The organism is Campylobacter sp. IFREMER_LSEM_CL1846 (assembly GCF_025772105.1).
Taxonomy (GTDB): Bacteria; Campylobacterota; Campylobacteria; order Campylobacterales; family Campylobacteraceae; genus Campylobacter_D; species Campylobacter_D lari_D.
This window is the reverse complement of sequence record NZ_JAKMRM010000013.1, coordinates 1-52242: the sequence shown is the minus strand read 5'-3', so window position 1 is coordinate 52242 and position 52242 is coordinate 1. Positions and strand designations below refer to the sequence as shown.

Genomic DNA, 52242 nt, shown 5'->3' with positions numbered 1-52242 from the left:
GAACCAAAACCTGAACCAAAACCTGAACCAAAACCTGAACCAAAACCTGAACATGATAACTCTCAAATAATAGTCAAGCCTATTATAAAAAACAATGCGTATAATACTCAAAATAGCACTATAGGACAAGCATTAAGAAGCATTAGAATGATGGATAACTTAAATGAAAACTATAAAAATTATTTTATTTTACTAGATAATGCAGATAAAAAAATCGTTCAAAGTAGTCTAAAAAGCTTGGAATCAAATGATTATTTATCCAATTCAATCCAATTATTAAACACCTACAGTAATTTCGGACAAAATAACATGCTCTCGACTCTTAATCCAACTTTCATAAATACACCTATGGAGGATATTAGATTAGCTAGTAATACTTATCCGACAAATTTATTATATCAAAGTGATGTAGCTAATTTTAATTTTTATGATAATCAAACATATATCTTCCAAATGGGACCTAGTTTTAAAAAAATATATGGTAATGATTTTCATGGAAGCTCCTATGGACTCAATCTTAGCGTAGGAAAAGAAATTAATTCTTCAATGTTCGTAACGCATTTAAGTACTTCATATTCTAATGTTGATTTTTCAACATCTAATATCAAAACAAAAAACGCAAATTTATCAAGCAATTATATTTTGAATTTAGAAAATTTTAAAATTTTAAGCGGTATTGGCATAGGATTATACTCAAGCAACATGCAAAGATATATACTAAATTCAGATACTTTAAAAGGAACATATAATGGATTGATAACTTCTACCCAATTAGGTGTAGCAAAAGAATTTAGTTATAATAAAAATTTAAATTTAACTCCTTTGGTATATTTTAATTACAATTATTTTCAACAAAATGCATTTAGTGAAAGCGGTGGAATTTTTTCAAAATCTTACGATAGTATAAAACACAACAGCACATCTTTAGTTTTAGGGATTACTTCTTCTTATGTATTACCAAATTTAGATGAAAATAAAAATACTATAACAGGTTCTATATTGTATGAAAAAAGATTAACAGGAAAAAAGATAAGCAATAATGCAAATTTTATTGATTTTAAAAATCAAAAATTTAAACAATACTATGATTTAGATACTAACTTACTCAACATTAACCTTGGACTAAATTTCAAACCAAATAAAACATTCTTTTTTGATATAAAATTATTAAATGAAATTTATAAAAATCAGTATAATGTTAATTTGGTGTCAAATTTTGGATTTAATTTTTGATTAAACAACTTAAAAAGGAAAAGAATGCAGATTATAAAATCATTTTTTAAAGGAATCGGAAAAACCATTTCTTATATCAACACTTATTTTAAAACCTTTGTGTTTTTATTTATCGTGTTTTTAATCCTTACTCCAAGCGGGGATAATGCCAAACTTTCTAATGCAAACCTAGCTCAAATTAATCTTAAAGGCGAAATTAGCGATGCGAGCAATCTTTTAGAACAAATTTACAAAGCCAAAGACGATAAAGCTATAAAAGGAGTTTTGCTTTTTATAGATAGCCCTGGTGGAGCTTTTGCACCAAGCATGGAAATAGCTTTAGCTATACAAGATCTTAAAGCTAAAAAACCTGTGGTAGTCTATGCAGGTGGAACTATAGCAAGCGGAAGCTACCTAAGCGCGGTGGGAGCTGATATGATCATCGCTAATCCTGCTAGCTTTGTAGGATCTATTGGGGTAATTATGCAAGGCTTTGAAGTAAGTGAGCTTGCACAAAAACTTGGTATAAATGAGCAAACCATCAAAGCAGGAAGCTATAAAGAAGCAGGAACTTTCATGCGTAAATGGAGCAAAGATGAAAAAGACTTTTTGCAAAATTTAGCTAATCAAAGCTATGAGCTTTTCACACAATTTGTCGCTAAAAATCGCAAGCTAGATTTAAATCAAACAAGCTCATGGGCTGATGCAAAAGTATTTTTAGCAAATGAGGCTTTAAAATTAAAACTCATTGATAAAATAAGCAATTACGAGCAAGCCAAAAAAGAGTTAGAAAAACTAGCCAAAGTGCAAAACCCTATCTGGCAAAAAGAAGATGCTATAGATAAGTTTTTAAAACGATTAGAAGAGCAAAGTGCTAGCTTTTTTGCTAACACTTTAGCGCAATTTTTCACACAAGTAAGCTCACAAAAAATCTACTAAGATTTAATAATCTCATAAAACCCATAAGTATCATTTTCTAAAAAGCCTTTGTGTAAAGGCTTTAGTTTTAAATCTAACTTAACATTTTCAAAGGTATTTAAATTTGAGCTTGAAAAAATCAAAAGCATATCTAACTCATCTTTAAAGGCTTTTAAAAAGTTCTCCCCACCCTCATACATGATGAGCTTAGCTTCACTAGGAATACTTGTAAAAATTTCTCTTTTGGGCACGCTAAATAAAGGAATGTTTAAATCAAAACTTTCTAAATTTTGACGGCTTAGTATGCATAAATTTGGTGCTTTAGCCTGAACTAACCTTGCATCTAAAATAGGCCTATCATGTCTTATAGTTTCTCCGCCCACTACAAGCAAATCAAGCTTTGAGCGTAATGCATGGGCATAGGTTCTACTTGCTTTAGAACTTACGATTTTACCATAAGCAGAGCCATTTAAAGAAAGGGCTAGTTTAAAAAATTTAAAACTTGATTTTTGCCATTTTAAAAAAGGCTTTAAAAGCTCTTTGGCTCTTTGCTCGCAAATTCCCATGTGAACTTTTATGCCCTGATCTTTTAAAAACTCTGCTCCACCACTTGCGAGCTTATGCTCATCCTTAGTAGCAATAAAAACTTCACTAAAACCAAGTGTGCTAAAAAGCTTTGCACAAGGTGGGGTTTTGCCCTGATGATTGCAAGGTTCTAAACTCACATAAGCACTAGCGCCTTTTAATAACCCCTGATGATTTTTGCAAATAAACTCATGCAAATCATTTGCATTTTGTGGTAAATCTAAATTTGGATTAAGTGCTTTTAAGGCTTTACTCACTGCTTCAAGTTCTGCATGAGCCTTGCCTGCTTCTTTGTGTGCTTCTATGCTTAAGATTTTGCCATTTTTGTCTAAGATCACACAACCTACGGCTGGATTAGGGTAGGTTAAAAGCTGATATTTCCAAGCTTCATCTATGGCTAAATTCATATAAAATTCGTGATTCATATTACTTCCTAAAAAGGTAAAGGTGCAAAAAATACCTTAAGCTTTACATGCTCATCACAAGCTTTTAAAAAACCTTGTGCTAAAAACTTAATATCTTTAGTTTTTAATTTCTCTCTTAAGTCAAAAGTTCTCTCACATAGAGGATAAATGAGATAAATTTCCTTTATCTCGTATTTATTTACATAAGCAAACATTTGATATAAATCACTTTGCGATATGCCATGCTTTTTCTCATCTTCACTATCATCTAGAATTTTCCATTTGGTATCTAAGATCATTTTATTTTCTATATATAAATCAGGCTTTAACATAAAACATTTTTCATCATTTTTTGAAATTAGATACTTTCCATGACTTTGGGCTTTTATATTTTTACTAGGATTGGCGAGTTTAAACATATAAGCCACGTAGTTTTCAAAAAGTTTTTCCATAGGAAAAAGCAAAGCAAAAGCTTCGTTTTTGCCTTTATATGGAGCAAAGCTTTGATTTTGCAAAAATATCTTACACCAAGAAAGTATATTTTCATAATAATCAAAATGTCTTGAAATTTTAAAACTAAAATCTTTTTCATAATTTGTAGAAAATTCTACCTCATCAAGCATTTGCATAGCTTTGATGATTTTAAATTTATTCAAGCTTGTTTTGGATTTTAAAAAATTTAGCGTTGATTTTATCAAGCGATTTGGAGCTATGTCTAAAACAAACTCATCGCTACTTGTGAAAAATCTTTCTTTGTGTATTAAATTTGATTTTATATGCTCATTAAAAAGTAATTTTCCTTTTAAGAAAGCTCTGTTTTCTTCGCTACTTACATAAGATCTCATCAAACCTTTTTTATACACACTATCAAATTCATCTAAAAACATCGTGATAAATACTTCAAACAAAGGCATTTTAGCAATTTGCAAAGATGAAATTTGAGATTTTTTAAAAGGGAAATTTTTTAAGGTTGTTAGCATGTTAATTAAAAGATTTTTGGGGTTGAAATTTATCTCTTTTATACTATACCATTTTTTTATTTTAATGTTTTTCACAATTTTATATTCTTGAAAATAGCTAAAATTAGTATATAATTTATTACCATTGCTTATTGTATAGGCATAATTTAACTTGCTCTTTGAAACTTTCAAAGATTTATCTTTTTTTTCTTTATAGCTATCCAAATTTGTGCATTTTGGCAAAATTTCTAAAACACCGCTTTTAGTCTGTATAATGCCGACATAATTTTTAGCTTTTAAGGCGTTTTTACTTTTAAAGCCTAGAAGACTTTCATTATTTTTTGCGAAGTCTTCTAGCTCTTTATAAAATATTTCAGCTTTTTCTTTGAAAATTTCTTTTAAATCTTCTTTAGAAAAATCTTGGTATTCGATGATAGAAAAGGTGTTAATTGTTTTCATTATTCATATATTTTTTTAAAAGTAGCTTCATCCCATTTTTGACTATCACTAAACTTATAAATAACCTTATCACTTTCTATAAATTCTGTCATATTTTTTAAATAATCTTTATTTTCAACAATAACATTTTCCAACATACCATTTTTATTTAAAACTGCGTCAATCAAAGCATAATCATTATAAAAATACTCTTGCAATAATGGGATGATTTTATTTTGAAAAACATTTTTTAATTTCTCTAAATTCTCAATGCCTATAAAAAATGCATGTCCTATAGTCTTTTCTCTATCTAGCAAGTATTCTATGCGAGTATTAATAGCTTTTAATAATTCTTGCAAATTAACACCTTCGCAATTATCTGACAAAACATTAGGTTTAGGTATCATCTCGATAAATTCAAAGCGTCTTCGCAAAGCTGTATCAAGTGAAGTTATACTTCTATCAGCTGTATTCATAGTGCCTATGATATAAACATTTTTAGGCACTCCAAATTCATCTTTACTATAAGGCAAAGTTACCTTTAACTCTTCTTCTTTACCTATTCTTTTGCTAGGTTCTATTAAAGTGATAAGCTCACCAAAAATCTTACTTACATTACCACGATTAATCTCATCTATGATTATTATATAAGGTTTTAAAGAATTATCGTTGTTTTTCTTATTTTCATTCTTTGCAGTTGATTGTTTTTCATATGCTTTAAATTTTTTCACTAAATTAAAATAATAAGTATGAGTTCTATCGGCATAATCTCTATCAAATACTTTTTTAAACATTTCAGCGGCATTATTAAATTCATCTTTGTGTTTTAATAATTCCATAAATATAGATATACTTAAATTAAAATTTCCATCAAATCTCTCTACTCCTTCACTATAAATCATAACCGTTTTATCATTGATATCAACAACAAAGAAATTTCCACCCTTTGTTTTACCAATAGGCTCATTTGTTTCCAAAAGCCAATTTAAAAAATTTTCAACTTTTTCCTTTAATTCTATTTTTTTATTTAACTCATCTATATTTAAGATACTATTCTCATAATTATCCAAAGCTTTTTTACAAAGTTCTTTAAAAATTCCGTCTTTTATTTCGTATTCTACTTCCTTAGAATTTTCTTTGCTATCTATATGAGGTTTTATACCTTCTATAAATTCTTCATATCCATAGCTTTGATGAAAAGTGGTAAAAACTATTTGCCCATTTTTTACATACTCATCAAATAATTCTTTTCTATTTTTTCTATCATCTTTGCTTGGAATTTGTATTTTTTCTTCTTTTGATATAATCTCTAAAGCCTTATCTATCGTTTGATAAGTTTTTCCTGTCCCTGGAGGCCCATAAAGAATTTGATTTAAAGGCGTATTGTTCTTCATCATATTATAGTCCTTTATAATTTTAAAATCATCTTTAGATAAATTATTTATATAGTTTGATAAGTATAAAAATACATCAAATAACCTATCTTTTATTTCTTCAAATTTATCAATTTTTTCTTCAAATTTATAATCGAGTATATTGTCTTTTTGCATTTTAAGCAATGCATTACACTTCTCTTCTTCTTTGGTAACTATGCGCATATAGATATCATCCCTTGACACTCCAAACCATATATAAATACCATGCCAAGCAGATCTACCTTTTTTAAACTTTATATACTCTTCTTCTTCAAATTCTTTATATAATGCAAACCCTTTATATTCATCCTTTTGGAGTGTTTGCAATCCGGTATATAATTTCCACTCATAGCTTTCAAAAAATTTTGAATATCTTCTATGTCGTCCTTGAAAGTAGAATTGCGATCATTGTAAAATTTCATTGCCAAATCAATCATTTTTTTAAAAATATCTTGGATTTCTTTCTTGTTATTTTCAGAAAATATTTTTGACATTTAACATCCTTGATTTTTGTTTTTTATAAAAAATAATTAAATTATATTAATATTTAACTTAAATTTACCATATAACAAAAGTTTTAGCTTTTCTTATATCGCTAAAATTTATAGTAGTTTTTTCTTGAGTTTCTAAATTTTCTAAAGTGATATTTTCATCATCTACGGCGATGATTTTTGCTTCGATTTTTTCTTTTTCACTAGTTGTGATTTTTACAAGTTCGTTAATGCTTTTTGCAAAATGCTCTATTTTACTAAGTTTTCTCTCAAGCCCACAGCTTGATACTTCTAAAAAATACTCCCCACTCACAGGTGGCTCTACATCAAAAATAGGTGATAAAATCTCACTAAGCTTAGCACAATCATCAAGATTTACTCCACCTTCTTTTTGCACATAAATTCTATAAATCTTTCTACCATTTTCACTTACTAGCTCATCATCATAAAAGCTAAGCCCTGCTTCTTTACAAAGTGCTTCAAGATTCATTTTGTTCCTTTTTGATTTTTTCAAATAAAGCATCCATATGATTTTGATACTCTAATCTATCATCAAATTTAAAGTGAAAATTCGGACATCTATACCACCCTTGCTCGCTCATGCAGTAATTTTGCAAAGCACGGGCGGCTTTTTTGAGTTGGTTGAGTATGATTTCTTGCTCTTGGGTATTAAAAAACATTTTATCTAAATACACAAAAGCATCGTATCTGCCTTTTTTACACTCTACATCCACTACGCACAAATTTTTTAAAGCTTCGTTGTCTAAATTTGCTAAAGCTTCTGGTATAAGTTCTTTTAAAATGCTTTCTGTGCGTAGCTTTTTGATTTCGGCTGGGTTCATAGGCTTACTTGTTCCTCAACTTCTTTGTAACTTTCTATATAATCCCCCACTCTCATATCATTACAACCTTCTATGCCTACACCGCATTCATAGCCTTTTGCAACTTCTCTTACATCATCTTTAAAGCGTTTGAGCGAGCTTACATTACCTTCAAATACCACAACCCCATCTCTAATAAGCCTGATTTTCGCACCACGATTGATCGTGCCTTCTGTCACCATACAACCTGCGATTTGTCCTAGTTTTGGCACACTGATCACTTGGCGAATTTCAGCTTGACCAAGTTGTTCTTCAGAGATAATAGGGCTCATCATACCACCTAGCAAGGCTTTTACATCATCAAGCAAGTTATAAATAACATTATAAGTTTTTATCTCTACGCCTTTATCTTTAGCGCGTTCTTTGATCTCACCAGTTGGGCGTATATTAAAACCTAAAACGATAGAGTTTTCACTCGCACTTGCAAGCTCTATATCACTTTGAGTAATACCACCTACCCCACTATGGATGATATTAACCTTGATCTCATCGTTTTTAAGTTTTTCTAAACTCGCCTTAATCGCTTCAAGCGAACCTTGCACATCTGCTTTTAAAATCACAGGAAGGGCTTTTAAATTACCTTCTTTGATTTTTGCACCAAGCTCATCTATGCTTACTTTAGTAGATTTACTTAGTTCTTTTTGGCGGTTGTATTCATGGCGTTTATTAGCATATTCTCTTGCTTGCTTATCACTATCTACAGCTATTAGAGTTTCTCCTGCGTCAGCTACTTCACTAAGACCTATGATCACCCCGCACTCACCTGGACCTATTTCTTTTAAAGCTTTGCCTTGATCATCGCTCATAGCACGCACTTTACCATAAGCTTCCCCTGCTACGACTGTATTTCCCACTCTTAAAGTACCATTTTGCACGATGATGGTAGCCACAGGACCTCTACCTTTTTGCACTGAAGATTCTATAATACTTGCTTTAGCATGGGCTTTTGGATTTGCTTTAAGTTCTAAAATATCAGCTTGTAATAATACAATTTCAAGTAAATCCTCTATACCATCACCTTTTTTAGCTGAAACTGGCACAAATTCATGGCTTCCGCCCCATTCTACTGGCATGATGTCCATTTCTGCTAGTTGGGTTTTTACCATGTCAGGATTTGCGTTTTCTTTATCCATTTTATTAATAGCAATGATGATAGGCACATTAGCTGCTTTTGCATGATTAATCGCTTCTTTAGTTTGTGGTTTTACCCCATCATCTGCAGCTACTACGATAATAACAATATCCGTTATACTAGCTCCCCTTGCACGCATAGCAGTAAATGCCTCATGGCCTGGAGTATCGATAAAAGTGATTTTTCTACCATTTTTTTCCACCATATAAGCGCCCACATGCTGAGTAATCCCACCTGCTTCGCCACTTGCAATGCGTGATTTTCTTATATAATCAAGCAAAGAAGTCTTACCATGATCAACATGCCCCATAATAGTAATAACCGGAGCTCTTTGGCTTAAATTTTCTTCTATTTGATTTTCATCATAATCTTTTACATAATCAAACTCATCAGCCTCATCAATGATATTAATCTCCACTCCAAATTCAGCAGCAAGAATTTCTATAGCATCCTCATCTAAAAAGTCATTTTTAGTCGTCATCATACCAAGCATGAAAAGTTTAGAGATAACTTCTCCGGTGTTTTTACCAAGTTTTTCAGCAAATTCATACACACGAATTTCTTTAGGTATGCTTACACTTGTTATAGCTTCACTTTCTTTTTTCTCTACCTTTTTAGGTGGTTTTTTACGACTTCTTCTTTGTATACCACCCTCGCCAAATGGGTTGATAGAGTTATTTAAAGATTGCTTTAAGATATTTGGTTGTTTTTTGTTTGCTGGTTGTGCTGGTTTGTTTTCTTTTACACTAAAATCAGGTAAAACTACCATATCGTCATCTTCTAAAGAAATATCAGCAAAGTCTTTATCTCCTAAAAGATCCATTTTAGTAGTGTTTTCTTTTTTACTTGCTACAGGATGATTTTTCTTTTCTTTTTTCTTTCTTTTTAAATTCTCATCTGAATTTGAAAAAATCATACTAAGGCTCAAGCCTTGAGTATTTTGTATATTAGATTTTTCTTCATTGTTTATTTGGTTTTCTTTGCTTTCTTCTTTTTTCTTTTTAACGATAACTAAACCTCTTCTTTTAGCTAAATTTAAATTAGAGCCTAGTTTTTCATCGAATTTAATTTCTTCTTTTTTTTCCTCTAATGCTTCATTTTTAATAGGATTTTCAGGTTGCTTTTCTTCTTTTTTACTTTCTTCTTTCTTTTCATTTGTTGTTTTAACAGGAGTTTTTGTTTCTTTTTTAGTAGTTTTTTTCTCTTCTTTTTTGCTTTCTTCTTTTTTAGTAGTAGTTTTTTTAGTCGCACTTTCTTTTTTAGGCTTTGCCACTTTTTTTACCACATCTAGTATTTCACCTGATTGCACATATTGATAAATCGCTTCTGCGATTTCAGAAGATACTTTTTTGTTAGGGGATTTTATATCCTCTAAGCCTATTTCATTGGCTTTTTCTATAATTTCTTTACTAGTATATCCTAACTCTTGAGCGATTTCGCTAATCTTTACATCTGTCATTAAAAAATATCTCCTTTAAATCCTGCTGATTTATACTGCCATAAAAATTGCCTTTGCAAGCTCTCATAAAAGCCTTTTGCAATGTTTTTTCATCTTTTTCAAAACATGGATTACAAATATATAAACTCCTACCAAATTCCACTTTAGTGATAATTTGAGAATTTTTTATTTGAAATTGATGCAAACTTTGCTTTTCATAACGACCTTTGCAAACAATGCACATTCTAATGGGTATATGGTTTTTCAAAATTATATCTTTTTTTTGGAATTTTTAGCAAATTTTAAAGCCCTCATCGTCAAATTCTAAAAGCTCAACTCTAAATTTAGCAAATTTATTTTTGATTTTTTCTTTGATTTGTTTAGCATCATCTTTATAAGCTAGAGTGAAAAAACTCGAACCTGAGCCTGAAAGCGTGCTCATGAGAGCATTATTATCTAAAGCTAATTTTTGTACTTCAAAAAGCTCAGGTAAAAGTTTCATTCTTTGATTTTGATGAAGTTTATCTAAACTTGCATATTTTAATAAATCATATTTTTTCTCTAAAAAGCAAGCAGTTAAAAATGAAGCATGACAAAGATTAAAAACAGCATCTTCTAGATTAATTTTTTTAGCTAAAACTGTTCTTGATTTTTGAGTATTCATCGCTACATTTGGTATAGTTATAACAGCTTGTAAGTCTTTATCTACTTCTTTTTTTATAGCTAAGACTTTTTGATTGTGATTTAATGCACACACAAAACCTCCAAGAGCTGCTGGAGCTATGTTATCTGGATGATTTTCATATTTTAAAGCTTCATTTAAAATGATATTTTTATCTGCTTTAAATCCGCTTAATTCATAAGCACAAGCAATAGCTCCAATTATTACAGCAGAAGAACTTCCCATACCTCTTGCTAAAGGGATATTATTTTGAAAAACAAAACGAAAATTATCTTTTTTACCGCTAAGTCTTTGATAAATTTCATAAAAAATATTAACAAAAGTATTATTTTTTTTAAGATAGATATTATTTTCACCTTCTCCATGTATGTTAATACTAAAAAATTTAGATTTTTCAACTATAGTTTGATTAAAATGTTTTAAACTCAAGCCCAAACAATCAAAACCAGGACCTAAATTTGCACTTGTCGCAGGAACTAAAATTTTCATTTTTTACCTTAATTAATTGCATCTAAAACATAAAAAGGTGTATTTTCTTTGCTTAAATTTAAACCTTTTAAACTTTGAGGCATAAAAAAACTTCCTGCTTGTGTCTTCTCTAAAATAATTTCACCATTGTCTTTTTTTACAAAACATAAATGTTTGTTTGCAGATATAGGAGTGTTGTTATTTAACTCAAAAGCACTGATTGCTTTTAAAGGAATGTTTTTGACTATGGCTAATGTCTCAAAAGAAACATAAGAAATTTTTATACCCATGTAAGAACCTGGCCCATGTACATAAATAAGCTTTTCAAACTCATATTGTGAAAGTAATTCTTGCAATATTTTTGGTAAAACCTCGCTAACTTTTAAATCACTTTCAATGGTATTTAACAATAAATCATTTTCATAAATACCAAGCATTAAAGGTTTTGCTATGGCATTTAAAAGCAAAGTAACCTTTTTTATGCAAAAACCTTTTCATAAACCTTATGTGTGCTTTTTTCTAAGCTTACCACTTCATAGATACTAGGATCTTTTAAAAGTTCTTTAGTTAAAAGATGATTAAGCTTGTGTGAACCTGCATAAGAAGTATAATCTCCAAAAACTCTACATCCAAGCAAGGTTAAATCCCCAATAGCGTCTAAAATTTTATGACGCACAAATTCATCCTTAAAGCGCAAACCTTCAGGGTTTAAAATACGATTATCATCAATCACAACAGCATTTTCTAGGCTTCCACCAAGACCTAAATTCATAGCTCTTAAAGCTTGAACATCCTTTAAAAACCCAAAGGTTCTTGCTCTTGCTATTTGCTCTATGTAGTTTTGTTTGCTAAATTCAAAACAATAATTTTGTTTGCCTATAATAGGATTATCAAATTCGATTGTATAGTTTATAATAGGCATATCCGTAGGACTTAAACGCACAAATTTATTGCCTTCTTTTACTTCTACACTTTTTTTAATCACTAAAATTTTTTTTGCCGCTTCAAGCTCTTTTATACCTGCTTCTTCAAGCATCATACAAAAACCTATACTGCTACCATCCATTACAGGAGCTTCGTTTGCGTCTAAAACTATACGCACATTATCAATACCATAAGCATTAATCGCACTCATTAAATGTTCTATAGTAGAAACATAACCCCTATGATCGCCTATTACAGTAGCCATTTGTGTATCGATGACATTTTCAGGCTTTGCTTCATAAGAAATTCCCAAATCACTTCTATAAAACACTATACCACTACCAGCTTCTAATGGCTCTAATTTTATACTAATAGGCTCACCCTTGTGCAAACCTATACCAACACCTTTAACTTCTTTTGCTATTGTTGTTTGATTCATTTTTATTCACTCAAAATTCTTTTTTTGCTTGATTCTAATACATTATAGATATTTTCTTTTATCCATTTTGCATCTTGCCATTGCTCAGGACGCACTTCAACACCTTGCACCAAAACACCAAAATGCACATGATCTCCAAGCGCTAAGCCTGTAGTGCCTGTAGTGCCTATAACATCACCTGCTCTAACTCTATCGCCCACATTTACATCCACATTAGTGCAATGTCCATAAAGAGTATAAATCCCAAAACCATGATAAATAATAATATTTAGTCCATAAATTCCATTTTCTTGTACAAATACCACTTCACCATCGTTATTGCTAATGATAGGCGCTTCTTTTACGCTTGCTAAATCAAGTCCCATATGATAAGAACTACTAAATGCTTGATTATTATAAGAATAAAATCTATGGTCAGCATAATCAGCTACTTTTTGGCCATTTTTTAAAGGCTTGAAAAGATTGACTTTAAAATTATTAATCATAGTATCAGGAACTTTACTCGTAATATCATGAATGATAACTTCATTAGAAGCTCTTAAGTCCTCATTAACAAATTTAAATTTTTCAAGCCTGCTTAACTCTCTGTCTTTTGGAGCATATTTTTGTGCTAAAAATTCAATCTTTCCATCTAAAAATCTATCACTTACTTTTATATTTGATACACGGTATTTTTTATTGGTAAAATAATATCTAATTCTTTGTTTGTTTACATTACCTGCTTTATCCACTGCCACCACATAAGCTCTAAAATGCTCATCGGTTGCCTCCCAAGGAATCAAAGCAGCATAATATCCTTCTTTCACATAAGGAGTTGCTTTAAAAATTTTGTCTTTATCAGTTGTGACATAAACTTCTTGTAAATTCTCATCACTTGCTTTAAATACCACACTACCTACTCCACCTTGTTCGATTTGATAAGAATTGTCTAAAATTTCTACAAATGGTTTTTTGGTATCAATGATAACTTTCACTTCTTTAAGCGCTTGATTTCCTAAAAAGAAATTCCAAAAACTACTATCACTTGCTTCTATTACAAGCTTATAAGAATCAACATTTTCTTTATAAGCTGGTTTTGGTAGTTTTAAATCAAAATGGACACTTTTTTTATTACCTTTAACATGTTCATTAACAAGCATTTCACCATTTAATTCATTTGCTTTAAATAGTGTGACTTTAACATCTTTTAAAACGCTTTCATCGCTTATTTCTATAGATATAGGATCTGTTAAATTGCTATAAATAATATCTGATTTTGTTTGGATTAATGGAGGATTTTTTTCAAACAGCTTTGTATTTAACACAAAAACCCCAAAGGCTAAAAGTATTAAAAAAACTAGAAAAATCCATTTTTTATTTGATCTTTTACGCGTAAAAACCATATTCTCCACTTTCATTGTATAATTTTTGTAAAAATATATTATGCTTTAGCAAATTAAGAGTAAATTATAAAAAATTTTATAGAATTTCTCTTAACTTATTTGCACTTTTAATCCAAGCTTCAAGTTCATTTATATCACATTTTTCTATCATTTTTTTACACTCTTGTAATTCTTTTTGAAATAAATCAATAGAATTTAATAAATTTTGTTTGTTTTGTTCAAAAATACCGCTCCACATTTGAGGGTTTGATTTTGCAATTCTACACATATCTTTAAAAGAAGGACCTCCTAGGTGGGCTATATTTTTTTTATTTTCTTCTTTCATCACAAAATTTGCCAAGGAAAAACTAATCACATGCGGTAAGTGTGAAATGATAGAAGCATGATGATCATGCGCGATACTATCCATAAATACAAGCTTCATTCCTAAATCTGAAAAAATTTCTATAGCCCTTTTTTGATGAATATGATCAGCATTTTGCACATCACATAAAACACAAACTGCATTTTTATATAAGTCTTTTATAGCTGCATTTGGACCGCTATTTTCTGTTCCTGCCATAGGATGAGCTGCGATAAATTGACTTTGTAAATCAGATGGTAAATTTTTAATAATTTCTTCTTTTGTACTTCCAAGCTCAATGATAGTGCAATCTTTAGAAATATCTTGAAATTCTTTTAAAATTTTTACAATAGCTCTTACAGGGATAGCTAAAAAAATTACATCACATTTTTTTAACTCTTCAAATGAAACAATTTTATCTATTAATTTTCGCTCTAGCGCGATTTGTTCAAATTCTTTGTTTATATCATATCCGCAAACTAAATCTATTAATTTATTCTCTCTCAAGCTAAGGCCCAAAGATCCACCTATTAAGCCAAGTCCGATTATACCTACTTTCATAAATTTTCCTTAAAAAGCATTAGTTAAAAATATTTTGGTATTATAACGATTTTGTATATAAAAATTTAGGTAAAATGATGAAAAAATGGTTTGTTTTCTTTGCACTCTCAAGTTCTTTATGTGCAGCTACGATTAAAGATATAAAATTTGAAGGCTTATCGCAACTTTCTAAAGAAAGTGCTATTGCGATTTCTAAATTAAAAATAGGACAAAAAATCGATCCTGCTAGTATAGATACAGCAATTAAAAACCTTTTTGATAGAAATTATTTTAAAGATATAGTAGTAGAAGAAAAAAATGGGGTGCTAACTTTTAAAGTAATAGAAAAACCTTCCATTGGAAAAATAGACATTCAAGGTATAGCAAGTAATGATAGAAAACAAATAGAAAGTCTTGTTGGTTTAAAACCTGGAATTTTATATGATGAAAATTCAGCTAAAGACGCAGCCGAAAAAATCAAGCTTTTTTATCAAGCCAAAGGTTTTTATGACACTGTTGTAGAAATCAAAGATGAAAAATTAAGTAATTCAAGCTCATTAAAACTTACTTTTGTTGTAAATCGTGGGGAAAATATCATCATAGAAAAAGTACATTTAAGTGGTGCAAAAAATTTAAGTTATTCAGATATTGAACCTGCGGTAGCAAATAAACAAAGAGAAGCCCTAGGCTGGATGTGGGGCTTTAATGATGGTAAGCTTAAAATCTTTGATCTTGCAAATGATAGCTCAAGAATTTCAGATGTATATTTAAAAGAAGGTTATCTTGATGTAAGCGTATCTCCTGCTTTTTTAAATACTTATACAGATACTTATCAAGCTGATTTAACTTATTTTATCAACGAGGGTGAGGTTTATAAAGTTAAAGGGATTAAAATTTTTAACCCTATTTTTAGTGATGAAGAAAATGAAGCTTTAGCAAATGATTTAAAATTAAGTGTTGGAAAAATAGTTAATATAGAAAAACTAAGAGAAGATATAAAAACTATAGAAACAAAGACAGCTGATTTGGGTTATGCTTTTGTACAGGTTATACCTGATATACAAAAAGATAAAGAAAACCATGAAGCTATGATTATTTTTAAAGTCATACCTAATGAAAAAGTATATGTTAGAAATGTTGAAATTTCAGGTAATACTAAAACAGTTGATAGGGTTATTCGTAGAGAGCTTTATCTAACCGAAGGCAATCTTTATAATAGAACTGATTTAATAGACTCAAGAAATGCTCTAAGAAGAACTGCATATTTTGAAAATGTAGATATTAAAGAACAAAGAGTAGATGATACACATATTGATTTGATAGTAGAAGTCAAAGAAGCTTCAACTGGAGCTATTTCAGGTGGTATTGGTTATGGAACTAGTGATGGAATTTTACTTAGTGCTTCATTATCTGATGCAAATATCTTAGGCTCTGGCATGAAAGGAAGTGTAAGTATAGACAAAGGTGATGATACACTTTCAGGTAGAATATCTTTAAGAAATCCTAGAGTAAATGATAGTGATTATTCTCTTGGAGGATCATTATATTCAGATCGCTTAGAATGGGATAGTTATGATGAGAGAAACTATGGTTTTGATATAAGTGTTGGTAAAACTTTGGGAAGATATACAAGCATAGATTTAACTTACAATCTTGAGCAAAGTGATATTTATCATTTGAGTGATCGCTTAATCGCTCAAGGATATAAACTTGGTAAAACTTACAAAAGTTCTATCACTCCTTCAATAGTATTTAACAATACAGATGATTATTATCTACCAAGATCAGGTTTTATCGCTTCAACCTCACTTGAATATGCAGGCTTAGGTGGAGATCAAGAATTTATAAGCTCTACTACTAAATTTAATTATTATCAAGGCTTAGAAGAATTTATAGGTTGGGATTTGATTTATCGCTATAAAGCAAGTTTTTATAAGGTATGGGATCAAGGTTATTTACCTATCAATGAAAAATTATACCTTGGAGGCATAGGAACTATTAGAGGTTTTGATAGAAGAAGCGTGAGTCCTAAAAACGAATGGGGTGATGAAACAGGTGGTACAGTTGCCTTTGCTAACTCTGTAGAGCTTAGCTTTCCAATCTTTGATAGAATCAAACTAAGAGGAAGTGTGTTTTTTGACTATGGTGCCATAGGAGAAAGTTCTTTAAGTCAAATTCAAAGATGGAGCACAGGTGTTGGCTTTGAGTGGCTAACCCCACTAGGTGCTTTAAATTTAGTTTTTGCTAAACCATTTAACACTAATTCAAAAGACGACTTAAGCAAATTCGAGTTTATGTTGGGTGCAAGATTTTAAAAATACTAAAATCTTGCTATAATTTTGAAATTTTATTTTAGGTAGAGATAATGAATTTTTTAGATATTTTTTCTAGTATAAGACGCAAACAAGCCGCTCCAAGCGAAGCTCCAAATCACTGGGTAAAATGTAATTCTTGTCATGCGTTAATGTATTATAAAGAAATAGAAACTTGTTATAATGTTTGTCCTAAATGTAATTTTCATATGAGATTAAATCCTTTAAAACGCATCGAGCTACTTAGCGATGAAGATACTTTTGTAGAAATGGATAAAGATTTACATGCGATTGATCCGCTTAAATTTGTTGATAGTAAATCATATAAAAAAAGATTAGCAGAAAATGAAGAAAAAACAGGGAGAAAAAGCGCTATAATAAGCGGCGAGTGCAATATAGATGGCATTAAAACTCAATTAGTTGTTTTTGATTTTTCTTTCATGGGTGGAAGTTTGGGCTCAGTAGAAGGTGAAAAAATTCTTAGAGCTATTGAAAGAGCAATTGAGAGAAAAACTCCTGTTGTTATAGTGAGCGCAAGCGGTGGAGCTAGAATGCAAGAAAGCACTTATTCTTTAATGCAAATGAGCAAAACAAGTGCAGCATTAAAGCTATTAGCAGAAGAAAAGCTTCCCTATATTTCTGTCTTAACTGATCCAACTATGGGTGGAGTGAGCGCATCGTTTGCTTGGCTTGGAGATATCATTATGGCTGAACCTGGTGCCCTAGTAGGCTTTGCAGGAGCTAGAGTTATCAAACAAACTATAGGTGCTGATTTACCAGAAGGCTTTCAAAAGGCCGAATTTTTACTTGAACATGGATTAATTGATGCGATTGTAGAAAGAAGTGAACATAAAAAATTTATAGCAGATTTTTTAAGATTTTTTTCTAAAAATTAAAAATGCATATTAATCTTTTAAGCATTCAAAAAAACAATAATAATGAATTTAGTAAAATAGATGAGCACTACACCAAGCTCATCAAAAAATTTTGCAATTTTAATGATATTTGTATTTTTAACAATAAAATTAATTTAGCACAAAATACCAATACCATAGAAGCAAAAAAATCTTATACAAACGCGCTAAATCCTTATAAAAAAGGTTTTTGCATAGCTTTAGATGAAAAGGGTAAAGAGCTTACAAGTATAGAATTTGCTAAATTATTACAAGATAAAAATGAAATTTCTTTTTTTATAGGCGGTGCTTATGGCCTTGAAAAAGAATTCATCGCACAAATGCATACAAGCATAGCTCTTAGCAAAATGACTTTAGTGCATAAATTTGCTAAAACTATGCTTTTAGAACAAATTTATCGTGCATTTTGCATTAATACAAATCATCCATACCACAAATAGGAGCATTTATGCAAGAGTTAAATCTTGAGGAATTTAAAAATATATTACTTCAAAGACAAAAAGAAATTTTACAAGAACTTCAAGGTAATATAGACAATATCCATGATCTGCAAGATAGTGAACCAAGAGATGAAGTTGATTTACAACAAATTGACAACAGCTCACATATTGACTTAAAAATCAACGAAAATTTAAAAACAGAATTAGAAGAAATTAAACATTCATTAAGCAAAATAGATAACAATACTTATGGAATTTGTGAGTATTGTGATGAAGATATACATCCTGAAAGACTCAAAGTAAAACCTCACGCAAAATATTGTATAAATTGTCGTGAAAACTTAGAAAAAAGGAAAGAATTATGAAAGTAAAATTATTTTTCTTTGCAAGTTTAGTTTATCTTTTAATCGTAGCAGTCTTAGTTTATAATCTAAATTTGGGAAATTACACTTTCACAATTTCTACTTTTGAGCTAAATTTACCTATCAGCTTATGGGTAATTTTACCTGCATTTATTTTGATGGTTTTAGCTTTATTGCATATGAGTTTTTATGGCTTTTTAAAACATTTACAATACAAAAATCTTATTAAAGACAGCAAAAATTATGAAAATTTTTTAATTGATGTATTTTTGAAAAAAATAAGCAAAATTAAATTTAAAACTCAAGAATTTCAAGATATAGCCAAAAACACTCAAGCTCTTTATTTTAAAGAAAAAAATCAAAATACAAAAATAGATGATATTATAAATATTTTAGAGCAGTTAGACAAAAAGGAATTTGTGGAATTAAAAAAATACAAACTCGATCCACATAATGAAATTTTCATTTTAAATGAAAAAAATCACTTCCAAAAAGATAGCGACTATGCTTTTTCTTTTATTAAAAATAAAGAAACTCTGACAAATGAATTAGAAAATTTTGCTTATAAAATGGTATTAGATAATGCACCTTATAGCCAAATTAAAACACTAAAAATACAAAAAAATCAAGATGATATTTTATTACTTTTAGATAGATTTGAAAAAGAAAATTTGGAATTAAATCATGCTGAAATCGAAGTTTTGCTTAGCATGAATACCTTAGATGATAAGTCATATTTACAATGCACAAAAATACTTTGTAAAAAAATAGAGCCTCAAATATTAATTGCTTTATTTAAAAAGTTAAAAGATAGTCATTCTCAAGCTTTAAGAGCTTATCTTTATACTTTAGCAGAATTTGGTATGTATGATGAATTGCTTAATGAATTAGGAAATGATCAAAACGAACATAAGGATTTTAGACTCTTGCTCTTTTTAAGAGAACATAATAAAAAAATAGAACTTGAAAAATTTATACAATGATAGATTTTAGTAAAAAACCTTTGTTTTTAGCTCCTATGGCAGGTTTTTCAGACTTACCTTTGAGAAATTTAGTTAAACAATTTGGGGCTGATGTAACAATTAGTGAGATGATAAGTTCTAATGCTTTAGTGTATGAAAGCTCAAAAACTCTTAAAATGTTAGAAAAAGCTGAACTTGAGAATCCTTATATAGTTCAAATTGCAGGCTCGGATGAAAGTGTGATTCAAAGAGCGGTAGAAATATTAAATCGTTTTGATTTTATAGATGGGATTGATTTTAATTGCGGCTGTCCTGTAAATAAAGTTATAAAACAATGTGCAGGTAGTGCTCTTTTGCAAGATCTTGATAAATTGCAAAGAATTTTAGAACTTATCAAAAAAACAAGCAATAAAAAGCTAACTAGTGTCAAAGTAAGATTAGGGTTTGAAAAAAAAGATCCTATTATCATTGCTAAAGCATGTGAAAATGCTGGGGTAGATTTTATCAGTATGCATGGTCGCACTAGAAAACAAATGTATAGTGGAAATTCTGATTATGAAGCTATAGCTTTAGCTAAAGAAAATATCAAAATTCCTTTAGTTGCAAATGGCGATATTAGCACAGAAAATGCTAAAGAAGTTTTTAAAATAACAAATTGTGATGCATTGATGATAGGGCGTGCAAGCATAGGAAAACCTTGGATATTTCACGAGGTAAAAACTAGCAAAAAAATCGATAAAACTTTAAAAAACAAAATCATCTTTACGCATTTTGAAGAAATGCTAAAACATTACAAAGAACAAGGTATAAGCATATTTAGAAAGCACTTACATGAATATTCTAAAGGCTATGAAGATGCTTCAAATTTTAGAGATTGTGTTAATCGCATTAATGATGCAGAAATTATGCGAAAATATATGCAAGAATTTTTCAATAAGGAATGATTTTTGCTTGTAAATTTCTAAGCAATATGAATGAAGAGATACCATAAAACAAGGAAGGTTCATGGCAGCTCATATCAATTCAAAAGGGATTTACAAAGCATTAGGTGGCATTAGAACAAGTGCAAATAATCTAGCAGCACATGCTTCAAAGCTTAACAATCAAAGTTTAAATTTCGAGCAAGTTTTACAACAAACACAACCAAAATGTATAAGCACTTGCTTACAAAGCTCCCAAAAACAACTTGGAAATTTGCTTGAAGATATTAAAAATAGCAAGGAAGCTATTATAAAAAATACACATATTGATAGTGCAAATATCATCGCAAAATTAAGACAAGAGGCTATTATGATGTATGATATTACTCTTAAAAACCCTCTTTAATGATTTTATATAAATTATCAATATATTCATCGCTAAAATGCGATGAATTAAAATTTTCATAAAACCTCACAAGATCTTTAGTTTTAAACTCATAGCCAAAAGCACATTTTTTATGCGCAGGCAAAAAAGCCCTTACCAATACAACATCTTCTTTTATACACTCATCGCATAAAAAGCAAACAAAATCCTTATGCAAGCGCCCTTCAAAGTTTAGAATCTTTAAATAAGCATCCACAGTCACACGCTTACAATCTTGTTTTTCAAAACGCTTAGCGCAATCTTCTAAAAGCTCAAAATAAAAACTATCAATCTCCTCAACATCTTTTAAATGCCAATAAAAAAGCCTGATAAATTCTTGCCAAAAAAACATTTTTTCTCTATCTAAAACCCAAGAAAATCCAATGTGTAAAACATCTTTTAAGCGCGGTAAAAATCTAGAACTTTCTTCAAGTTCAAAATCAATCTTATATCCATTTAGAATATTAGAATGTCTCATTCCGTAAAATCTATAACTTTTAATAACTTTTTTGGCACTTAAAAGATAAACAATCAAATCCTCATCTTTTACGCTCTGAGTGTGCAAAATAAAGCCTTGCATCTATAAAAGCTCTATACCATAAGCTTGTAAAATTTCATAAGCACTATTTTCTAAAGATTCATTAAAACTTGCAGTAGCATTTTTATGTAAAATAATTTTAGAATTAGGAGTGGCGCTTTGAGCTAAAATAATATTACTAAATACACAAATATGCGAAACCAAGCCACAAAATTCTATACTTTCATAATGATTTTGTTTTAAAAAATTAGCCAATTCTAAACTACCAAAAGCATTCTTATAAAAGATTTTTTTTGCATTTTTTAAATACACATCAAAATCGCTTGGCATTTGCCAACCAAAAGTATCTTTAATACAATGATAAATAGGCAGTTTTTTTCCTTCTTGGGTTTTTAAATAATTCTCATCATGCGTATCAAAAGTAAAAACAACATCACCTTGATGATTTTTTAAAAGAGTAAGAATATTATCTTTTATCTTGGTAGCTTTTTCAAAACCTAAGCTACCACCGATAAAATCATTTTGATAATCAACTATAATTAAAAGTTTAGTCATTATCCTTAACCATGAAAAAACTATCCGTGTGGATATTTTCAAATGCAGTTTTTAAGCTCGTAAATAATTTTGGATTTTCTTTTTCTAAATTTGCTAAAAGCTGTTTAGCTTCTTCTCTAGCATGAGGAAATTTTACATTTTTTTCACTTAATTTCATACCAGGACAAAATTCATTACCAATTACTTCTAATTCATTATTAATAGCATTTTCCCTTAATTGTCTTTCTCTTACAAAAATCAAAGGACGGATGACTTCTATACCTCTTTTACTTTTATATTTTGGCGCTAAACTTCTAAGAGCACCATTATAAATGAAATTCATAAAAAAACTCTCTACTGCATCATCTAAATGATGAGCTATGGCTAATTTATTAAAACCATTTTCTAAGGCGTAAGTATATAAAGCACCACGCCTCATTCTTGAAAAATAGCTACAAAAGCTTGAATTTTTTCTAATGGTATCACCTGAAATTTCATAAATATTAGAATCAATAACCTCATGGTCAATACCATGTTCTTTGCAGTGATTATGAAGTTTGGTGTAATCTTCACCCATGCCATAACTTAAAGTTACTGCTTTAAGTTCAAATTTAAAAGGTGCATGTGCTTGCATACGCTTTAAAAGATGAGCTAGAGCTAGAGAGTCTTTCCCGCCACTAAGTCCTAATAAAACTTTATCATTATCTCCTATTAAGGAAAACTTGGCATTTGCTTTTGCAACTTCTCTGATTAGTCTTTTGCTAAGATTTATCATAATTTCTCACAAATTTTTAAAACAAAATTAGCTGAAATTTTAGCGGATTTTTCTACAAACTCATCAAAGTCAAATTCAGCTTTTTCACCTGCCTTATCACTCATTGACCTTAAAACCAAACATGGAATTTTTAAAGCATCACATACCAAAGCCACACTAGCTCCTTCCATTTCACAAGCATCTGCATTAAAAATTTCTCTAATTTTTGCTTTTTTATTCTCATCACAAATAAATTCATCACCCGTAGCGATAATACCTGATTGTAATTTAACACCAAGTTCTTTAGCAACCTCTATGGCAAGATTATTAAGCTTATCATCTGTTTTTATAAAAATTTCATTACCAGGAACATAACCAAGCGGATGTCCAAAAGCTGTAATATCTAAATCATATTGAGCTAATTTTGTAGCATAGATTAAATCCCCTATTTCCAAACTAGGATTAAAAGCACCAGCCACTCCTGTAAAAAGCATAAGTTCAGCTTTAAATTTTTCTATTATAATAGTCGCGCTAAGAGTGGAATTTACTTTCCCTATCTTAGAATAAGCGATGATTAATTCATGATTTTTGTATTTTGCAATATAATAAGTATTATTTGCATATTCAATTGTTTGATATTCTTTTAATGTTTCGAGTAAAGGAGTAACCTCTTCGGGCATAGCTCCTAAAATAGCTATTTTCATTTAATCACCTTTAGAATTTCATCAATATCTTCTATTTTACTTAAAGCATAAGTTTCTTTTTGAGTGATTTTTTTATTTAAGCCCTTTAGCACGCTCGCACCAAATTCTATATAAAAATCCACTTCATTGTCTATTGTTTTAATGCTTTGTTTATAAAGAACAGGCTTTATAAGTTGCTCGCTTAAAAGTGTTAAAGCTTGAGTTTTATCACTATATATTTTTGCATTTACATTTGAAACTACACTTTTAAAATCATCTTTTAACACAAGCTCTAGTTCTTTTGTAAGTTTTAAAGACGCATTTTTTAATAATGGACAATGGCTTGCAACACTCATATTCAAAAGCATAGCTCTTTTGGCTCCTGCATTCTTAAACTCACTCTCATAAGAAGCTAAATCAGGCTTTAAGCCCGCTACTACAATCTGTCCTTCACAATTATAATTAGCTGCAAAAATACTTTTTTGCTCACTTAATGCCTTTTGACAAAGTTCTTCTATTACTTTATCTTCAAGTCCTAAAACCACCATCATACCAGCTTCGATTTTAGAGCAATCCTCCTGCATAAATTGGCCACGCTTGTTAACAAGTGCTATAACATCTAAAAAGTCAAATGCACCTTGAGTCGCTAAAGCACTAAATTCTCCTAGTGAATGGCCTAAACTATACTTAGCTTCTATACTAGCTTGCTCTTTTAAAGCTTCATAAGCCATTAGTGAGTTTAACACTATGGCCATTTGTGTAAATTCACTTTTATTTAAATTTTCATTTTCTTTAAAAAGCAAATTTTTAAAATCAATTTTACAATAATCACTTGCACAATCTAATAATTCTCTTGCTTTAAGTGAATTCTCATAAAAACTAAGCCCCATACCAACACTTTGAGAGCCTTGGCCTGGGAAAATAAATGCACTATTCATTAGTGTCCACCGCAGCAACCGCCACCACCATGTCCGTGGCCACCACAACATCCACCACCACCATGTCCGTGATGATGATCATGATGATGTCCTCCACCACCACATCCACAACTTCTGCTACCTGCAATAATTCCTGTTAAAATTTCATCTTCACTTGCAACTCTAACATCTACAATATTAATTGAAAATAACAAGTCTTTTCCTGCATAAGCATGATTATAATCAATAGTAACTTCATTCTCAGTAATTTCTCTAACAATTACTCTTACTGTATTACCATCTTCGCCTTCGCCAAAAAGCTCCATACCAACTTGCAAATCAATCCCTGCAAATTGTTCTTTTGGTAAAGTTTGCAATGCATTTGCATCATATTCACCCAAAGCATTTTCTTTTTTTATCACAATATCGGCATTACATGGGGCATCAAGTTTTTGAATTTCCTCTTCTAGTCCTTCTAAAATTTGACCCTTACCTAAAATAAAAGAAATAGGTTCAGCATAAATATTTGATTCTAAAACTTCATTTGTGTTTGCATCTTTTAACTCATAAAACATTGAAACTACACTATTTTTTTCTATAGCCATTTTATCTCCTTTTTTATTTTCTATCTGGCGAAACTTTTGCTTCAGGACTATCAGGATAAGCTGTCTTTAAAGCTTTGTAAAATTTATTAGCACTTTTTGGATCCCCAACTTTATCTAAACTAATAGCCGTATGATAAAGTAATTTTGGCACATAATCACCCTTGGTGCTTATAGCAGAACTTTTTTTGTAAAATCCCAAAGCGCCTGCATAATCTTTTTGTTTATATCTTATCTCTCCAAGCCAAAAAGTAGATCTAGCAGGTTTATAATGGATACTAATTAAATGCTCAAATTTTTCTTTTGCATCATCAAATTGATTTTTATTGGTTTCATCAATAGCTTTTTTTAAAATTTCGCTAGATTGCAGTTTTTTCCAACTATCATCTTTCGCTTGAACAATTTCTTTTTCCAAAGTCGTATTTGTTTCTTTAATGACTTCTTGTGTTTTATTGCTTTCGCTAGCAATAGGAACAACTTGGATATTATTTGTTTGATTTTGCACTCTAGCTATTTCCGATTGAAAAAAAGTTATGGTTTGGTTCATATCTTCTTTAGAAACATAATCATCATTAATTTTATTGATCAAAGTTGTTATTTCGCTCAATACTTTTTGAATTTCTTGGTGATTTTTTTCTTGAATTTGCCTATTTTCTTCTACATAAGCTCTTAAATTTTGAATTTCTTTTGTGATATTTGCATCAAAATTTTGATAGTTTTCTTCTAGTGAAAGTAATTTTGTATTTGCTTTAGAATATTGAGCATTTAAACCCTCGGTTACACTTTGTAAACCTTCTATATTTTCTACAGCAGTATTTATCTTACTAGTCAAATTAGTATAATATTCATTTAAAGCTTTTAAGCGTTCTTGATTTTCGTATTGTAATTTTTCATTTTGAGTTAAGCCATAAGGTGTTTTTGTATCTACTTTTCCTGCATCAAATGCTGAAATTTCAGCGTATAAAAAAGTAGCTCCTAAAAGAGCTACTGATAATAATTTGATTTTCATTTATTTAAAACTTATTTTGATAATTTAAATTCTGCACGACGATTTTGCGCATCACAAGCTTTTGTTCTTTCAGTACATACAGGATTAGTTTCTCCATAACTTTTTACGCTTATTCTATCTGCGCTAACACCTTGAGCTACTAAAGATTCTTTAACAGCTTTAGCTCTTTTTAAACCTAGAGCTTGATTATATTCATCAGTTCCCCATTCATCGCAGTTTCCCTCAACTACAATTGCAGCATTCGCAGCTTCTTTGTTGAAAATTTCAGCATTATCTGCAACAACTTTTTGCATATCTTTTCTAACATTAAATTTATCAAAATCAAAATACACATTTGTAATAGAATTTAAAGATTCAAGATTTTCAAATCTATCAGAACCACCACTACCTTTTGATCCATCTACACTACTTGAACTGCTTACACTAGTATTTTTTGTAGCACAACCACTTACAATAACAGCAAACGCAGTAATTGAAGCAAAAATGATTTTTTTCATTGCTTTTCCCCTTTTTTATTTAAAAATCATGTTTAATTATAACAAAAAAAATACAATTTTGATATTTTACCAATCAATTGATTGAATTTTACCCACCTTTAAACCATAATGAAAAGCCCTATTTGCATTAATTCTAATGACTCCTAAGGCACTTTGTGAACCTAAATATTTAATAAATACTACACTTTCTCCATCACTTGAAAATCTTGGAAAAAGATTTTTACCATTTGCAGTGAGTTGTCTTATATAATCACTCTGGGTTGACATTAAATAAAGATTAAAAACCCCACTTTGATTTACCTCCCTGCTAGAATAAACCATATAATGTTTATAGGTAGAAACTGAAGAATTATTTTTACCATGAAAAACTACTTGTTCTGTTAAATTAGAATCTAAATTTTGCATAAAAATATTTGGATAACCTAAACGATCTGATACAAATACGATTTTTTTATCATCATCTACAAAATTGCCATTTACATCAATACCCATATAATTTGTAATCTGTTTTAAATCTTTTGTATCTGTATCATACAAATACACATCTGGCTGATCTTTTGGCGCCATAGTAAGTAAAATTTTTTTACCATCATTGCTAACATCAGAAGCAACCATCATACCCTTACTGGCAATGATTTTTGTGATGTTTTTATTTTTCATATTATATTTATAAAGTGTTGGAATTTCATCTTCATAAGCAGTGAAATAAAATGCATCTTGTTCTTTATTTGCCCATTTGGGAAATAAATTTAAACCTTTTGATATTAATATCTTTTGATAAGTTAAAGTATAATCTGCTAACAAAATATCACTTTGCTTATTACCTTGAGTCCTAGCTATTAAAATTTTATGATCCATCCAATCAACCGGTGCAAAACCTAATTTTCTATTCATTTGAGCGACACTTCTATGTGCTAAAAATGGATATTCTTCAATGGAAAGAATTTGCTCATAAAATCTCGTTTTTGTTTCATTTGCAGCTAAAATTTCAACATCAATATCCAAAAGCTTACCATTTTTATTTAAAACATAAGAAAAAATATAATCACCTTGTTTTTCATCTTGAGTTAATTCAAAATTTGAACTCACTTTTATATCATTAACAAGCATATTATAAAAGCTTTTTTTAAGATCTAAATCATTCAATCTTGATTGATCTTTAATATAAATTTTAGGTAATTGCATACCTTTATTTACAACAGATATTGTCGCATCTTGCCCAAATAATACTGAACAAAAAAATAAAAACGCTAATATTTTTCTCATCACTTCTCCGTTTTAAACTCAATTATATCACTAAGTTTCATTTTAATTTTTCTTATTTTACCATTTGGAGGTAAAGTTATGTATTTTCCTTCTAAATTTTGTAAAAATTCTTTTGCCTTTTTATCAAAATTATCACTATGTGCGCTAGTGGTACTTAACAAATAAAAATATCCGTTATTATCAATTACAAATTCTACTTCTATACTTAAATTACCACTAGGATTGTATATTCTCCATCTATCTTCAAGATGTTTTCTAACAGCACCTAAAAATTGATCATAAACTCCTATTTTTTGTTCTATAACAGATTGTCCTAGTTCTTGATTAATTTGTAGATTTTCATTTAATTGCTTAGAAAAATCATTGATTTTTTCTCTTTGAGTAAAAGTAGGTTTTTTCGATGGCATTGAAGATTGTACTTTTGTAGTTTTTTCTTCTTGATAGTCTTCTATTTTGCCAAATAACTCATTGAAAACACTAGCTTGTTGTTCTACATTTTGAGTATTAACATTTTTATTTGTAGTGTATTTTTGCAAAAGATTCTCTTCAAATAAACTTTGCAAATTTTCCTTTTGTAGCTCTTGTATCATATTTACTTGATTTTGATTTATACTATCTCCAAGTTCTATATTAATAAAACTATTGGGATCAATGGTATATTCAATAGCTTTTGGCTTATATTCGACTAACTTAAAAAATACTAAAAAAACAACAAAAAAATAAACTAAAATCGCATAAGTAAAAGCTTTAAAATTATATGTAGAATTTTCTTCCATTTTTTACTCAGTTTGCAAAGCAACTTTTTGAAAACCCAAATGCTTCATTGTTCTTAAAACACTCATTACATCATCATATTTTAAATTCTTATCCGCTCTAATGAAAACTGTTTCTTGAGTATTATATTGCACTTTTAATGCATTCATATTATCCGCAAAACTTAAAAAATTAAATTTATCTTTTCCTATAAAAATTTCTTTTTTTGCATTAATTGTTATAATTAAACTTTTGATATTTGGAGCACTTGAAGTTTTTTGTGAACCTTGAGGAAGTTGAACTTTTTCTTCATATGTAATACTTGGTGCTGTTACCATTAAAATAGCAAGCAATACAAGCATAATATCCACTAAAGGTGTAATATTTAGTTCGGGTTTTTCTTCTAAAAACATCAATTAAACCTTTGCTGAACTTACTAATACTTTTATCTCACTATCTAAAATATTAATTAGTTCATAAGCTTTGCGTTTGATAATCAAATGAAAACTATATGCAGGAATTGCCACTAAAATTCCACAACCTGTAGCTACCAAAGCTTCACTAATTTTTGGCGCAATAATACTCAAAGAATTTTGCATTTCTAAACCACCAAAAGTTTCAAGTATAGAAATAACTGTACCAAAAAGACCTATAAAAGGAGAGGTTGAAGCAATAATACTAAGCCAAGTTAATCCAATTGTAGCTTTTTTTTCAACAGAATTTTTATAAATATTCATCTTAGTTTCATCGATCTCAATACATTTTTTTAAAATTGATGCACTTTGGCTTAAATCTCTCTCTCCTCTCATCAAAGCTTCTAAAGCCTGACTTTCATCTTGCATCCATTTATTAATAAGCATTAATCTTGAAAATAAAATACTAAAACTAAGTATAAAATACACCGAAAGCCAAACCAATACAATATAAGTAATTAAGCTTGTATTTTCAAAAAAATGAAAAATTGATTGAAAATCCACTATTTTTGCCTTACATTATTATCCATCTTAGCAAAAGTAGAAGCTAAAGCAACACTATCACTACTCATAGATTTGATTAAATCTTTTGCATCTGCTAATCTTTTTGCTATTTCACTATCACTATTTCCTCCAACCCACACAGCACCTTTTGCTAAAACGCTTACTTTCGTTTCAGAAACTTTTGCATGACCTGAATCAATAGCAACTAACTCATGGGTAGAATCTGATTTTTCTATATCTATAATCCCTGCCCTTAAAGAAGAAATTAAAGATGCATGTCCTTTTAAAACACCAAATTCACCTTCACTTCCAGGAAGAACAATAGATTTTACATTATCATTGTAAATCATACCAAGAGGCGTTACCACCTCTATATGTATTAAATTATCCATTATTAAGCCTTAAGTTTTTCTGCTTTTTCAACAACTTCATCAATTCCACCTACCATATAGAAAGCATTTTCAGGTAAATGGTCATATTTTCCTTCTAAAATACCTTTAAAACCTGCTATTGTATCTTCTAAACTAATATATTTACCAGGACTTCCTGTAAATACTTCAGCAACGAAGAATGGTTGAGATAGGAATTTTTCAATTTTTCTTGCTCTTTCAACGATCAATTTATCTTCTTCACTCAATTCATCCATACCTAAAATAGCAATAATATCTTGCAAATCTTTGTATTTTTGAAGTACTGATTGTACTCCACGCGCTACTTTATAATGCTCTTCACCAATAATTTGTGGATCAAGCATTCTTGAAGTAGAATCAAGCGGATCAACAGCTGGATAAATACCTTTTTCAGCAATTGATCTATTTAAAACCGTAGTTGCATCTAAATGCGCAAAAACAGTTGCAGGAGCAGGGTCTGTTAAATCATCTGCTGGCACATAAACTGCTTGAACTGAAGTAATAGAACCTTTTTTAGTTGAAGTAATTCTTTCTTGAAATTTACCCATTTCGCTAGCTAAAGTTGGTTGATAGCCAACAGCTGAAGGAATTCTTCCTAAAAGTGCCGACATTTCAGAACCTGATTGTGAAAATCTAAAGATATTATCAATAAACATCAATACATCAAGTCCCATTTCATCTCTAAAATACTCAGCCATAGTAAGACCTGTTAAAGCAATACGATTTCTTGCTCCTGGTGGTTCATTCATTTGACCATAACATAATGCAACTTTATCTAAAACATTACTTTCTTTCATTTCATTGTAAAGATCATTACCCTCACGAGTTCTTTCACCAACACCTGCAAAAACAGAATAACCGCTATGTTTAAATGCAACATTGTGGATTAACTCCATAATAATAACGGTTTTACCAACACCTGCACCACCAAAAAGTCCTACTTTACCACCTTTTGCATAAGGAGCTAACAAATCAACTACCTTAATACCTGTTTCAAAAATTTCACTTTTTGTACTTTGCTCTTCAAATGGAGGTGGATCTCTATGGATTGACCAATGTTTATCAAAATTGATCTCTTCGCCCTCATCAATCAAATCACCTGTTACATTAAAAATTCTTCCAAGTACTTTTTCGCCCACTGGAACGCTAATTGGGTTTCCAGTCGCAACAGCCGTTAAACCCCTAACAAGACCATCAGTCATATCCATAGCGATAGTTCTTACTTTATTATCACCCAAATGCGCAGCTACTTCAAGCACTAGCTTGCATTCTTTTCCTTCTAATTCATAATTTACGATTATAGCTTCGTTAATTTGTGGAAGATACTCTTTAAATTCAACATCAACCACTGGTCCTAAAACTTGAGAAATAAAACCTTGCATCATCACTCCTAAATTTATTTCATTGACTCAACACCACTGATAATTTCTATCAATTCGGTGGTAATAGATTCTTGTCTTGCTTTATTATAAGCTAAATTGAGCTGTTTAACTCTAGCTTTTGCATTATTGGTTGCATTATCCATAGCTTGCATTCTTGCACTATGCTCAGCCGCCAAAGAATCAACTAAAGAAAAATACATATTATATTCAAAATAAGTTTTTAATAAATCATTTAAAATTTCTTCATCTTCAGGTTCTAAATCCATTAAAGATTGAGACTCTTGTTCTTCTTTGCTCGCAATAGCTTGCACTGGTAATAATTCATTAATACGAATTTCTTGTGAAATCATATTTTTATAGCCATTATGTACAATTACAACCTTATCTGTAACTTCATTTATAAAATCATCAACTGCATTTTCAATAATAGCACAAGCTTTTTCATAATCAGGGCTAGAGCTTGTGTCTAAATATTTTTCTAAAATTTCAATATTTTGAAAATTAAAATACTCTATACCTGTTTTACCAATAGCTCTTAATCTTACTTTGATTTTTTTTGCTTTACAATCTTCAAGCATTTCATTTACTGTTTTAATAGTTTTAATGTTAAAACCACCGCATAAACCTTTATCAGCAGTAATGAAAATAATATCCATTTTCTCAATATTGTCTTTTTTTCTAAAAAACGGAAGTTTATCATCAAGTCCTTCGTATTGATTAATCTTGAAAGCAATTTCAGATAAAACTTCATCAATTTTTTGAGCAAAAACTTTTGACTTTTTAGCTGCCTCTTCTGCCTTTCTTAATTTGGCAGTAGAGACAAGCTTCATAGCATTAGTTGTCTTTTGTGTATTATGAACACTTTTTATTTTTCTTTTAATTTCTTTTAAATTAGACATTTAAAAACCTTATATGTGGTTTGCTTTAAACTCACTCAATGCTTTAGCTAATTTTTCTTCTAAATCTTTATCTAAAGCCTTTTTGGTTCTAATTTGCTCAAAAATTTCTGGATATTTAGCTTCAATAAATGGATATAAAGCTGCTTCAAATTCTCCAATTTTAGAAACTGCTATATCATCTAAATATCCTTTAGTTCCCGCATAAATCATCACTACTTGATTTTCAGCTGAAAGCGGAGAATATGGAGGTTGCTTTAGAACTTCAACCATTCTTTGTCCACGCTCAAGTTGTTTTCTACTTGCTTCATCTAAATCACTTGCAAATTGCGCAAAAGCTTGCAATTCTCTATATTGAGCTAAGTCAAGTCTCAAGGTACCTGAAACTTGTTTTGTTGCTTTAATTTGTGCAGCACCGCCAACACGAGATACAGATAAACCAACATTAATCGCAGGACGAATACCTGAGTTAAACAAATCTGTCTCTAAGAAAATTTGACCATCGGTAATTGAAATAACATTGGTTGGGATGTAAGCTGAAACATCCCCTGCTTGAGTTTCAATAATAGGTAATGCTGTTAAGCTTCCTGCGCCAAGCTCATCACTTAATTTACTTGCTCTTTCAAGCAATCTTGAATGTAAATAAAATACATCCCCTGGATAAGCTTCACGACCCGGAGGACGACGCAAAATCAAAGACATTTCACGATAAGCAACAGCATGCTTACTCAAATCATCATAAACAATCAACGCATGTCTTGAATTATCTCTAAAATACTCACCCATAGTTACACCTGTATATGGAGCAAGATATTGCAATGCAGCAGGATCTGAAGCACCTGCATTTACTACTATACTATAATCCATTGCGCCGTATTCTTCAAGCTTTTTAACTACTTGAGCCACTGTGCTTTGTTTTTGACCAATTGCCACATAAATACAAATAACATCTTTACCTTTTTGACTAATAATTGTATCTATTGCAACAGTAGTTTTACCCGTTTGTCTATCACCAATAATTAACTCTCTTTGTCCTCTACCAATTGGAACTAAAGCATCAATAGCTTTAATACCCGTATGTAATGGTTCATGAACACTTTTTCTAGCCATAATACCTTTTGCTTTTTCTTCTACAAAGCGATATTCACTTGTTTCAATCGCTCCCTTAGCATCAATTGGCTCACCTAAAGCATTTACAACACGGCCTATCAACGCATCACCAACTGGAACCTTTAGAAGTTTTTTTAATCTTTTTACAGAACTTCCTTCTTTTAAGCCAAGTCCCTTTCCTAAAATAACAATACCAACACTTGATTCTTCAAGGTTAAGCACCATTCCCTTTTCGCCATTTTCAAATTCAACCATCTCACCGGCCATAGCATTTTTAAGACCATAAACCTTAGCAACACCATCAGCAACTGAAATAATCTTACCAGTTTCTTCTATTTCAAGATTAAAATCAAATTTTTCAATTCTTTCTTTTATAATAGAACTAATTTCATCTGCTTTAAATTTCATCAAGTCTCCTTAAATTGCTTTTAATATATATTCATTCATTTTAGCTTTTAAGCTTTGCATTGAAAATGAAATTTCATAACCAAGTCCATCTAAGCTAATTTTTACACTGTCATTATCACTTATTTTACTATCTAATCTAATCTTTGCGTTGAATTTAAGACTAAGTTTTTCTTCTAAATTTTTAATTTCTTCTTCACTTAATTTTTCTTTTGAATAAACTTGCCCTAAAAATTCATTTTCTTTTAATGCTTTTTGTTCACTCAATTCTTTAGTAATGCTTGGAATTAACATCTCTCTATTGTTGCCAACAACTAAGCTCATAAAATTTTTAAAAGCATCACTTGGATTATCTAATAAAGAAAGTATAAAATCTAATTTTTTTTCTTGTTTAAGCTCATAAGCATTTAAAATACTTACAAATTTATCAGAAGCAAAAGCTGAACTAAGTTGTAATAAATTTGAATAAAAATTTTCAAAATCTTTTCTTTCTAATATAGCTTTTGCATAGGTTTTTGCAATTACACTTTCCATCAAGACACCTTTTTCATCATGATATTTAAAATTTCTTTTTGCTGAAGCTGTAAACTTTGATCTTCAAAAATTTCTTCTAAAACCGCTTGCACAACTTCTTTTTCCATTCTTCTTATTTCATATTCTTTATGCTCTTCATAAGTTTTTTCTAAAGCCTTAATCTCCATTTTTGTTTCAACTTCTATTTTATCTGTAATGATTTCTGCTTCTTTTTTTGCAAGAGCAACTGCATTAATTGCTTCTTGCTTAGCTAAATCTAGTTTTTTCATCATTTCTAATTTATGATTTTTGCTTGCAATAAGTTTTTCTTGTATTTCATTCATCCTAGAGGCAATTTTTGCAATTCTTCCGTGGTAAAAATTTTTTAAAGGTGTTGCTATAAAATAATATAAAATAGCAGCAAACAAAACAAAATTAACTGCTCTTGGGATAATATCATACTCGCCACTTCCATTACCTGCTGCAAAAGCATAAAAAGGAAGCACCGATAATAATGTAATTTTTTTCAACATTTATCTTCCTTAAATTTTACTCAAGCTATCTTTAAAGCTTTGCTTAAATTCTGGCATTTTTAACCGCATCTCTTCTTTTAATTCTTTTTCTTTTTCTCTTAGACTTTTTAGAAAAACATGCATTTGTTCTTCTAATTCTTTTTTCTTTATTGATAATTCTTTTTCTTGTTTTATTTTAGCTTCTTCTACTGCTTTTGCTTTGATTTGATTAATCTCATCTCTTGTTTGTATATGAATTTTTTCCAACTCATTTTCTACATTTGAAACATCATCAGAATTTTTTTTCATTTTTTCTTCGTCATTTTTAATGGTCAAATCTCTAGAATCCATAAATTTAATCAAAGGTTTATAGAGTATAGAATTTAAAATTGCTATCATGAGCAAAAAAATGACACCAGTAGCTATCATGATGGAAAAATGTACATCATTAAACATTAATACTCCTAAATAAATCTAAATAAAACGCGCAATTATACCAAAATATACCTAAAAGCATATTTAATCTAGTATTTTTAAAAATTTTAAAATCTCATTTTCGTCAGAAAAATTAACAATAATTTTTAAATCTTTCACTACTGTCTTAAATCCAAAAGATTCTATTTTTTCTTTTAAATTTAATATAGATTGATTTTGCTTATTTAAATTTGTATTTTTTTCTAAATTATTTGAATTTTTAAAATTTTTAATCAGTTTTTCTGTATCTCTTACATTAAGTTTTTGACCTATGATAGTATCAACTATCATTTTTTCTTCTTCTTTTTCAAGTCCTACTAAAACTTTTGCATGACCTTGTGAAATTTTACCTTCTATAATGAAATTTTGCGTTTGCTCATTTAAATTTAAAAGTCTTAAGGTATTAGCAATTTGTGGTCTTGACTTGTGAATAAGATCTGCTAATTTTTCTTGAGTTATGTCATGAATTTCCAATAATTCTTTATAAGAATGTGCCAATTCTATAGGATTTAAATTTTCCCTTTGGATATTTTCAATCAAAGCAAGCTCGCGTAATTTTATATCATCCACATTTAAAACTACGGCTTTAATCTGTTCTTTTTCTAAAAGCTTACATGCTCTAAATCTTCTCTCGCCAGCTATTATAATATAATCAAATTCATCTTTTTTAAAAACTACAATAGGCTGAATTAAACCATATTCTTTAATAGACCCCGCAAGCTCTTCTAAAGCTTGTGTATCAAAATTTTTTCTTGGCTGATAAGGATTTGGACTAATTAAATCTATATCAATTTCTTCTATTTTGCCTTCTTTTGATCCTAATTCTTTTTCATAAACCTCATCAATATCAGCCAAAATACTACTTAAACCTCTTCCTAATGCACTTTTTTTTGCCATTTTTTATCCTAATATAGAATGTGCTAAATTTTGATATGCTACTGAACCTGGGGATTTTATATCATAAAGTATAATAGGTTTTCCATAACTTGGACTTTCAGCAAGTTTTACATTTCTTGGTATGATGATAAAATCATCTTCATTATCACCTGTTCTAAATAGCTTTTGTTTGAAATTTTGCTTTAAATCCTCCACAGTATCTTTTGAAAGATTATTTTGAGAGCTATACATAGTCGGTAAAAAGCCTTTTATTTTTAGTTTTGGATTGATAGTTTTTTTCACAAATTTTATGGTATTTAAAACCATTGCAACACCCTCAAGCGCATAAAACTCACATTGTATAGGGATAATAACACTATCACTTGCTGCAAAAGCATTTACTGTAATGCTTCCAAGCGCAGGTGGTGAGTCAATGATAATAAAATCATAATCTTTGGCAATTTCTTTGATTTTTTCTCTTAAAATCGTTCTATATTCTCCACTTTCTTTTACTACTTCTTGCTCAATTCCAACCAAAGAAATATTTGATGGAGCTAAGTATAATTGTGGAAGTTCAGTTTTTAAAATGATTTCAGAAAGTTTTTTCCTGCCTATAAAAACATGATAAATATTATATTCATAATTACTTCTATTAAAACCAAGTCCTGTTGTAGCATTAGCTTGTGGATCAATATCTATCAAAAGAACCTTTTTTTCAGCTACCGCCAAAGAAGCCGCTAGATTAATAGCGGTAGTAGTTTTACCCACTCCGCCTTTTTGATTTGCAATAGTTATTATCTCACTCATCTTAAACTATATATCCTTTTATTATCTAACAATATAGAACCATCTTTATACAACAAAGCATCTTTTAAAGATAAAATCTTACCTTCATTATGTATAAAAAAATTTCTTGATTTTTCAAATTCTAGCATATACTTGCTAAAAATATTCTTCCATAAAATTTTCTCATCTACATAAGAAAAATACTCATTTAAAAGTTTTGCTATATCTACTTCTATGTCTAAAATTTCAGCATTAAATGGAGCATATTTAAGATTAATCCCTATTCCTACAACCAAAAAATCATTGATTTTAGAACTCATCAATCCGCCTATTTTTTTATCTTCTATATAAAAATCATTAGGCCATTTAATCCATACTTTTGAATTTTGTCTTTGCAATACTTCTTTCATTAAAAATGCAAAGTATATACTAGCAGAAGCCAAAGGAAGATCTTGCGCTAATTCTTGGGTTTTTATGCAAAAAGATACATGTAAATTTCCTTGCTTGCTTTGCCAAGTATTATCTCTACTACCTATACCAGCACTTTGGATAAAAGCACAAATGGCTGTATTTTCTATAATTTCTCCACTGCGAATTTTATCACTTAAATAAACTTGAGTTGATTCAAGTTCATCAAAATAAACTATCTCCAAGTTTTAACCTTTTTCCATTTAAATAAGTCTTAGCATCTAAAGCTTTTTTTCCACTTTCTTGTAAAGTTTTAATTCTTAAAACGCCTTTTTTACATGAAAGCAAAAAGCTTTCCTTTTCTACTTGTAAAATCACACCTGATTTTTGAGTTTTTTCATTATCGATTAATTCTATGTCTAAAAATTTCATACCATTTTCTAAAAAAATTCCAGGCCAAGGTGTAAAAGCTAGAAATTTTTGATAAATTTCACTTGCATTATCCAAATTAATCAAGCCATCTTCTTTTTTGATTTTTTTACAATGTGTAGATAAATTTTCATCTTGTTTTTTTGGGATAATTTTTTCAAAATTCAAAAGTGTAGAAATAGTAAGTTTGGCTGCTAAATTTGAAAGCATGATAAAAACTTCAGCTGAATTTTTACCTGCGATATCACATTCTATGTTTTCTAAAATAGCACCGCTATCAAGCCCTTCTTCCATAAGCATGGTACAAACCCCGCTTATTTTATCCCCATTTAAAATAGCGCTTTGTATAGGTGAAGCACCACGATATTTAGGAAGCAAGGAAGCGTGCAAATTGACACAAGGAGCAATATCTAAAATTTCTTTTGGTAAAATCTTCCCATAAGCAGCAACAACTATAAAATCAGGTTTTAGGCTTTTTATTTCATTGATTATATTTTCATCTTTTAAGCTTTTTGGAGTGAAAATTTCTATATTTAAATTATTTTCTAAAACAAATTTTTTAGTATCACTTGAAGTTAAAATTTGTTTTCTTCCCACAGGTTTATCAGGCTGGGTAAATAAAGCTTGGACATTAAACCCTTTATCAATAAGCTCTTTTAAAATACATGTTGCATAAGAGGGAGTTCCCATAAAAATGATATTTTTCATAATGCCACTATCCTTTTTTGATAAGTTTTTATAGCTTTTTGATATGAAAGCTCAAGATAATCTTTAAAAATTTCAAAATTTTTTCTTGAAGGATTGTTAATACAAATATATCCCATATAAGCATAAATTGGATGAGGCATGATAAGATCAAGCATAGAAAAATCATAATTTAAATTAACAACCTCACCCTTTAAAGCTTTTTTAGGTTTTTTACCAAAAAGATTTTGGTAATCTTGATCACAAAGAGAGCAACTTAGACGAAATACACCTTCTCTATTTAAATTCGAAGCTTTATCATTTATACCATCATTTTCTTTAATAGTGCAAAAATAAACTCCGTTTTTTAAAACCCTATCGGGATTATAAAAAAAGCTATGCTCTTTATAGGTAAATTTATACACCAAGTCTTTACAATTAGACTTGATATATTCTTGGATAAAATCTATAGTTAAATTTTCACTCATCAAAGATTATTTTGACTTCTAATTTTTTTAACTTCTTCTAAAAGCATAAATTTAAGCTCTTTTAAACCTGTTTTTTCAAGACTTGATACTTTAACAAAAAAGCTTTGTGGATTATTTTGACTTTGCAAATAAGCTTTTAACTCATTATAATCATCTTCCATTTTTTGTGCAAATTCCTCACCTAAATTTACACTATCACTTTTTGAAAGCATTAAGCCAAAATTTCTTGCATAAAGTTTGCTTGAAAATTTTTCTAATTCTTTTCTTAAAATACAAAATTGCTCTTTTAAACTCATATCTCTTAATGGATCAAGCACAAAAAGCAAAAAAGAAGTTCTTTCTATATGTCTTAAAAACTCAAGTCCCAAACCCCTACCATCGCTTGCACCTTCTATAATACCTGGGATATCTGCCATTACAAAAGAATTATAATCATCTACTTCAACCATACCAAGTTTTGGAGTTAAAGTAGTAAATTCATAATTAGCTATTTCAGGTCTTGCATTAGACACTACGCTTATAAGAGTAGATTTTCCTACATTTGGAAAGCCTACAAGCCCAACATCCGCTATGAGTTTTAACTCTAAGCGCACACATAAGGTTTTTCCTGTCACACCTGGTTGAGCATAATCTGGGCGCTGATTAGTAGAGTTTTTAAAGTGAGTATTACCAAGACCGCCTTTACCACCTTTTAAAAAGAGTTCTTTTTGACCTTCTACTAGCATATCAAGCAAAACTTCCCCACTTTGTGCATCAATTACTTGAGTGCCTTGAGGAACGATTAATTCTAAACTCTCCCCTCTTTTGCCATTTTTATTACGACCCAAACCCGGTTGGCCATTTTGTGCTTTAAGTTCTTTTTTGCCTTTAAAGTGCGCTAGGGTATGGGTGTTATTATCACATATAAAATACACATCGCCACCATTTCCACCATCACCACCATCAGGCCCCCCAAGTGGAACATGTTTTTCACGGCGAAAACTCACAGCACCTTTACCACCATTACCCGAACTTAAAACTAATTTTACATTATCTATAAACATACAATCACCAAAGTATAAATTTTTAAAATGATATTATATTTTTTTTAATATATTAAGATTGAAAAGAAGAAAAAGGCTACAAAGTAGCCTTGAAATTATGCAGGATAAACAGAAACTTTTTTTCTATTTTTATCTTTTCTTTCAAATTTTACAAAACCATCAATTAAAGCAAAAATTGTATGATCTTTTCCCATGCCTACGTTATTACCTGCATGAGTTGCTGTTCCTCTTTGGCGAATGATGATGTTACCAGCGCGAACAAATTCTCCACCAAATTTTTTAACACCTAGACGACGACCTATAGAATCACGATTATTCTGAGTTGAACCTTGACCTTTCTTGTGTGCCATTCTTTACTCCTTAAGCTTTAATATCTACTACTCTAACGCGGGTAAATTGTCTTCTAAAACCGCGTTTTAATTTTGAGTCTTTTCTACGTCTTTTTTTATAAATCACAACTTTTTTGTCTTTTCCATGAGCAATCACTTCTAAAACAACTTTTGCACCCGCAACAAACGGCGCACCTACCTTTAATTCTTTATCGCATACAGCAAGAACTTCACTTACTTCTACGCTTGATTTTACTTCAGCTTCAAAACGATCTAGTTTAAGCTCATCACCTTGGCTTACTCTGTATTGTTTTCCACTGTGTTTTATAATAGCATACATACAGCTATCCTTTCTTAAAATATTTTGGTAGCACCATAAAGCATTATGCATAAACATAATTTTAGAAAGCTTTAATGGCTAAAAGCAGTAATTATATCTTGATTTTATATAAAGTAAGCTTAAGACGCAAAAAGCGTCTTAAGATTTAAATTAAAGCTCTGGTTTTGGAGTTTTTTCAGTTGCTTTTGGAAGTTGAGGGTAAGTAATGCTTGGTTTTTTACCTGTTAAGGCATGTAAGAAAGTTTCTATAGAAGCTGCTTCTTTATCAGAAATTTCTATACCAAGTTGCACACTGCCCATTTCTTTGATTGCTTCTTGTAAAGACCAAATAGCACCATTGTGAAAATACGGAGCAGTTTCAGCAATATTTCTTAAGGTTGGAGTTTTAACTAAGCCATTTGCATCACCTTTAAAATCTCCTACATTTGCAAATTTATATTTAGCTGCTACTTGGAAAGCCTGCATACTACCACCTAAATTTACTCCTGTATGACAAGCTGTACAGCCTTTATCGATGAAAGTTTTCAAACCTTCTTTTTCTTTTTTACTTAATGCTTTTGTATCACCTTCTAAGAATTTATCAAATTTAGATGGAGTTAAAAGTGTTCTTTCAAATGTAGCAATAGCATCTGCAATATTATCAAAAGTTACTCCACTGCTACCATAAACTTTTTTAAATTCTTTTACATATTCTGGCATAGAAGCTATTTTTTCTACTGCTAATTTAGCAGGAGTTGCCATTTCAGGTTCTGCTTCAATTGGTCCTTTTGCTTGATCTGCTAAAGTTCCTGCTCTACCATCCCAAAATTGAGTTGAATTTAAAACTGAGTTATAAACTGTTGGCGAATTTAAATGATGAGGATTAGCTGTCCATTTATGTCCTACAGCAGCCGCTATACCATCAGTACCACCCATACCTAAATTATGACAGGTATTACAAGAAATCAAACCACTTTTAGAAAGTCTTGGCTCAAAATACAGCTTTTTACCAAGGTTAGCTTTCTCTTTAGAGAATTTACTAGCTTTAATACCCATTTCTTTTAATAGTTTTTCAACACCTGTCTGATCTTTTGGTAAAGGTGCCAAACCTGCAGCTTTTGCTTCATCAAGCAAAGCTTTATCGTTAGCAAAAGCAGTTGATGCAACTAATAATGATGATGCAACTAATAATGAAATTTTTTTCATTATCTACTCCTAAATAAGATAAAATAAAGCCTATTTAAAATAAACTTATTGAAAATATATCTATAATTTTCTTTAAATAATATAAAAAATTTATATTTAACAATAAAAATTATTATAGGAGAAAATATCTCTTAAATATTTATTTCAGGGTTTTTTGCTATTATTACAGAGTTTTACAAAAATCTTAGGGAAAAGTAAATGGAAAATTTAATAATCTATCTTTTAGCTTATCTCATAGGCGCTATACCATTTGGGCTTTTACTAGCTCAAATCTTTGCTAAAACAAACATTAAAAATATGGGCAGTAAAAGTATAGGCGCTACAAATGTTTTAAGGGTAGTAAAAGAAAGCGATCCTAAACTAGCTAAAATACTTGCTATTGCAACCGCTATTTTAGATGCATTAAAAGGAATCATACCTATATTAGTGGCAAAATTTATGGGCTATGATGAAAATATCTTATGGACTATGGCTGTTTTAGCAGTATTTGGGCACTGCTTTTCTCCTTATTTAAAATTTGAAGGTGGCAAAGGAGTGGCTACAGGGGCTGGGGTTTTAGCAGTATTTTTACCTTTTGAAATAATATCTGCGGTTTTAGCTTGGTTTATCATAGGAAAGGTATTTAAAATTTCAAGCTTAGCTTCATTAGGATCTTTAATTGTTTTAATAGCTACTTCATTTATTTTTCATTATAACATGCCTGTGATCAACACCCATGCACCAATTTTTGTTATTGCATTTATAGTAATTTATAAACATATACCAAATATTTTAAGGCTTATTGGAAAACAAGAATGCAAAGTCATATAAAAGTCAGTTTAGAATTTAAATGTATTATAGGGCTTTTGGATTTTGAAAGAATTCAAGAACAAAAAGTTATTATAGAACTAGAAGCTAAAAGTAAAAAATTTTTAGATTATGCAAAACTTTGTATTAGAATAGAAAAAATTTATAAAAAGAAAAAATTTAAAACTATAGAAAAATCTTTAAAATACATATGCAAGGATATTAAAAAACATAATAAAAAGCTTAAATTTATAAATATCACTTGTTACAAACCTGATATTATCAAAAATGCATGCGTTGGAGCTAGTCTGAGTAAAAAATATTAAAATTTTTTTAAAGAATTTTGAACATTTGCTTAATTTGTGTTATACTTTTGCACTAAAACTATCTTCAAAGGAATAAAATGCGTATTTTAGTTGTAGAAGATGAAGCATCACTTAATAAAACTCTATCAAATACCTTAAATGAGTTTGGCTATCAAAGTGATACTTCAGAAAATTTTAAAGACGCTGAGTATTTTATAGGTATTAGACACTATGATTTAGTATTATCAAATTGGACTATTGGCAATAATGATGCAAGTGATTTAATTAATGCCATTAAGCAAAAATCTCCAAGAACCGCTATAGTTACAATATGCGCAAAAGCAGATAAAGAAAATGAAATCAAGGCTTTGAAAGCTGGAGCAGATGATTATATAAAAAAACCTTTAGATTTTGAAATTTTAATGGCGAGAATTGAAGCTAGACTTAGATTTGGCGGAACAAATGTGATCAAAATCGATGATTTAGTGATTGATCCTGATGAAGAAAAAATCACTTATCAAGGAAAAGATATAGAATTAAAAGGAAAACCTTTTGAAGTTTTAACTCATTTAGCTAGACATTCAGATCAGATTGTGTCAAAAGAACAACTTTTAGATGCTATTTGGGAAGAACCTGAACTTGTAACTCCAAATGTTATAGAGGTTGCAATCAATCAAATAAGACAAAAAATGGATAAACCGCTTAACATCTCTACCATAGAAACCGTGCGTCGTAGAGGGTATCGTTTTTGTTTTCCTAAAAAAACTAACTAAAATTTTAGAATGATTTAATCATTCTAAAAAGTAGATTTTGTTTTTTCTTTCATTTTAAATTACCTATAAGTTTTTATATAGTATAAGTTTGCTTTATTACTTATAAAAAGGAAAAAAATATGTCACTTTTAATCACTAGAGAATGCATATCCTGTGATGCATGTAGGGAAGAATGTCCCGATGAAGCAATCTATGATAATGATCCAATTTATGTCATAGATCCTGATCTTTGTACTGAATGTGTGAATGAATTTTCAGAACCAGCTTGTATAGTAGCTTGTCCAGTAGATTGTATCATACCTGATCCTGATAATGTAGAAAGCATTGATGAGCTTCGCTTAAAACATAAAAATAAAGATATTTAATGGCTAAAAAAACAGCAGTAATTGACCTTGGCTCTAATTCCGTTCGTATGGTAGTTTTTGAAAAAACCTCAAGATATGGTTTTTTCATTTGTAGTGAGCACAAAAAGAAAGTAAGACTTGGAGAAAATGCTTACAATAATAATAAAATTCTTCAAGAAGAAGCCATGCTTAAAGCCGAAAAAGCTTTAACTTATTTTAAGGAAAAAGCTTTAAAAGAAAAATGTAGAAAAATTATTGCTGTTGGAACTTCTGCATTAAGAGATGCACCCAATGCTAAAGATTTCATAGCTAGAATAGCAAAAAATGTAGGTTTAAATATAAAATGTATTAATGGAAAAACGGAGTCATTTTTAGGTGGGCTTGCTGCGCTAAATTTACTATCAGATATTCAAAATGCCACCACTATAGATATAGGTGGAGGATCGACTGAGCTTTGTTTAATCAAAGAAGGTAAGATTGTAGATTGTATTTCACTTGATCTTGGCACAGTAAGATTAAAAGAAATTTTTTACGATACAAAAAAATTTAATGCACTAGACCAATTTATACAAGAAGCACTAAAACAAGTTCCAAAGCATTTTCAAAATGAAAATATCATTGCCATAGGTGGAAGTTTAAGGGCATTGTCAAATTCTATAATGAAAAAAAACTCTTACCCGTTAAAAATGATTCATAATTTTAGTTATAGTTTTGAAAAAGAAAAAAATCACATAGAAAAAATTCAAAATGCTAAAAATTTAAATGATTTTAACATAAAAAAAGATCGTTTTGATACTATAAAAGAAGGATGTGTGATATTTTTAGCACTAGCAAAAAATTTAAAAGCTAAAAATATCATCACCTCTGCAGTGGGTGTTAGAGAAGGTGTATTTTTATCTAATCTTTTTCAAAAATATACTAAAATAAAAAACGAAACAACGGATTTTTCAAAATTTAATGCTAAATTTCCTCCAAATTTCAATCCAAGCTTAAAATCTATACAAGATCGTTTTAGTATAGATTATAATGATAAAAGTGCTTATTTTGCAAATAAACTATTTGATACTCTTTTGCCTATCCATAAAATTAATCTTGCTTTTAAAAAAGATCTTATAAATGCTGCAAAATTATCGCATATAGGCGAGAGAATTAATTTTTATTTTGCCAATGAACATAGTGCTTATATAGCTCTAAATAGCCTGCATTTTGGTTTTTCACATAAAGAAATTTTATTAATTTCTACTATTTTAAAAGCTAATGGAAAAAAAATCAATCCATTTGCAATAGAAAATATAAAAGATTTATTACCAAATAATCACATATTAGCTTGGCTTAATTTTATTTTAGCTTTATCAAAAAAACTTGCAAAAGACACTGATGAGAATCTTGATTTCACGCTAAAAAATCATACTTTGTATATATACTCGACTAAAAAACAAATTTATTTTTCAAAAGAAGAAATCAAAAAAATTTCGAAGCCAAAACTTATCATTTTAGCTTTTAATCAGCAAAATTAATTATTTTGTTTTAAAAGTAAATTTTGCAATCTTTGTTTATTTTCTTCAAAATAAGAGTTAAAATCTTTTTCTTTTGGCTTTTGAGGCGCTTTGTTTTGTTCTTCATTTTTTATCAAAGCTTCATTCGTTTCTAATACCACATTAGAATTTCCTATAATCATAGTATAACGCTTCAAACCATACTCAAAAACTACAAGTTGATTGTGTCTATCAAGTGGTCTTTGAAAGATTAAATTAAAATTCCTATCTAAAGGGTGTTTTTGTCTTAGATATATTTTTAAAAACCAAAGCCCAACAAGCAAAAGTATCAAAACGCTTACAACTAAAATATAATTTGTAAAATCATATTCTTGCATTTTTATTTCCTCGTTTTTTTCCTCTAAGCTTTTTTTAGTACTTAAATTTACACCTTCTTTTTGAGCACGCAATCTTAAACCATATTCACCAATCGCATCAGCGGTAATTTGTATTTTATCACCTACACTTAAAGCTATAAAAGTTTTTTTATCTTCTGAAAAAATTTTAATTTTTTTTATAATATCAGAATTTAACGCTCTATCTTCCTCTTTTGCACTTTTAGCATTTAAAGTAAAAATAATAATACCATCTTTTTTCTTTTGACTAATACCTTCTTTATAAGGAACATCAAATGAAAAAGTAATATCCACCCTATCTTCTCTTGGATAAATATTGTAATCAAGAATTTTTGCCCCAAAAAGAGGTAAAGCAAGTAGTAAAATCCAAATAAATTTCATTGCAATTCTTTTTTGAAATACTGCAATACTGATTTAGAATCTAAAATTTCATTAATCCTTATAGCAAGGTTTTTCTCATACACCATTACCTCACCTTTTCCAAAAATTCTTCTATTTAAATAAAGCTCCACGCTTTCACCCGCTGGCTTTTCAAGGTCTATCACAGAACCAACTTCTAGCTTTAAAAGCTCTCTTACGCTCATATTAGTAGTACCAAGCTCACTAACAAAATCAACGCTAATATCTAAAATATCTTCATAAGATTGCAACAATCCTAAATGATCTTCTATCATAATTTTTTATAACCTATTCTAAAACGAGCATTTTTCATTTCATAAGTAAATTTTTCTTTGAGTTTGATTTTTGAAAATCCATCAATACGTCCTAAATATTCAGGAACACCCAAACGATACTCATCTTTGCCATTAGTGTCGTTAAGTAATTTTTTGGCATAACCTATAATTTGATTAGCTACTTCTTTTACTAAATCTGCTAGATCATCTTCTTTTAACTCTTCATGCAATAAAAATTGCGCAATCTCATTAAGAGCCTTTTTTTGAAAAAACAGATAAAAACTATATTCTTCATCTTTAAAATACAAAGGTATAGAAGCCCCATAAAGCTCGCCTCTAATCACGCTTGTTGGTGTAATTTTAAGTTTTAAAATGTGTTCACAAAAGTGATAAATCGAATATTCTAGTGTTTTAGTCATAGTTTTTTCCTTAGATAACTTTATAATAAATTTATTTTACTAAATAAACCTTTAATCACAATTAATAATTAAAATATAAAATATAGTAAATTTTTATTTAAATTAAAAAAAGGTTTTTTGATGTTTATAGGAAATTTTAACATAAATGAAAAAGTTTTCATCATCGCTGAACTTTCAGCCAATCATGCAAATAGTCTTGAAATAGCTTTAAAAACTATACAAGCAGCCAAACAAGCAGGAGCTAATGCTATAAAAATTCAAACCTATACCCCAGATAGCTTAACACTAAATTCTGACAAAAAAGATTTTATTATTGAAGGTGGTTTATGGCATGGACGCAAACTATATGAGCTCTACGAAGAAGCTAAAACTCCTTATGAGTGGCATGAAAAACTTTTTGAATGTGCTAAAAATGAAGGTTTAATTTGCTTTTCTAGTCCTTTTTCTAAGGAAGATGTAAATTTTTTAAGGCGATTTAATCCCCCAGCTTATAAAATCGCTTCCTTTGAAGCAAATGATTATGATTTTGTGCGTTGTGTGGCAAAAGAAAACAAACCTACTTTAGTTTCTACAGGCATAGCCTATGAAGAAGAACTTGAAATGATTGTTAAAATTTTTAAAGAAGAAAACAATCCGAATTTGATTTTGCTTAAATGCACCTCGGCTTATCCTTCACAAATTTGTGATTTAAATTTAAATGTCATAAAAACTTTACAAGAAAAATTTAACACTATTGTTGGTTTAAGTGATCATAGCGAGGGATTTTTAGCACCAACTTTAGCCGTAGCTCTTGGCGCAAGAGTCATAGAAAAACATTTTATATTAGACAAAACTTTAAATAGTGCTGATGCTAAATTTAGTCTTGATTTTGAGGAGTTTAAGCAAATGTGTTCTATGGTGCGTTTAAGCGAGCAAGCTTTAGGAAACAAAGAATTTAACATGGATGAAAAAACTTTAAAAAACCGCCATTTTGCAAGAAGTTTATATACAAGCAAAGACATCAAAAAAGGTGATATTTTCACACGAGAAAATATAAAAAGCGTAAGACCAAGCCTAGGTTTGCATCCTAAATTTTTACCTATCATGCTTGGTAAAAAAGCAAGTTGTGATATAGAATTTGCTAAAGCTTTAGAAGAAAAACATTTCAAGGAATAATCATGAAAAAATATATTTTGTTTAAAAATCATGATAGTAAAAAATATGTTTTGATATAATAAAATAAAAATTTGGACTTTAAATGAATAAAGAATTATTTTTAAAAAACACCCAAGCTCTTTTTGAAGTAGATCAAATACTAGCTTATGAGTTGAGAAAAATCACTCAAAATCATAAATTTAAAATCATAGAAGATAAAATTTTTGATTTGCAAAATCAAGTTTTTTTAGATGAAAATCATTCTTTTGATTATGATAAATTTCAATTATATCCAGTATTATTTTTTTATGGTTTTGGCGATGGAAAATTTTTTATAGAACTTTTAAAAAATCAGAATTTAAAACATATTGTTATTTTTGAAGAAGAATTAGAAATTTTATATCTAGTTTTTCATATGATTGATTTTACCACGCTTCTTAGAAAAGAAAAACTTATTTTGTTTTTTACACCAAATATCAACACCGCTCAACTTAAAGTTTTATTTAATTATCCGCAAATAAAACATACGCTGAAAATTTTCAATTTTCATTTTTATAATGATTTTTATATTAATTTTTACACACCCAATGCTCAAAATGTGATGCAAATTTTATTAAATCTCATAAAAACACTAATGCTTGCTCGTGGAAATGACCCAAAAGATGCTTTGCTAGGAATAAAACATAATATTATAAATTTAGAAAAAATCATCACTCATACTCCTTTTAAAAATCTAATAAAAGATAGAAAAGCAAAAGCAAAAAATGCCATTATAGTTTCAACAGGTCCTTCTTTGATGAAACAACTTCCGCTTTTAAAAAAACACCAAGAAAATGTTGTAATTTTTAGCGCTGATAGCTCTTATATTATCTTAGCTAAAGAAGGAATTAAGCCTGATTATGTCTTTTCACTAGAAAGAGAAGATATGACTAGCGAATTTTTTAATAATGATTTTGGAGAATTTGATAAAAATATTTTATTTATCATAGCTTCTTTAACTCATCCTAAAACTATAGAATATTTAGAAAAAAACAATAGAAATTATATGCTCGTTTTAAGACCTTTGTTTTTTGAAAGCAAACTTGGCTTAAATGAATATGGTTTTTTGGGAAATGGCATGAGTGTTGCTAATATGGCTTATGAGTTAGCTGGAGCTTTAAGATTTGAAAATATTATTTTAATAGGGCAAGATCTAGCTTATAGTGATGATGGAAAGTCTCACCCAAAAGAACATTTATATGGTGATCAAGGAGATGAAGAAGTTGTTTATAAAACAATCTGTGCATATGGAGGTAATAAAGAAGTAAAAACACAACTCACATGGTATTTGTTTTTAAAAAGTTTTGAAAAAGATATAGCTCTAGCTAGAGATATATTAAAAATCAAAACTTATAATGCCACAGAAGGTGGGGCAAGGATAGAAGGAACTATAGAAAAACCTTTTAAAGAAATTTGTGAAGAGTTTTTAAAAGAAAAAATTGAAAAAAATATTGTTTTAACAAAAGCAAAAAATCCACAAAAAAAACTAAAACAATGCAAAGAAAAACTCAACAAACAAATAAAACAAAGTGAAATTTTTATCAATGAATGCAAAAAAGCTATTAAAGATAAGAGCTTAGAAAGATTAGAAAAACTAAGACTTAAGCTCCCAAAAAGTGAATTTTTTTCAGATATTTTACAAGCTAGATGCTTTCAAAATGAATGTGAGGTTTTAAAATACAAAGTTGAAAAAGAAAAAAATACAAAATCTTTCTTAGAACAACAAATCGATTTTTTTGATGAGATTATTTTATATCTTGAAAATTATAATAAAACTATAAAAGAAAATTTAAAACAATAACACATCAAATTTTTGATAAAAAACATAAAAAATGACGATATTATTTTTTTAATCAAAAAGGATAAAAATGAAAACAGAGATTTTTAAAAAAAATTTAAAAGCCTTAAAAGGAAGTGATTATCAAACACTAAAAAGAAAATTAGGTAGAATAAAAGAAGCTAAAGATTATATTTATGTTTTTGATAAAGATCCTTTAAATTGTAATATATGTTATAAAAATATAAAAAATTTATATATAAATCCTTTAAAAGAACTACAAGAAAAAATTGAGCTTTTTAATAAAGAATACTTAAGATACCCTATACTTTTTTTCTATGGATTAGGCAATGGTATATTTTACAAAAGTTTGCTTGCAAATAAAGAACATAAAAGAGTTATTGTATACGAAAAAGATATTGAGTTAATATTTTTAGTTTTTAATATGATAGATTTTTCCAAAGAACTTTTAGAAGGTAGGTTTATTTTAATCCATACAAAGGAATTTAACTATACAAAAGCTGATACATTGTGCTCTTTTTTAAATTTATTTTTAAAAACTTACACTCTGCATATTCATTGTGAATTTTATGAAGAAAAACAAAAAGAAGAAATTAAAAACATAAATGATTTAAATTCCAAAGTTATTAAAAATATTGCCTTAAGAAGAGGAAATGATCCAATTGATGCCATGCAAGGCATAGAACAATTTGTTCTAAATTTACCTAAAATGCTTACACATCCAAGTTTTAACGAATTTAAGAAAAAAAGATCAAATAAAAGCAAAAATGCTATATTGGTAGCTACTGGACCTTCTTTAAAAAAACAACTTCCTTTACTTAAAAAATATGCTAACAAAGCTACTATATTTTGCGCTGATAGTGCTTATCCTATCTTAGCAAAGGCAGGTATAAAACCTGATTATGTTTGTATGCTAGAAAGAGATGATGTGGTATCAAAATGCTTTGATAATGATTTTAAAGAATTTGATAAAGACATTACTTTTATTTTAGCTTCATTAGTATATAAAGATAGTGTAGAATTTTTAGAAAAAAATAAAAGAAAATATATTTTAGTTTCAAGATCATTACCTTTTGCTTATTCTTTAGGATTGCATGATTTTGGCTATGTAAGTGGCGGAATGAGTGTAGCACATTTAAACTATGAACTAGCGCTTTTGTTAGGACATGAAAATATCGTCTTAATAGGACAAGATTTAGCTTATAGTGATGATGGAAAATCTCATAGTGAAGGATTTTTACATGAAAGTTATCACGAAGGAGATTTTGAACGAGACCATGGAAAATTTGAAACCTTAGCTTATGGTGGAAAAACTTATGTGCAAAGTTCAGAGGTTTGGATGTTATTTAAGCAAATTTTTGAAAGTTTATTTCACAAACAAACAAAAGCAAAAATTTACAATGCCACAGAAGGTGGAGCAAGGATAGAAGGAACTATAGAAAAACCTTTTAAAGAAATTTGTGAAGAATTTTTAAAAGATGGAGTAAAAAAACCTTTTCCAAAACTAAATCCACCAAAACGCAAAGACAGCCAAGAACTTATGCTAAAAGCTTATAAGCAAATCAAACAAAATATAAAAATTAGCCAAAATTTTTTAAAAGAATGTAAAAAACTTCATAAAGAATTAAATTTAAAAAGTAAAACTCATTATACTATCAAAGAATTAAATTTAAAAATAGACAAATTAAAAGAAAAATTGGAAAGCAAAAAATATATTTTTTTAAGAGAAATTTTAGGGCCATCACTATTTCATTTAGAAAGTTCTTTTTCAAAAATATATGTTAATCCTATGCATAATGATAGTGATAAACAAAATAAACTTGTTGCTTGGATTACAGCACATAAATCTTGGCTAGAAGAAATCAGCGAACTAGCTTTAGTCCAAGAAAAAGCTTTAAAGATAGCCATCATACCTTTGCAAGATATTTTAGAAAAAAGAAATTTAATATAAGGCGAAACTGCCTTATATTATTTGGATTTATTGTAAGAGTTTTAAAACATTTTGTTGCACAGCATTAGCTTGACTCATAGCATAAGATCCGCTTTGAGCTAGGATGTTGTATTTAGAGAAATTTGCACTTTCTGCTGCAAAGTCTACATCTCTGATGTTTGATTCAGCTGATTTGATATTTACTTGGGTTACACTGATGTTATTTAGCGTAGCTGTGATTTGATTTTGCACCGCACCAATATCAGCTCTAATGGCATCTAGATTTGCTGTAGCGGTTTCTACTATATCCATCACAGCCATAGCACCTTTGAGTGTGGTAACACCTGGAGTTTGATCATTAGCC

60 protein-coding genes and 1 pseudogene are annotated in these 52242 nt (G+C 29.4%); 17 read left to right on the top strand and 44 right to left on the bottom strand.

Translation table 11 applies throughout. The features are described 5' to 3' along the window. Window positions 1–1233, top strand: a 1233-nt coding sequence (locus L8W40_RS06800; protein WP_263665022.1) for an autotransporter outer membrane beta-barrel domain-containing protein, incomplete at its 5' end; no start/stop codon positions are given. Window positions 1234–1257: 24 nt separating this feature from the next. Next, window positions 1258–2151: a signal peptide peptidase SppA gene (gene sppA, locus L8W40_RS06795; protein ID WP_263665021.1), complete on the top strand. Its 894-nt coding sequence runs from the start codon at window positions 1258–1260 to the stop codon at window positions 2149–2151. On the opposite strand, the gene ribD is transcribed toward sppA, so the two are convergent. From ribD to L8W40_RS06735, 12 genes and pseudogenes are all read right to left on the bottom strand, one after another. Then, window positions 2148–3140 (bottom strand): bifunctional diaminohydroxyphosphoribosylaminopyrimidine deaminase/5-amino-6-(5-phosphoribosylamino)uracil reductase RibD, encoded by a 993-nt coding sequence (gene ribD / locus L8W40_RS06790; RefSeq protein ID WP_263665020.1) that lies wholly within the window; start codon window positions 3138–3140, stop codon window positions 2148–2150. The two genes, sppA and ribD, sit on opposite strands and share 4 nt — an antisense overlap. An 8-nt stretch (window positions 3141–3148) precedes the next feature. Next, window positions 3149–4528: an McrC family protein gene (locus L8W40_RS06785; protein WP_412175459.1), complete on the bottom strand. Its 1380-nt coding sequence runs from the start codon at window positions 4526–4528 to the stop codon at window positions 3149–3151. 8 nt (window positions 4529–4536) lie between these two features. Beyond that, a pseudogene (locus L8W40_RS06780) lies at window positions 4537–5895 on the bottom strand (McrB family protein); the annotation flags it as partial. 594 nt (window positions 5896–6489) lie between these two features. Beyond that, window positions 6490–6912, bottom strand: coding sequence for a ribosome maturation factor RimP (rimP, locus tag L8W40_RS06775; RefSeq protein ID WP_263665017.1), 423 nt, complete (start codon window positions 6910–6912; stop codon window positions 6490–6492). Further along, window positions 6902–7264: a 30S ribosome-binding factor RbfA gene (rbfA, locus tag L8W40_RS06770; RefSeq protein WP_039617407.1), complete on the bottom strand. Its 363-nt coding sequence runs from the start codon at window positions 7262–7264 to the stop codon at window positions 6902–6904. The genes rimP and rbfA overlap by 11 nt, the downstream gene beginning before the upstream one ends. Further along, window positions 7261–9894 (bottom strand): translation initiation factor IF-2, encoded by a 2634-nt coding sequence (gene infB, locus L8W40_RS06765; RefSeq protein WP_263665016.1) that lies wholly within the window; start codon window positions 9892–9894, stop codon window positions 7261–7263. The genes rbfA and infB overlap by 4 nt, the downstream gene beginning before the upstream one ends. Further along, window positions 9875–10141, bottom strand: a complete 267-nt coding sequence (locus L8W40_RS06760; RefSeq protein WP_133319640.1) for a DUF448 domain-containing protein — start codon at window positions 10139–10141, stop codon at window positions 9875–9877. The genes infB and L8W40_RS06760 overlap by 20 nt, the downstream gene beginning before the upstream one ends. Window positions 10142–10165: 24 nt before the next feature. Further along, window positions 10166–11044, bottom strand: a complete 879-nt coding sequence (gene thrB / locus L8W40_RS06755) for a homoserine kinase (protein ID WP_133319641.1) — start codon at window positions 11042–11044, stop codon at window positions 10166–10168. Window positions 11045–11052: 8 nt separating this feature from the next. Beyond that, on the bottom strand, window positions 11053–11460 hold the full coding sequence (locus tag L8W40_RS06750; protein ID WP_165955275.1) for a tRNA threonylcarbamoyladenosine biosynthesis protein TsaB: 408 nt from the start codon (window positions 11458–11460) through the stop codon (window positions 11053–11055). Between the two features lie 41 nt (window positions 11461–11501). Next, entirely contained in the window at window positions 11502–12386 is an 885-nt protein-coding gene (gene lpxC, locus L8W40_RS06745; RefSeq protein WP_263665014.1) for a UDP-3-O-acyl-N-acetylglucosamine deacetylase, read from the bottom strand. 2 nt (window positions 12387–12388) lie between these two features. Beyond that, window positions 12389–13768, bottom strand: a complete 1380-nt coding sequence (locus L8W40_RS06740; RefSeq protein WP_263728886.1) for a M23 family metallopeptidase — start codon at window positions 13766–13768, stop codon at window positions 12389–12391. 76 nt (window positions 13769–13844) lie between these two features. After that, on the bottom strand, window positions 13845–14672 hold the full coding sequence (locus L8W40_RS06735) for a prephenate dehydrogenase (protein WP_263659726.1): 828 nt from the start codon (window positions 14670–14672) through the stop codon (window positions 13845–13847). A gap of 77 nt (window positions 14673–14749) precedes the next feature. Here L8W40_RS06735 and bamA point away from each other — a divergent pair, with 77 nt between their 5' ends. From bamA to L8W40_RS06700, 7 genes are all read left to right on the top strand, one after another. Next, window positions 14750–16966 (top strand): outer membrane protein assembly factor BamA, encoded by a 2217-nt coding sequence (bamA, locus tag L8W40_RS06730; protein ID WP_263665012.1) that lies wholly within the window; start codon window positions 14750–14752, stop codon window positions 16964–16966. A gap of 50 nt (window positions 16967–17016) precedes the next feature. Further along, the gene (accD, locus tag L8W40_RS06725; RefSeq protein WP_263665011.1) at window positions 17017–17859 is read left to right on the top strand and encodes an acetyl-CoA carboxylase, carboxyltransferase subunit beta; all 843 of its coding nucleotides are present in this window, start codon (window positions 17017–17019) and stop codon (window positions 17857–17859) included. 2 nt (window positions 17860–17861) lie between these two features. Then, window positions 17862–18317 carry a 23S rRNA (pseudouridine(1915)-N(3))-methyltransferase RlmH gene (locus L8W40_RS06720; RefSeq protein WP_133319648.1) on the top strand — a complete coding sequence of 152 codons (456 nt, stop codon included), beginning with the start codon at window positions 17862–17864 and terminating at the stop codon, window positions 18315–18317. An 8-nt stretch (window positions 18318–18325) separates the two neighbouring features. Beyond that, a complete protein-coding gene (dksA, locus tag L8W40_RS06715; RefSeq protein ID WP_133319649.1) occupies window positions 18326–18682 on the top strand; it encodes an RNA polymerase-binding protein DksA in 357 nt (118 codons plus the stop codon). Then, the gene (locus L8W40_RS06710; RefSeq protein ID WP_133319650.1) at window positions 18679–19662 is read left to right on the top strand and encodes a hypothetical protein; all 984 of its coding nucleotides are present in this window, start codon (window positions 18679–18681) and stop codon (window positions 19660–19662) included. The genes dksA and L8W40_RS06710 overlap by 4 nt, the downstream gene beginning before the upstream one ends. Beyond that, window positions 19659–20585, top strand: a complete 927-nt coding sequence (locus tag L8W40_RS06705; protein ID WP_263665009.1) for a tRNA dihydrouridine synthase — start codon at window positions 19659–19661, stop codon at window positions 20583–20585. The genes L8W40_RS06710 and L8W40_RS06705 overlap by 4 nt, the downstream gene beginning before the upstream one ends. 61 nt (window positions 20586–20646) lie before the next feature. Next, entirely contained in the window at window positions 20647–20967 is a 321-nt protein-coding gene (locus L8W40_RS06700) for a hypothetical protein (RefSeq protein ID WP_039617382.1), read from the top strand. Here the strand turns inward: L8W40_RS06700 and recO are convergent. From recO to L8W40_RS06560, 28 genes are all read right to left on the bottom strand, one after another. Further along, window positions 20951–21565 (bottom strand): recombination protein RecO, encoded by a 615-nt coding sequence (gene recO / locus L8W40_RS06695; RefSeq protein WP_263665008.1) that lies wholly within the window; start codon window positions 21563–21565, stop codon window positions 20951–20953. The genes L8W40_RS06700 and recO overlap by 17 nt on opposite strands. Next, window positions 21566–22078 (bottom strand): cysteine hydrolase family protein, encoded by a 513-nt coding sequence (locus L8W40_RS06690; protein WP_263665007.1) that lies wholly within the window; start codon window positions 22076–22078, stop codon window positions 21566–21568. It lies immediately after the preceding gene. Beyond that, the gene (locus L8W40_RS06685; protein WP_220566499.1) at window positions 22071–22832 is read right to left on the bottom strand and encodes an ATP-binding protein; all 762 of its coding nucleotides are present in this window, start codon (window positions 22830–22832) and stop codon (window positions 22071–22073) included. Before L8W40_RS06685 ends, L8W40_RS06690 begins: the two co-directional genes overlap by 8 nt. After that, window positions 22829–23515: a 5'-methylthioadenosine/adenosylhomocysteine nucleosidase gene (locus L8W40_RS06680; RefSeq protein WP_263665006.1), complete on the bottom strand. Its 687-nt coding sequence runs from the start codon at window positions 23513–23515 to the stop codon at window positions 22829–22831. The genes L8W40_RS06685 and L8W40_RS06680 overlap by 4 nt, the downstream gene beginning before the upstream one ends. Then, the gene (fabD, locus tag L8W40_RS06675; protein WP_263665004.1) at window positions 23512–24432 is read right to left on the bottom strand and encodes an ACP S-malonyltransferase; all 921 of its coding nucleotides are present in this window, start codon (window positions 24430–24432) and stop codon (window positions 23512–23514) included. The genes L8W40_RS06680 and fabD overlap by 4 nt, the downstream gene beginning before the upstream one ends. Next, the gene (locus tag L8W40_RS06670) at window positions 24432–25016 is read right to left on the bottom strand and encodes an FKBP-type peptidyl-prolyl cis-trans isomerase (RefSeq protein ID WP_220566501.1); all 585 of its coding nucleotides are present in this window, start codon (window positions 25014–25016) and stop codon (window positions 24432–24434) included. Before L8W40_RS06670 ends, fabD begins: the two co-directional genes overlap by 1 nt. A gap of 13 nt (window positions 25017–25029) precedes the next feature. Beyond that, window positions 25030–26022, bottom strand: a complete 993-nt coding sequence (locus tag L8W40_RS06665; protein ID WP_263661934.1) for a tetratricopeptide repeat protein — start codon at window positions 26020–26022, stop codon at window positions 25030–25032. A gap of 11 nt (window positions 26023–26033) precedes the next feature. Continuing rightward, the gene (gene pal / locus L8W40_RS06660) at window positions 26034–26519 is read right to left on the bottom strand and encodes a peptidoglycan-associated lipoprotein Pal (RefSeq protein ID WP_263665003.1); all 486 of its coding nucleotides are present in this window, start codon (window positions 26517–26519) and stop codon (window positions 26034–26036) included. A gap of 66 nt (window positions 26520–26585) precedes the next feature. Then, window positions 26586–27785, bottom strand: coding sequence for a Tol-Pal system protein TolB (tolB, locus tag L8W40_RS06655; protein ID WP_263665002.1), 1200 nt, complete (start codon window positions 27783–27785; stop codon window positions 26586–26588). Further along, the gene (locus L8W40_RS06650) at window positions 27785–28561 is read right to left on the bottom strand and encodes a TonB C-terminal domain-containing protein (RefSeq protein WP_263665001.1); all 777 of its coding nucleotides are present in this window, start codon (window positions 28559–28561) and stop codon (window positions 27785–27787) included. The genes tolB and L8W40_RS06650 overlap by 1 nt, the downstream gene beginning before the upstream one ends. A 3-nt stretch (window positions 28562–28564) precedes the next feature. Further along, window positions 28565–28954, bottom strand: a complete 390-nt coding sequence (locus L8W40_RS06645; protein ID WP_133319663.1) for an ExbD/TolR family protein — start codon at window positions 28952–28954, stop codon at window positions 28565–28567. After that, window positions 28955–29515 carry a MotA/TolQ/ExbB proton channel family protein gene (locus L8W40_RS06640; RefSeq protein WP_133319664.1) on the bottom strand — a complete coding sequence of 187 codons (561 nt, stop codon included), beginning with the start codon at window positions 29513–29515 and terminating at the stop codon, window positions 28955–28957. Beyond that, entirely contained in the window at window positions 29515–29907 is a 393-nt protein-coding gene (gene atpC / locus L8W40_RS06635) for an ATP synthase F1 subunit epsilon (RefSeq protein ID WP_133319665.1), read from the bottom strand. The genes L8W40_RS06640 and atpC overlap by 1 nt, the downstream gene beginning before the upstream one ends. A 2-nt stretch (window positions 29908–29909) precedes the next feature. Further along, on the bottom strand, window positions 29910–31307 hold the full coding sequence (gene atpD, locus L8W40_RS06630; RefSeq protein ID WP_263665000.1) for a F0F1 ATP synthase subunit beta: 1398 nt from the start codon (window positions 31305–31307) through the stop codon (window positions 29910–29912). Window positions 31308–31321: 14 nt separating this feature from the next. Then, entirely contained in the window at window positions 31322–32206 is an 885-nt protein-coding gene (gene atpG / locus L8W40_RS06625; RefSeq protein WP_263659716.1) for an ATP synthase F1 subunit gamma, read from the bottom strand. Between the two features lie 9 nt (window positions 32207–32215). Then, the gene (gene atpA / locus L8W40_RS06620; protein WP_133319668.1) at window positions 32216–33721 is read right to left on the bottom strand and encodes a F0F1 ATP synthase subunit alpha; all 1506 of its coding nucleotides are present in this window, start codon (window positions 33719–33721) and stop codon (window positions 32216–32218) included. A gap of 9 nt (window positions 33722–33730) precedes the next feature. Continuing rightward, complete coding sequence (locus L8W40_RS06615; RefSeq protein ID WP_133319669.1) at window positions 33731–34252, bottom strand: F0F1 ATP synthase subunit delta; 522 nt, start codon at window positions 34250–34252, stop codon at window positions 33731–33733. Beyond that, window positions 34252–34764, bottom strand: a complete 513-nt coding sequence (locus L8W40_RS06610; protein ID WP_263664999.1) for a F0F1 ATP synthase subunit B — start codon at window positions 34762–34764, stop codon at window positions 34252–34254. Before L8W40_RS06610 ends, L8W40_RS06615 begins: the two co-directional genes overlap by 1 nt. A gap of 9 nt (window positions 34765–34773) precedes the next feature. Then, window positions 34774–35199, bottom strand: coding sequence for a FoF1 ATP synthase subunit B' (locus tag L8W40_RS06605; protein ID WP_133319671.1), 426 nt, complete (start codon window positions 35197–35199; stop codon window positions 34774–34776). Between the two features lie 63 nt (window positions 35200–35262). Then, complete coding sequence (locus L8W40_RS06600) at window positions 35263–36114, bottom strand: ParB/RepB/Spo0J family partition protein (RefSeq protein WP_263659714.1); 852 nt, start codon at window positions 36112–36114, stop codon at window positions 35263–35265. A gap of 3 nt (window positions 36115–36117) precedes the next feature. After that, window positions 36118–36900, bottom strand: a complete 783-nt coding sequence (locus L8W40_RS06595; RefSeq protein ID WP_012660935.1) for a ParA family protein — start codon at window positions 36898–36900, stop codon at window positions 36118–36120. Further along, window positions 36897–37532, bottom strand: coding sequence for a biotin--[acetyl-CoA-carboxylase] ligase (locus L8W40_RS06590; protein ID WP_263664997.1), 636 nt, complete (start codon window positions 37530–37532; stop codon window positions 36897–36899). Before L8W40_RS06590 ends, L8W40_RS06595 begins: the two co-directional genes overlap by 4 nt. After that, the gene (gene fmt, locus L8W40_RS06585) at window positions 37513–38424 is read right to left on the bottom strand and encodes a methionyl-tRNA formyltransferase (RefSeq protein WP_263664996.1); all 912 of its coding nucleotides are present in this window, start codon (window positions 38422–38424) and stop codon (window positions 37513–37515) included. The genes L8W40_RS06590 and fmt overlap by 20 nt, the downstream gene beginning before the upstream one ends. Next, window positions 38421–38888, bottom strand: a complete 468-nt coding sequence (locus L8W40_RS06580; RefSeq protein WP_263664995.1) for a DUF6194 family protein — start codon at window positions 38886–38888, stop codon at window positions 38421–38423. The genes fmt and L8W40_RS06580 overlap by 4 nt, the downstream gene beginning before the upstream one ends. Continuing rightward, window positions 38888–39931, bottom strand: coding sequence for a GTPase ObgE (obgE, locus tag L8W40_RS06575; RefSeq protein WP_263664994.1), 1044 nt, complete (start codon window positions 39929–39931; stop codon window positions 38888–38890). The genes L8W40_RS06580 and obgE overlap by 1 nt, the downstream gene beginning before the upstream one ends. A gap of 95 nt (window positions 39932–40026) precedes the next feature. Further along, window positions 40027–40281, bottom strand: a complete 255-nt coding sequence (gene rpmA / locus L8W40_RS06570; protein ID WP_002862355.1) for a 50S ribosomal protein L27 — start codon at window positions 40279–40281, stop codon at window positions 40027–40029. A gap of 10 nt (window positions 40282–40291) precedes the next feature. Next, window positions 40292–40600 carry a 50S ribosomal protein L21 gene (rplU, locus tag L8W40_RS06565; RefSeq protein ID WP_012660931.1) on the bottom strand — a complete coding sequence of 103 codons (309 nt, stop codon included), beginning with the start codon at window positions 40598–40600 and terminating at the stop codon, window positions 40292–40294. A 150-nt stretch (window positions 40601–40750) separates the two neighbouring features. Then, window positions 40751–41785 (bottom strand): cytochrome-c peroxidase, encoded by a 1035-nt coding sequence (locus L8W40_RS06560; RefSeq protein WP_263664993.1) that lies wholly within the window; start codon window positions 41783–41785, stop codon window positions 40751–40753. Window positions 41786–41983: 198 nt separating this feature from the next. On the opposite strand from L8W40_RS06560, the gene plsY reads away from it, so the two are divergent. The 5 genes from plsY to L8W40_RS06535 all read left to right on the top strand — a co-directional run bounded on the left by plsY (window position 41984) and on the right by L8W40_RS06535 (window position 45510). Continuing rightward, window positions 41984–42595 carry a glycerol-3-phosphate 1-O-acyltransferase PlsY gene (gene plsY, locus L8W40_RS06555; protein ID WP_263664992.1) on the top strand — a complete coding sequence of 204 codons (612 nt, stop codon included), beginning with the start codon at window positions 41984–41986 and terminating at the stop codon, window positions 42593–42595. Further along, window positions 42580–42897: a dihydroneopterin aldolase gene (locus L8W40_RS06550; RefSeq protein WP_133319680.1), complete on the top strand. Its 318-nt coding sequence runs from the start codon at window positions 42580–42582 to the stop codon at window positions 42895–42897. Before plsY ends, L8W40_RS06550 begins: the two co-directional genes overlap by 16 nt. Before the next feature lie 77 nt (window positions 42898–42974). Then, on the top strand, window positions 42975–43649 hold the full coding sequence (gene hsrA, locus L8W40_RS06545; RefSeq protein WP_133319681.1) for a homeostatic response regulator transcription factor HsrA: 675 nt from the start codon (window positions 42975–42977) through the stop codon (window positions 43647–43649). Between the two features lie 119 nt (window positions 43650–43768). After that, window positions 43769–44014, top strand: a complete 246-nt coding sequence (locus L8W40_RS06540; RefSeq protein ID WP_012660922.1) for a YfhL family 4Fe-4S dicluster ferredoxin — start codon at window positions 43769–43771, stop codon at window positions 44012–44014. Beyond that, window positions 44014–45510: a Ppx/GppA phosphatase family protein gene (locus tag L8W40_RS06535; RefSeq protein ID WP_263659707.1), complete on the top strand. Its 1497-nt coding sequence runs from the start codon at window positions 44014–44016 to the stop codon at window positions 45508–45510. The genes L8W40_RS06540 and L8W40_RS06535 overlap by 1 nt, the downstream gene beginning before the upstream one ends. On the opposite strand, the gene L8W40_RS06530 is transcribed toward L8W40_RS06535, so the two are convergent. Genes L8W40_RS06530 through L8W40_RS06520 form a run of 3 tightly spaced genes read right to left on the bottom strand, consistent with a single transcriptional unit; the run spans window position 45507 to window position 46977 of the window. Next, on the bottom strand, window positions 45507–46265 hold the full coding sequence (locus tag L8W40_RS06530) for a hypothetical protein (RefSeq protein WP_263664991.1): 759 nt from the start codon (window positions 46263–46265) through the stop codon (window positions 45507–45509). The two genes, L8W40_RS06535 and L8W40_RS06530, sit on opposite strands and share 4 nt — an antisense overlap. Further along, entirely contained in the window at window positions 46262–46558 is a 297-nt protein-coding gene (gene fliN / locus L8W40_RS06525) for a flagellar motor switch protein FliN (RefSeq protein WP_133319684.1), read from the bottom strand. Before fliN ends, L8W40_RS06530 begins: the two co-directional genes overlap by 4 nt. Continuing rightward, entirely contained in the window at window positions 46555–46977 is a 423-nt protein-coding gene (locus tag L8W40_RS06520; RefSeq protein ID WP_133319685.1) for a chemotaxis protein CheX, read from the bottom strand. Before L8W40_RS06520 ends, fliN begins: the two co-directional genes overlap by 4 nt. 120 nt (window positions 46978–47097) lie before the next feature. Between L8W40_RS06520 and pseI the strand changes: the two genes are divergently transcribed. From pseI to L8W40_RS06505, 3 genes are all read left to right on the top strand, one after another. Beyond that, complete coding sequence (gene pseI / locus L8W40_RS06515) at window positions 47098–48132, top strand: pseudaminic acid synthase (RefSeq protein ID WP_263664990.1); 1035 nt, start codon at window positions 47098–47100, stop codon at window positions 48130–48132. Between the two features lie 82 nt (window positions 48133–48214). Further along, window positions 48215–49951: a motility associated factor glycosyltransferase family protein gene (locus tag L8W40_RS06510; protein WP_263664989.1), complete on the top strand. Its 1737-nt coding sequence runs from the start codon at window positions 48215–48217 to the stop codon at window positions 49949–49951. Window positions 49952–50018: 67 nt separating this feature from the next. Then, window positions 50019–51899, top strand: coding sequence for a motility associated factor glycosyltransferase family protein (locus L8W40_RS06505; RefSeq protein WP_263664988.1), 1881 nt, complete (start codon window positions 50019–50021; stop codon window positions 51897–51899). A 27-nt stretch (window positions 51900–51926) separates the two neighbouring features. Here the strand turns inward: L8W40_RS06505 and L8W40_RS06500 are convergent. Continuing rightward, window positions 51927–52242: flagellin (locus L8W40_RS06500; protein ID WP_263660009.1), on the bottom strand; the 316-nt coding region annotated here is incomplete at its 5' end.

Bases quoted from the DNA above. Each gene is read 5' to 3' on its own strand.
- tolB (WP_263665002.1), bottom strand. From the start codon at position 27,785: ATGAGAAAAATATTAGCGTTTTTATTTTTTTGTTCAGTATTATTTGGG.
- accD (WP_263665011.1), top strand. From the start codon at position 17,017: ATGAATTTTTTAGATATTTTTTCTAGTATAAGACGCAAACAAGCCGCT.
- L8W40_RS06750 (WP_165955275.1), bottom strand. From the start codon at position 11,460: ATGCTTGGTATTTATGAAAATGATTTATTGTTAAATACCATTGAAAGT.
- L8W40_RS06650 (WP_263665001.1), bottom strand. From the start codon at position 28,561: ATGGAAGAAAATTCTACATATAATTTTAAAGCTTTTACTTATGCGATT.
- atpC (WP_133319665.1), bottom strand. From the start codon at position 29,907: ATGGATAATTTAATACATATAGAGGTGGTAACGCCTCTTGGTATGATT.
- lpxC (WP_263665014.1), bottom strand. From the start codon at position 12,386: ATGAATCAAACAACAATAGCAAAAGAAGTTAAAGGTGTTGGTATAGGT.
- L8W40_RS06530 (WP_263664991.1), bottom strand. From the start codon at position 46,265: ATGAAATTTATTTGGATTTTACTACTTGCTTTACCTCTTTTTGGGGCA.
- L8W40_RS06610 (WP_263664999.1), bottom strand. From the start codon at position 34,764: ATGTTGAAAAAAATTACATTATTATCGGTGCTTCCTTTTTATGCTTTT.
- L8W40_RS06600 (WP_263659714.1), bottom strand. From the start codon at position 36,114: ATGGCAAAAAAAAGTGCATTAGGAAGAGGTTTAAGTAGTATTTTGGCT.
- L8W40_RS06665 (WP_263661934.1), bottom strand. From the start codon at position 26,022: ATGAAAATCAAATTATTATCAGTAGCTCTTTTAGGAGCTACTTTTTTA.
- fliN (WP_133319684.1), bottom strand. From the start codon at position 46,558: ATGATAGAAGATCATTTAGGATTGTTGCAATCTTATGAAGATATTTTA.
- L8W40_RS06580 (WP_263664995.1), bottom strand. From the start codon at position 38,888: ATGAGTGAAAATTTAACTATAGATTTTATCCAAGAATATATCAAGTCT.
- L8W40_RS06720 (WP_133319648.1), top strand. From the start codon at position 17,862: ATGCATATTAATCTTTTAAGCATTCAAAAAAACAATAATAATGAATTT.
- thrB (WP_133319641.1), bottom strand. From the start codon at position 11,044: ATGAAAATTTTAGTTCCTGCGACAAGTGCAAATTTAGGTCCTGGTTTT.
- L8W40_RS06735 (WP_263659726.1), bottom strand. From the start codon at position 14,672: ATGAAAGTAGGTATAATCGGACTTGGCTTAATAGGTGGATCTTTGGGC.
- obgE (WP_263664994.1), bottom strand. From the start codon at position 39,931: ATGTTTATAGATAATGTAAAATTAGTTTTAAGTTCGGGTAATGGTGGT.
- dksA (WP_133319649.1), top strand. From the start codon at position 18,326: ATGCAAGAGTTAAATCTTGAGGAATTTAAAAATATATTACTTCAAAGA.
- L8W40_RS06690 (WP_263665007.1), bottom strand. From the start codon at position 22,078: ATGACTAAACTTTTAATTATAGTTGATTATCAAAATGATTTTATCGGT.
- sppA (WP_263665021.1), top strand. From the start codon at position 1,258: ATGCAGATTATAAAATCATTTTTTAAAGGAATCGGAAAAACCATTTCT.
- infB (WP_263665016.1), bottom strand. From the start codon at position 9,894: ATGACAGATGTAAAGATTAGCGAAATCGCTCAAGAGTTAGGATATACT.
- hsrA (WP_133319681.1), top strand. From the start codon at position 42,975: ATGCGTATTTTAGTTGTAGAAGATGAAGCATCACTTAATAAAACTCTA.
- atpA (WP_133319668.1), bottom strand. From the start codon at position 33,721: ATGAAATTTAAAGCAGATGAAATTAGTTCTATTATAAAAGAAAGAATT.
- L8W40_RS06740 (WP_263728886.1), bottom strand. From the start codon at position 13,768: ATGGTTTTTACGCGTAAAAGATCAAATAAAAAATGGATTTTTCTAGTT.
- rimP (WP_263665017.1), bottom strand. From the start codon at position 6,912: ATGAATCTTGAAGCACTTTGTAAAGAAGCAGGGCTTAGCTTTTATGAT.
- L8W40_RS06710 (WP_133319650.1), top strand. From the start codon at position 18,679: ATGAAAGTAAAATTATTTTTCTTTGCAAGTTTAGTTTATCTTTTAATC.
- L8W40_RS06670 (WP_220566501.1), bottom strand. From the start codon at position 25,016: ATGGCTATAGAAAAAAATAGTGTAGTTTCAATGTTTTATGAGTTAAAA.
- L8W40_RS06520 (WP_133319685.1), bottom strand. From the start codon at position 46,977: ATGACTAAAACACTAGAATATTCGATTTATCACTTTTGTGAACACATT.
- L8W40_RS06535 (WP_263659707.1), top strand. From the start codon at position 44,014: ATGGCTAAAAAAACAGCAGTAATTGACCTTGGCTCTAATTCCGTTCGT.
- L8W40_RS06560 (WP_263664993.1), bottom strand. From the start codon at position 41,785: ATGAAAAAAATTTCATTATTAGTTGCATCATCATTATTAGTTGCATCA.
- plsY (WP_263664992.1), top strand. From the start codon at position 41,984: ATGGAAAATTTAATAATCTATCTTTTAGCTTATCTCATAGGCGCTATA.
- L8W40_RS06540 (WP_012660922.1), top strand. From the start codon at position 43,769: ATGTCACTTTTAATCACTAGAGAATGCATATCCTGTGATGCATGTAGG.
- atpD (WP_263665000.1), bottom strand. From the start codon at position 31,307: ATGCAAGGTTTTATTTCTCAAGTTTTAGGACCAGTGGTTGATGTTGAA.
- L8W40_RS06700 (WP_039617382.1), top strand. From the start codon at position 20,647: ATGGCAGCTCATATCAATTCAAAAGGGATTTACAAAGCATTAGGTGGC.
- L8W40_RS06595 (WP_012660935.1), bottom strand. From the start codon at position 36,900: ATGAGTGAGATAATAACTATTGCAAATCAAAAAGGCGGAGTGGGTAAA.
- atpG (WP_263659716.1), bottom strand. From the start codon at position 32,206: ATGTCTAATTTAAAAGAAATTAAAAGAAAAATAAAAAGTGTTCATAAT.
- L8W40_RS06705 (WP_263665009.1), top strand. From the start codon at position 19,659: ATGATAGATTTTAGTAAAAAACCTTTGTTTTTAGCTCCTATGGCAGGT.
- L8W40_RS06605 (WP_133319671.1), bottom strand. From the start codon at position 35,199: ATGTTTAATGATGTACATTTTTCCATCATGATAGCTACTGGTGTCATT.
- L8W40_RS06685 (WP_220566499.1), bottom strand. From the start codon at position 22,832: ATGATAAATCTTAGCAAAAGACTAATCAGAGAAGTTGCAAAAGCAAAT.
- fabD (WP_263665004.1), bottom strand. From the start codon at position 24,432: ATGAATAGTGCATTTATTTTCCCAGGCCAAGGCTCTCAAAGTGTTGGT.
- ribD (WP_263665020.1), bottom strand. From the start codon at position 3,140: ATGAATCACGAATTTTATATGAATTTAGCCATAGATGAAGCTTGGAAA.
- rpmA (WP_002862355.1), bottom strand. From the start codon at position 40,281: ATGGCACACAAGAAAGGTCAAGGTTCAACTCAGAATAATCGTGATTCT.
- L8W40_RS06505 (WP_263664988.1), top strand. From the start codon at position 50,019: ATGAAAACAGAGATTTTTAAAAAAAATTTAAAAGCCTTAAAAGGAAGT.
- rbfA (WP_039617407.1), bottom strand. From the start codon at position 7,264: ATGAACCCAGCCGAAATCAAAAAGCTACGCACAGAAAGCATTTTAAAA.
- L8W40_RS06550 (WP_133319680.1), top strand. From the start codon at position 42,580: ATGCAAAGTCATATAAAAGTCAGTTTAGAATTTAAATGTATTATAGGG.
- rplU (WP_012660931.1), bottom strand. From the start codon at position 40,600: ATGTATGCTATTATAAAACACAGTGGAAAACAATACAGAGTAAGCCAA.
- pal (WP_263665003.1), bottom strand. From the start codon at position 26,519: ATGAAAAAAATCATTTTTGCTTCAATTACTGCGTTTGCTGTTATTGTA.
- recO (WP_263665008.1), bottom strand. From the start codon at position 21,565: ATGCAAGGCTTTATTTTGCACACTCAGAGCGTAAAAGATGAGGATTTG.
- L8W40_RS06510 (WP_263664989.1), top strand. From the start codon at position 48,215: ATGAATAAAGAATTATTTTTAAAAAACACCCAAGCTCTTTTTGAAGTA.
- fmt (WP_263664996.1), bottom strand. From the start codon at position 38,424: ATGAAAAATATCATTTTTATGGGAACTCCCTCTTATGCAACATGTATT.
- L8W40_RS06615 (WP_133319669.1), bottom strand. From the start codon at position 34,252: ATGGAAAGTGTAATTGCAAAAACCTATGCAAAAGCTATATTAGAAAGA.
- bamA (WP_263665012.1), top strand. From the start codon at position 14,750: ATGAAAAAATGGTTTGTTTTCTTTGCACTCTCAAGTTCTTTATGTGCA.
- L8W40_RS06680 (WP_263665006.1), bottom strand. From the start codon at position 23,515: ATGAAAATAGCTATTTTAGGAGCTATGCCCGAAGAGGTTACTCCTTTA.
- pseI (WP_263664990.1), top strand. From the start codon at position 47,098: ATGTTTATAGGAAATTTTAACATAAATGAAAAAGTTTTCATCATCGCT.